The 56,341-nt window shown below is 70.9% G+C and carries 58 protein-coding genes (1 of these 58 only partly in view); 39 read left to right on the top strand and 19 right to left on the bottom strand.

The genetic code is table 11. The features are described from left to right. Positions 1–137: 137 nt before the first annotated feature. The 4 genes from AB0F72_RS03370 (at position 138) to AB0F72_RS03355 (ending at position 4,630) form a co-directional block, all read left to right on the top strand. Positions 138–524, top strand: coding sequence for a hypothetical protein (locus AB0F72_RS03370; RefSeq protein ID WP_360424375.1), 387 nt, complete (start codon positions 138–140; stop codon positions 522–524). Further along, on the top strand, positions 521–2,146 hold the full coding sequence (locus AB0F72_RS03365) for a cation acetate symporter (RefSeq protein ID WP_360424372.1): 1,626 nt from the start codon (positions 521–523) through the stop codon (positions 2,144–2,146). The genes AB0F72_RS03370 and AB0F72_RS03365 overlap by 4 nt, the downstream gene beginning before the upstream one ends. Positions 2,147–2,186: 40 nt before the next feature. Continuing rightward, positions 2,187–2,966, top strand: coding sequence for an ABC transporter ATP-binding protein (locus tag AB0F72_RS03360; RefSeq protein ID WP_360424369.1), 780 nt, complete (start codon positions 2,187–2,189; stop codon positions 2,964–2,966). A 62-nt stretch (positions 2,967–3,028) separates the two neighbouring features. After that, the gene (locus AB0F72_RS03355; RefSeq protein WP_360425053.1) at positions 3,029–4,630 is read left to right on the top strand and encodes an ABC transporter permease; all 1,602 of its coding nucleotides are present in this window, start codon (positions 3,029–3,031) and stop codon (positions 4,628–4,630) included. On the opposite strand, the gene AB0F72_RS03350 is transcribed toward AB0F72_RS03355, so the two are convergent. Together AB0F72_RS03350 and AB0F72_RS03345 are read right to left on the bottom strand one after the other, a co-directional pair. Further along, positions 4,627–4,854, bottom strand: coding sequence for a hypothetical protein (locus AB0F72_RS03350; protein WP_360424366.1), 228 nt, complete (start codon positions 4,852–4,854; stop codon positions 4,627–4,629). The two genes, AB0F72_RS03355 and AB0F72_RS03350, sit on opposite strands and share 4 nt — an antisense overlap. Positions 4,855–4,958: 104 nt before the next feature. After that, a complete protein-coding gene (locus tag AB0F72_RS03345) occupies positions 4,959–5,201 on the bottom strand; it encodes a hypothetical protein (RefSeq protein ID WP_360424363.1) in 243 nt (80 codons plus the stop codon). A gap of 108 nt (positions 5,202–5,309) precedes the next feature. On the opposite strand from AB0F72_RS03345, the gene AB0F72_RS03340 reads away from it, so the two are divergent. From AB0F72_RS03340 to AB0F72_RS03300, 9 genes are all read left to right on the top strand, one after another. Next, complete coding sequence (locus AB0F72_RS03340) at positions 5,310–5,837, top strand: flavin reductase family protein (RefSeq protein WP_360424360.1); 528 nt, start codon at positions 5,310–5,312, stop codon at positions 5,835–5,837. Between the two features lie 107 nt (positions 5,838–5,944). After that, positions 5,945–6,298 carry a DUF485 domain-containing protein gene (locus tag AB0F72_RS03335; protein WP_360424357.1) on the top strand — a complete coding sequence of 118 codons (354 nt, stop codon included), beginning with the start codon at positions 5,945–5,947 and terminating at the stop codon, positions 6,296–6,298. After that, positions 6,298–7,971: a cation acetate symporter gene (locus AB0F72_RS03330; protein WP_360424354.1), complete on the top strand. Its 1,674-nt coding sequence runs from the start codon at positions 6,298–6,300 to the stop codon at positions 7,969–7,971. The genes AB0F72_RS03335 and AB0F72_RS03330 overlap by 1 nt, the downstream gene beginning before the upstream one ends. A gap of 136 nt (positions 7,972–8,107) precedes the next feature. Continuing rightward, a complete protein-coding gene (locus AB0F72_RS03325) occupies positions 8,108–9,295 on the top strand; it encodes an LCP family protein (RefSeq protein WP_360424351.1) in 1,188 nt (395 codons plus the stop codon). A gap of 107 nt (positions 9,296–9,402) precedes the next feature. Further along, the gene (locus AB0F72_RS03320) at positions 9,403–10,590 is read left to right on the top strand and encodes an LCP family protein (protein ID WP_360424347.1); all 1,188 of its coding nucleotides are present in this window, start codon (positions 9,403–9,405) and stop codon (positions 10,588–10,590) included. A gap of 18 nt (positions 10,591–10,608) precedes the next feature. Then, complete coding sequence (locus AB0F72_RS03315) at positions 10,609–10,944, top strand: rhodanese-like domain-containing protein (protein ID WP_360424344.1); 336 nt, start codon at positions 10,609–10,611, stop codon at positions 10,942–10,944. A 14-nt stretch (positions 10,945–10,958) separates the two neighbouring features. Beyond that, positions 10,959–11,753, top strand: coding sequence for a glycerophosphodiester phosphodiesterase family protein (locus AB0F72_RS03310; RefSeq protein ID WP_360424341.1), 795 nt, complete (start codon positions 10,959–10,961; stop codon positions 11,751–11,753). Between the two features lie 84 nt (positions 11,754–11,837). Then, a complete protein-coding gene (locus AB0F72_RS03305) occupies positions 11,838–12,995 on the top strand; it encodes a HAMP domain-containing sensor histidine kinase (RefSeq protein WP_360424338.1) in 1,158 nt (385 codons plus the stop codon). Between the two features lie 70 nt (positions 12,996–13,065). Next, positions 13,066–13,941, top strand: coding sequence for a DUF5926 family protein (locus tag AB0F72_RS03300; protein ID WP_360424335.1), 876 nt, complete (start codon positions 13,066–13,068; stop codon positions 13,939–13,941). A 780-nt stretch (positions 13,942–14,721) separates the two neighbouring features. Here AB0F72_RS03300 and AB0F72_RS03295 read toward each other — a convergent pair. Next, entirely contained in the window at positions 14,722–15,927 is a 1,206-nt protein-coding gene (locus AB0F72_RS03295; protein ID WP_360424332.1) for an arginine deiminase, read from the bottom strand. A gap of 400 nt (positions 15,928–16,327) precedes the next feature. On the opposite strand from AB0F72_RS03295, the gene AB0F72_RS03290 reads away from it, so the two are divergent. The 5 genes from AB0F72_RS03290 to pheA all read left to right on the top strand — a co-directional run bounded on the left by AB0F72_RS03290 (position 16,328) and on the right by pheA (position 19,567). After that, complete coding sequence (locus AB0F72_RS03290) at positions 16,328–16,963, top strand: hypothetical protein (RefSeq protein ID WP_231859444.1); 636 nt, start codon at positions 16,328–16,330, stop codon at positions 16,961–16,963. An 84-nt stretch (positions 16,964–17,047) separates the two neighbouring features. Beyond that, the gene (locus tag AB0F72_RS03285; RefSeq protein WP_360424329.1) at positions 17,048–17,500 is read left to right on the top strand and encodes a PAS domain-containing protein; all 453 of its coding nucleotides are present in this window, start codon (positions 17,048–17,050) and stop codon (positions 17,498–17,500) included. Between the two features lie 83 nt (positions 17,501–17,583). Beyond that, entirely contained in the window at positions 17,584–17,976 is a 393-nt protein-coding gene (locus AB0F72_RS03280; RefSeq protein WP_360424326.1) for an ACT domain-containing protein, read from the top strand. Positions 17,977–18,015: 39 nt separating this feature from the next. Continuing rightward, positions 18,016–18,609 (top strand): hypothetical protein, encoded by a 594-nt coding sequence (locus tag AB0F72_RS03275; protein ID WP_360424323.1) that lies wholly within the window; start codon positions 18,016–18,018, stop codon positions 18,607–18,609. Positions 18,610–18,619: 10 nt separating this feature from the next. Further along, positions 18,620–19,567 (top strand): prephenate dehydratase, encoded by a 948-nt coding sequence (gene pheA, locus AB0F72_RS03270; protein ID WP_360424320.1) that lies wholly within the window; start codon positions 18,620–18,622, stop codon positions 19,565–19,567. On the opposite strand, the gene AB0F72_RS03265 is transcribed toward pheA, so the two are convergent. From AB0F72_RS03265 to AB0F72_RS03255, 3 genes are all read right to left on the bottom strand, one after another. Then, positions 19,564–20,304, bottom strand: a complete 741-nt coding sequence (locus AB0F72_RS03265) for an AIM24 family protein (RefSeq protein ID WP_360424317.1) — start codon at positions 20,302–20,304, stop codon at positions 19,564–19,566. The two genes, pheA and AB0F72_RS03265, sit on opposite strands and share 4 nt — an antisense overlap. A 26-nt stretch (positions 20,305–20,330) precedes the next feature. Next, positions 20,331–20,678, bottom strand: a complete 348-nt coding sequence (locus tag AB0F72_RS03260; protein ID WP_360424314.1) for a metallopeptidase family protein — start codon at positions 20,676–20,678, stop codon at positions 20,331–20,333. Positions 20,679–20,765: 87 nt separating this feature from the next. Then, a complete protein-coding gene (locus tag AB0F72_RS03255; protein WP_360424311.1) occupies positions 20,766–21,194 on the bottom strand; it encodes an OsmC family protein in 429 nt (142 codons plus the stop codon). A 67-nt stretch (positions 21,195–21,261) separates the two neighbouring features. Here AB0F72_RS03255 and AB0F72_RS03250 point away from each other — a divergent pair, with 67 nt between their 5' ends. The 4 genes from AB0F72_RS03250 to AB0F72_RS03235 all read left to right on the top strand — a co-directional run bounded on the left by AB0F72_RS03250 (position 21,262) and on the right by AB0F72_RS03235 (position 24,998). After that, complete coding sequence (locus AB0F72_RS03250; protein WP_360424308.1) at positions 21,262–21,951, top strand: hypothetical protein; 690 nt, start codon at positions 21,262–21,264, stop codon at positions 21,949–21,951. 73 nt (positions 21,952–22,024) lie between these two features. Beyond that, the gene (serS, locus tag AB0F72_RS03245; protein ID WP_360424305.1) at positions 22,025–23,281 is read left to right on the top strand and encodes a serine--tRNA ligase; all 1,257 of its coding nucleotides are present in this window, start codon (positions 22,025–22,027) and stop codon (positions 23,279–23,281) included. A gap of 107 nt (positions 23,282–23,388) precedes the next feature. Beyond that, the gene (locus AB0F72_RS03240) at positions 23,389–24,204 is read left to right on the top strand and encodes an HAD family hydrolase (RefSeq protein WP_360424302.1); all 816 of its coding nucleotides are present in this window, start codon (positions 23,389–23,391) and stop codon (positions 24,202–24,204) included. Continuing rightward, positions 24,204–24,998, top strand: coding sequence for an HAD family hydrolase (locus AB0F72_RS03235; protein ID WP_360424299.1), 795 nt, complete (start codon positions 24,204–24,206; stop codon positions 24,996–24,998). The genes AB0F72_RS03240 and AB0F72_RS03235 overlap by 1 nt, the downstream gene beginning before the upstream one ends. A 466-nt stretch (positions 24,999–25,464) precedes the next feature. Here the strand turns inward: AB0F72_RS03235 and AB0F72_RS03230 are convergent, their stop codons facing one another. After that, a complete protein-coding gene (locus AB0F72_RS03230; RefSeq protein ID WP_360424296.1) occupies positions 25,465–26,040 on the bottom strand; it encodes a bacterial proteasome activator family protein in 576 nt (191 codons plus the stop codon). 34 nt (positions 26,041–26,074) lie between these two features. Beyond that, the gene (gene ddaH, locus AB0F72_RS03225; RefSeq protein WP_360424293.1) at positions 26,075–26,905 is read right to left on the bottom strand and encodes a dimethylargininase; all 831 of its coding nucleotides are present in this window, start codon (positions 26,903–26,905) and stop codon (positions 26,075–26,077) included. 68 nt (positions 26,906–26,973) lie between these two features. Between ddaH and AB0F72_RS03220 the strand changes: the two genes are divergently transcribed. Then, the gene (locus AB0F72_RS03220; protein ID WP_360424290.1) at positions 26,974–27,429 is read left to right on the top strand and encodes an Lrp/AsnC family transcriptional regulator; all 456 of its coding nucleotides are present in this window, start codon (positions 26,974–26,976) and stop codon (positions 27,427–27,429) included. 4 nt (positions 27,430–27,433) lie between these two features. On the opposite strand, the gene AB0F72_RS03215 is transcribed toward AB0F72_RS03220, so the two are convergent. Genes AB0F72_RS03215 through AB0F72_RS03205 form a run of 3 tightly spaced genes read right to left on the bottom strand, consistent with a single transcriptional unit; the run spans position 27,434 to position 29,398 of the window. Further along, positions 27,434–28,501, bottom strand: a complete 1,068-nt coding sequence (locus AB0F72_RS03215) for a hypothetical protein (protein WP_360424287.1) — start codon at positions 28,499–28,501, stop codon at positions 27,434–27,436. Positions 28,502–28,550: 49 nt separating this feature from the next. Further along, entirely contained in the window at positions 28,551–28,796 is a 246-nt protein-coding gene (locus AB0F72_RS03210) for a DUF6457 domain-containing protein (RefSeq protein WP_360425050.1), read from the bottom strand. 2 nt (positions 28,797–28,798) lie between these two features. After that, complete coding sequence (locus tag AB0F72_RS03205; RefSeq protein ID WP_360424284.1) at positions 28,799–29,398, bottom strand: NTP transferase domain-containing protein; 600 nt, start codon at positions 29,396–29,398, stop codon at positions 28,799–28,801. 69 nt (positions 29,399–29,467) lie between these two features. Here AB0F72_RS03205 and fdhD point away from each other — a divergent pair, with 69 nt between their 5' ends. Together fdhD and AB0F72_RS03195 are read left to right on the top strand one after the other, a co-directional pair. After that, entirely contained in the window at positions 29,468–30,295 is an 828-nt protein-coding gene (gene fdhD, locus AB0F72_RS03200) for a formate dehydrogenase accessory sulfurtransferase FdhD (protein WP_360424281.1), read from the top strand. A gap of 71 nt (positions 30,296–30,366) precedes the next feature. Continuing rightward, the gene (locus AB0F72_RS03195) at positions 30,367–32,016 is read left to right on the top strand and encodes an alkaline phosphatase D family protein (protein ID WP_360424278.1); all 1,650 of its coding nucleotides are present in this window, start codon (positions 30,367–30,369) and stop codon (positions 32,014–32,016) included. 45 nt (positions 32,017–32,061) lie between these two features. On the opposite strand, the gene AB0F72_RS03190 is transcribed toward AB0F72_RS03195, so the two are convergent. Continuing rightward, positions 32,062–33,078: a DUF4192 domain-containing protein gene (locus tag AB0F72_RS03190; protein ID WP_360424275.1), complete on the bottom strand. Its 1,017-nt coding sequence runs from the start codon at positions 33,076–33,078 to the stop codon at positions 32,062–32,064. A gap of 83 nt (positions 33,079–33,161) precedes the next feature. Further along, the gene (locus tag AB0F72_RS03185; RefSeq protein WP_360424272.1) at positions 33,162–33,665 is read right to left on the bottom strand and encodes a GNAT family N-acetyltransferase; all 504 of its coding nucleotides are present in this window, start codon (positions 33,663–33,665) and stop codon (positions 33,162–33,164) included. Positions 33,666–33,721: 56 nt separating this feature from the next. Here AB0F72_RS03185 and AB0F72_RS03180 point away from each other — a divergent pair, with 56 nt between their 5' ends. From AB0F72_RS03180 to AB0F72_RS03155, 6 genes are all read left to right on the top strand, one after another. Next, complete coding sequence (locus tag AB0F72_RS03180) at positions 33,722–34,600, top strand: fructosamine kinase family protein (RefSeq protein ID WP_360424269.1); 879 nt, start codon at positions 33,722–33,724, stop codon at positions 34,598–34,600. A 132-nt stretch (positions 34,601–34,732) separates the two neighbouring features. Next, a complete protein-coding gene (moaA, locus tag AB0F72_RS03175; protein WP_360424266.1) occupies positions 34,733–35,749 on the top strand; it encodes a GTP 3',8-cyclase MoaA in 1,017 nt (338 codons plus the stop codon). Between the two features lie 3 nt (positions 35,750–35,752). After that, positions 35,753–35,995 carry a MoaD/ThiS family protein gene (locus AB0F72_RS03170; RefSeq protein WP_360424263.1) on the top strand — a complete coding sequence of 81 codons (243 nt, stop codon included), beginning with the start codon at positions 35,753–35,755 and terminating at the stop codon, positions 35,993–35,995. A 238-nt stretch (positions 35,996–36,233) separates the two neighbouring features. After that, positions 36,234–36,902, top strand: coding sequence for a VOC family protein (locus tag AB0F72_RS03165; RefSeq protein WP_360425047.1), 669 nt, complete (start codon positions 36,234–36,236; stop codon positions 36,900–36,902). A 118-nt stretch (positions 36,903–37,020) separates the two neighbouring features. After that, positions 37,021–38,205, top strand: coding sequence for a metallophosphoesterase (locus tag AB0F72_RS03160; protein WP_360424260.1), 1,185 nt, complete (start codon positions 37,021–37,023; stop codon positions 38,203–38,205). A gap of 61 nt (positions 38,206–38,266) precedes the next feature. After that, on the top strand, positions 38,267–41,410 hold the full coding sequence (locus AB0F72_RS03155; protein WP_360425045.1) for a UvrD-helicase domain-containing protein: 3,144 nt from the start codon (positions 38,267–38,269) through the stop codon (positions 41,408–41,410). 24 nt (positions 41,411–41,434) lie between these two features. Here the strand turns inward: AB0F72_RS03155 and AB0F72_RS03150 are convergent, their stop codons facing one another. Further along, complete coding sequence (locus tag AB0F72_RS03150) at positions 41,435–42,250, bottom strand: prepilin peptidase (RefSeq protein WP_360424257.1); 816 nt, start codon at positions 42,248–42,250, stop codon at positions 41,435–41,437. Positions 42,251–42,385: 135 nt separating this feature from the next. Here AB0F72_RS03150 and AB0F72_RS03145 point away from each other — a divergent pair, with 135 nt between their 5' ends. From AB0F72_RS03145 to AB0F72_RS03130, 4 genes are all read left to right on the top strand, one after another. Further along, positions 42,386–43,006, top strand: coding sequence for a hypothetical protein (locus AB0F72_RS03145; protein WP_360424254.1), 621 nt, complete (start codon positions 42,386–42,388; stop codon positions 43,004–43,006). Positions 43,007–43,097: 91 nt separating this feature from the next. After that, on the top strand, positions 43,098–44,303 hold the full coding sequence (locus AB0F72_RS03140) for an ATP-binding protein (RefSeq protein ID WP_360424251.1): 1,206 nt from the start codon (positions 43,098–43,100) through the stop codon (positions 44,301–44,303). A 28-nt stretch (positions 44,304–44,331) separates the two neighbouring features. Continuing rightward, on the top strand, positions 44,332–44,898 hold the full coding sequence (locus AB0F72_RS03135) for a DoxX family protein (RefSeq protein WP_360424248.1): 567 nt from the start codon (positions 44,332–44,334) through the stop codon (positions 44,896–44,898). A gap of 285 nt (positions 44,899–45,183) precedes the next feature. Next, positions 45,184–46,545, top strand: coding sequence for a glycosyltransferase family 87 protein (locus tag AB0F72_RS03130; RefSeq protein WP_360424245.1), 1,362 nt, complete (start codon positions 45,184–45,186; stop codon positions 46,543–46,545). Positions 46,546–47,056: 511 nt separating this feature from the next. On the opposite strand, the gene AB0F72_RS03125 is transcribed toward AB0F72_RS03130, so the two are convergent. Genes AB0F72_RS03125 through moaC form a run of 4 tightly spaced genes read right to left on the bottom strand, consistent with a single transcriptional unit; the run spans position 47,057 to position 49,666 of the window. Continuing rightward, positions 47,057–47,491 (bottom strand): molybdenum cofactor biosynthesis protein MoaE, encoded by a 435-nt coding sequence (locus AB0F72_RS03125; RefSeq protein WP_360424242.1) that lies wholly within the window; start codon positions 47,489–47,491, stop codon positions 47,057–47,059. After that, entirely contained in the window at positions 47,492–48,706 is a 1,215-nt protein-coding gene (locus tag AB0F72_RS03120) for a molybdopterin molybdotransferase MoeA (protein WP_360424239.1), read from the bottom strand. A gap of 16 nt (positions 48,707–48,722) precedes the next feature. Further along, positions 48,723–49,190, bottom strand: a complete 468-nt coding sequence (locus AB0F72_RS03115) for a MogA/MoaB family molybdenum cofactor biosynthesis protein (protein WP_360424236.1) — start codon at positions 49,188–49,190, stop codon at positions 48,723–48,725. Next, positions 49,187–49,666 (bottom strand): cyclic pyranopterin monophosphate synthase MoaC, encoded by a 480-nt coding sequence (gene moaC / locus AB0F72_RS03110; RefSeq protein WP_360424233.1) that lies wholly within the window; start codon positions 49,664–49,666, stop codon positions 49,187–49,189. Before moaC ends, AB0F72_RS03115 begins: the two co-directional genes overlap by 4 nt. A gap of 454 nt (positions 49,667–50,120) precedes the next feature. Here moaC and AB0F72_RS03105 point away from each other — a divergent pair, with 454 nt between their 5' ends. The 4 genes from AB0F72_RS03105 to AB0F72_RS03090 all read left to right on the top strand — a co-directional run bounded on the left by AB0F72_RS03105 (position 50,121) and on the right by AB0F72_RS03090 (position 55,225). Continuing rightward, positions 50,121–52,640, top strand: coding sequence for an EAL domain-containing protein (locus AB0F72_RS03105; protein WP_360424230.1), 2,520 nt, complete (start codon positions 50,121–50,123; stop codon positions 52,638–52,640). Next, positions 52,637–54,052: a glycosyltransferase 87 family protein gene (locus AB0F72_RS03100; RefSeq protein ID WP_360424226.1), complete on the top strand. Its 1,416-nt coding sequence runs from the start codon at positions 52,637–52,639 to the stop codon at positions 54,050–54,052. Before AB0F72_RS03105 ends, AB0F72_RS03100 begins: the two co-directional genes overlap by 4 nt. Positions 54,053–54,075: 23 nt before the next feature. Further along, positions 54,076–54,468 carry a zf-TFIIB domain-containing protein gene (locus AB0F72_RS03095; RefSeq protein WP_360424223.1) on the top strand — a complete coding sequence of 131 codons (393 nt, stop codon included), beginning with the start codon at positions 54,076–54,078 and terminating at the stop codon, positions 54,466–54,468. 439 nt (positions 54,469–54,907) lie between these two features. Further along, positions 54,908–55,225, top strand: coding sequence for a YbaB/EbfC family nucleoid-associated protein (locus tag AB0F72_RS03090; protein ID WP_360424220.1), 318 nt, complete (start codon positions 54,908–54,910; stop codon positions 55,223–55,225). A 132-nt stretch (positions 55,226–55,357) separates the two neighbouring features. Here the strand turns inward: AB0F72_RS03090 and dnaB are convergent, their stop codons facing one another. Then, on the bottom strand, positions 55,358–56,341 hold the 3' portion of the coding sequence (gene dnaB, locus AB0F72_RS03085; protein ID WP_360424217.1) for a replicative DNA helicase. It continues 450 nt past the right edge of the window; the window shows 984 of its 1,434 coding nt (coding positions 451–1,434); its start codon lies off the right edge, out of view — the gene reads right to left on this strand; it ends in the stop codon at positions 55,358–55,360.

The raw sequence follows: 56,341 nt of genomic DNA, 5'->3' as shown, positions 1-56,341 counted from the left end.
CAGCTTTTCCCACAGGGTTATCCACAGGCTGAAGCCGGATTCCTTAAGTCTCGGATCATCTCCACAGATCGTTCACAAGTCGACCGCATCCCCGCCGCGCCCTTGACATTTCGTCCGGGCCGGACAGACTGCCGGACATGGCCGCTGATCAGCCTTCGTCCGCGCGTACCCGGGTGGTGCTGGCCGAGGCAGCGGCTCGGCGGGCCGCCACCGACCGGGCCGGCATCGACCTCACCGAGCAGACCCCGGTCGGCGAGGCGCTGGTCAAGGGCCTGGTCCGGGCTCAGCTGGCGCTCGCGCTGCGGCTCTCGCTGGTGGTGGTGGCGGGCCTCGGCACGCTGCCCCTGCTCTTCGTGGTGGCGCCCGGGGTGGGCGAGTTCCGGGTCGCCGGGGTGCCGCTGCCGTGGCTGCTGCTCGGGCTGCTGTCGTTCCCGTTCCTGGTCGGGGTCGGCGCGCTCCACGTGCGCTGGGCCGAGCGGAACGAGCAGGACTTCGCGTCGGTGATCCGGCGGCCGGAGCGGTGAACCCGTACCTCGGTCCCGGTCTGATCGTGGTCGTCCTGCTGACCGTGGCGATCGGGGCGTACGGCCTGCGGTTCGCCCGCACCACCTCGGACTTCCTGGTGGCGTCCCGTTCGGTGAGCCCGGCCTGGAACGCGGCGGCGATCAGCGGCGAATACCTCTCGGCGGCGTCGTTCCTCGGGGTGGCCGGGCTGATCCTCTGCTACGGCGTCGACATGCTCTGGTACCCGGTGGGTTTCGCCGCCGGCTACCTCGCGCTGCTGCTCTTCGTGGCGGCGCCGCTGCGCCGGTCGGGCGCGTTCACCCTGCCGGACTTCTGCGAGGTGCGGCTGCGGTCCCGGCCGTTGCGCCGGCTGGCGACCGGATTCGTGCTCTTCATCGGGTGTCTCTACCTGCTGCCGCAGTTGCAGGGCGCCGGCCTGACGTTCGCCACGATCACCGGCGGGTCGTACGCCTGGGGCGCTCTGCTGGTCAGCGTCGTGGTGACAGCGAACGTGGCGTTCGGCGGGATGCGGGCGATCACCTTCGTGCAGGCCTTCCAGTACTGGCTGAAGCTGACCGCGCTGGCCGTACCCGTGATCTTTCTGGTTCTGCAGTGGCAGTCCGACGGACGCCCGGCCGCGACGCCGCCGGAAGGAGCGGTCTTCCCGGCCGCCACGACCGTGGTGATCGAGCAGGACGCGGTCCTCGACGGGAGCCGTGCGGTCCGCGCCGGCGAGACTCTGCACTTCGCGGCCGGTGACGCGGTTCCCCGGATCAGCACGGTGGATGCCGGATTCGGCGCGGACTGGCTGCTGCCCAGCGGCGATCGCGAGCTGTTCGCGACGTACTCGCTGATCCTCGCGACGTTCCTCGGCACGATGGGCCTGCCGCACGTGCTGGTCCGCTTCTACACGAACCCGGACGGCGCCTCGGCCCGCCGCACCACGCTCGTGGTGCTCGCCATGGTCGGCCTCTTCTATCTGCTGCCCACCCTGTACGGGGTGCTCGGCCGGATCTACACTCCGCAACTGCTGATGACCGGCCGCACCGACGCGGTGGTGCTGCTCCTGCCGGAAGCGGCGCTCGGCGGCGGCCACCTGGGCCGGCTGCTCGGCGCGCTCGTCGCGGCGGGCGCGCTCGCCGCGTTCCTCTCCACCTCGTCCGGCCTGCTCACCAGCGTGGCCGGGGTGATCTTCACGGATGTCCTGCGGGCCGGCCGCAGCGGCTCGATCCGAGAATTCCGGCTGGCCACGGTGCTGGCCGCGGCGGTGCCGACGCTGTTCGCGCTCTACGTGTCCGACATGGACGTCTCGGAGGTGGTGGGCCTGGCGTTCGCGGTGGCGGCGTCCAGTTTCTGCCCGTTGCTGGTGCTCGGCATCTGGTGGCGCGGTCTGACCGACGTCGGCGCGATCGCCGGGATCGTCGCCGGTGGCGGCGCGGCGGTGGCCGCGGTGCTGATCACCGTGCTCGGCCCGCCGCTGCACGGATGGGCCGCCGCGTTCGTCGAGCAGCCGGCCGCGTGGACCGTTCCGCTCGCCTTCCTGGTGATGGTCGGTGGCTCGTTGCTGACCGGTCGGCGGGCTCCGGCCGACGTCGGGGCCACCATGCTCCGGCTGCACGCCCCGGAGTCCCTGCGGGTGTGACCGGTTCCGCAGAGGCGCTTCGGACCGATACGTTCGCTTCATGACCATCCCGGCACAACGCACCCCGGACGAGATGCCCGCGATGTCGCTTCGTGGTCTCGTGAAGCGTTTCGACACTCGACTGGCCGTCTCCGGCGTGACACTGGACGTGCCGGCGGGTTCGTTCTTCGGCCTGCTCGGCCCCAACGGGGCCGGCAAGACCACGACCCTCTCGATGGCGGTGGGCCTGTTGCGGCCCGACGCGGGTCAGGCCATCCTGCGAGGGTACGACGTCTGGCACTCACCACATGACGCGAAAGCCCTGGTCGGCGTCCTCCCGGACGGTGTGCGGATGTTCGACCGGCTGACCGGCCCGGAGCTGCTCGCCTACCACGGCCTGCTCCGCGGGATGCCCGCCGACGTGGTCGACCAGCGCGCCCGCGATCTGCTCGACGTGCTGGAGCTGGGCACCGACAACCGGACCCTGGTGGTCGACTACTCGGCCGGGATGAAGAAGAAGATCGGCCTGGCCTGCGCCCTGCTGCACGCGCCCCGGCTGCTGGTGCTGGACGAGCCGTTCGAGGCGGTCGACCCGGTCTCCGCCGCGCTGATCCGCGACATCCTCCAGCGGTACGTGGCCGGCGGCGGAACCGTGGTCTTCTCCAGTCACGTCCTGGAAGTGGTGGAGCGCCTCTGCTCGCACATCGCGATCATGTCGGACGGCGTGCTGCGGCTGCACGGCACGCTCGCTCAGGTCCGCGGCGATCGCCCGCTGCAGGACGTGTTCGTGCAGGTCGTCGGCGGCCGGGTGGCGACCGGTTCGGAGCTGGCGTGGCTGTGACCCGCGATCCGGGCCGAGCGGCCGCCCAGCCGGCGACCGCCCAGCCGGCGACCGCCCAGCCGATGGCCGTCCGGCCGGTGACCGTCCGGTCGTTCGTCCGGCTCAAGCTCCGGATCACCGGCAACGGCCTGCGCGGCCGCCCGGCCCGGATCGCGGTCTTCGTCCTCGGCGCGGTGCTCGCCGGGTTCGCCGCGATCGCCGGCTACGCGATCTTCGCGGTGCCGGGCCTGCTCGACGACGTCCGGGCCGCCGAATTGCTGCTGCCGTTCGGCGGCGCGCTCGTCGTCCTCGGCTGGCTGTTCCTGCCGCTGCTCTTTTTCGGCGTCGACGACTCGCTGGACCCGGCGCAGTTCGCGCTCCTGCCGCTGACCCGCCGCGAGTTGATCACCGGGCTGGGCGTGGCCGCGCTGGCCGGCCTGCCGGCGCTCGCCACGCTGGCCGCGACGGCCGGGACGGTGGACTCCGCGGCGCGGCTCGGCGGTCCGGTGGCGGCCGCCGCCCAGGTGCTGGGCATCGTCGTCGGACTGGTCCTGTGCGTGGCCGCCAGCCGCGCGCTGACCAGTGCTTTCTCCACCGCGCTGCGCTCGCGCCGGGCCCGTGACCTGGCGACCATCGTGCTCGCCGTGGTGGCCGCGTCGATCGGCCCGGGTCAGCTGCTGCTGCTCGGGCTGGTGAACCGGGCGGACTGGGACGGCGCCGCGGCGGTCGCCTCGGTGATCGGCTGGACGCCGCTCGGCGCCCCCTACACCCTGGGGCTCGATGTGGTGGCGGGGCGGCTCTGGGCCGTACCCCTGAAGCTCTTGATCTCGATGGTCGCCGTCGGCCTGTTGCTCTGGTGGTGGAGCCGGACCATCGAGGCGGCGATGGCCGGCTCCGCCGGCGCGGGCCGCCGCACCGCGAAGAAGGACGATTCGCGCAGCCCGGTGGAACAGCTGCTCCCACGCTGGGCGCCCCGGTCGCGGTTCGGCGCGCTGATGGCTCGCGAGACGCGGTACTGGTGGCGCGAGACCCGGCGCCGCGCCGCACTCATCACGCTGGCCGTGGCCGGCGTCTTCCTCCCGGTCTCCACCGCGTTCGGCACCGATGGCGCAGGCGCCGGGGGACTCGCGATCCTGGTGGGCGCGATCGCGCCCATCGGTTTGGCCAACCATTTCGGGTACGAGGGGAGCGCCAACGCCACCAACGTGGCAACCGGGGTTCCGGGGCGCCTCGAAGTGCACTCCCGGGCCGCCGCGCACGCCGTGTTCACCGTGCCGCTGCTGGTGCTCGTCGCGGTGGTGACCGGGCTGGCCGCGGGACGTCCGGCGGGGATACCCGCGCAGTTCGGGACGTTGCTCGCCACCTACGGGACGGGTCTCGCGCTGGTGCTGCCCGCCTCGGTGCTCTTCGCGTACGCGCTGCCCGACCCGTCGACGCCGTTCGCGCTCTCCTCGGGCGGCGGCATCAGCAAGGCGCTGCCCAGCGTGGGCACGATGGTCGGCGCGCTGATCGGCGTCCTCCCGGTGGTGATCGCCGGCCACCTGCTCGGGCCGGTCTGGACCTGGCTCGGGCTTCCGCTGGGTTTCGCCTACGGCCTCGGCGCGTACCTGATCGGGGCGCACCTGGCCGGCGGCCTGCTGGATCGGCGGATGCCGGAGGTCCTGGCCGCGGTCTCCACCCGTTAGCGCAACTTCCGCAGGCCGTCGCGTTTCACGAAGATCACCCGGCGTTCGGTCGCGTCCCCGGACGGGTCCAGCACGTAACCGTCGATCCAGAGCCAGCCGTCATAGGTGATCCGCTGGTCGACCCGGATCACCCGGAACGTCAGGGCCCTGCTCCCAGCGAACTGCACACTTGCCGCACCGCCCACGTAAAGCACGTCCCCGGCCTGGGGCAATGCTTCACTCATGCGGCCGCCTCCCGTGTCGCCATGTCCGACGTTACACAGAATGCGTAATCAGATGACACCCGATGTTCGTCCACTTTCGAGGGTCAATGGGCGTTTCCGGATGATCAGGAACGGTCCGCGGCGCGCGATTTCGAGCTGACCCGCAGCCCCTCCTGCCGCACGAAGATCCGGCGGCGCTGCAGCGCGTTCCCGGCCGGGCCGAGAACGTAGCCGTCCAGCCAGGTCCAGCCGTCGTAGGTGACCCGGGCGTCGACCCGGATGATCCGGAAGGTCAGAGCCCGGTCGCCCGAGAACTGGACACTTGCCTCCGCGCCGACGTGCACGACGTCACCCGGTCGCAAGTCCACCGCCGGCCTCCTTCCGCGGCCCAGACCTGTACGGCCGACTACAAAATAGTTCGGGGTCAATCAAATGGGATAGCGGCATGCGCAATCTGTAATCGGGAGAATGATCGGGTGAACATCGACGAACCGGGCGCCCGCATCCACTCCACCGATCCGTTCGCCGTGCCGGACGCCGGGAAGTCCCCGGTACGCCGCCTGCGCGGGCGCTTCGCCGCCCCGGTCACGATCTGGACCACGCCGGGGCCGTCCGGCCTCACCGTCTCGTCCACCGTGGTGGCCGACGGAGACCCGGGCCGGATCCTCGGCCTGATCGACGAGGAGAGCGACTTCTGGGACGCCGCGGCGCGGGCCGGGCGTTTCGCGGTCGTCCCGCTGACGCCGGCCGACCGTCAGCTGGCTGACCGCTTCGCCGGCCTGATGCCGTCGCCGGGCGGTCTCTTCGCCATCGGCGAGTGGCAGCAGACGCCCTACGGCCCGGTGCCGGCCGGCGCCGCCGCGTGGGCCGGCTGCCGGCTGGAGAGCAACCGGGAATGCGGGTGGGCGCTGCTGGTCGAGGGCGTGATCGAATCGATGGCCCTCCCCGGCGATTCGGCTCCGCTCGTGCACTACCGCGGGAGGTATACGGAGCTCACCGCTTAGCGCAGTCAGACCACCACTCAGCGCAGACCGCGACCACTGGCCGGTGACATGGCACACACCTTCGTACGGTGCCGGAAAGCCCGACCTGACGAAGGTGGTGAATCCCCGTGCCGGCCTCCGCCGAGAGATACCTCGAGGTACAGCGCTCCGAGGAGTTCGCTCAACTGCGCCGCAAGCTACGCAATTTCATCTTCCCGACGACGATCGTGTTCATCGTCTGGTACTCCCTCTACGTGCTGCTCTCCGCGTACGCGCGGGACTTCATGAGCATCAAGCTGATCGGCAACATCAACGTCGCCCTGGTCTTCGGCATCCTGCAGTTCGTCTCGACGTTCGGCATCGCCTGGTACTACGCGCGGTACGCGTCGAAGGAGCTCGACCCGCTCGCCGACGGCGTCTACAACGAGCTGGGCGCGGACTCCGCCGGCGCGGCCACCACGACCGAGGGGAGCACGAACTGATGGAGAGCCTCCTCGCCGCCGAGGCGACCACCAGCACCTCCCGGTCGCTCACCATCACGCTGTTCCTGGTCTTCGTGGCGATCACGCTCGGGATCACCGTGTGGGCCAGCCGGCAGACCAAGACCGCCACCGACTTCTACGCCGGCGGCCGGCAGTTCTCCGGCTTCCAGAACGGCATGGCGATCGGCGGCGACTACATGTCCGCCGCGTCGTTCCTCGGCATCGCCGGCCTGATCGCCCTCTACGGCTACGACGGCTTCCTCTACTCGATCGGCTTCCTGGTCGCCTGGCTGGTGGCGCTCCTGCTGGTCGCCGAGTTCCTGCGCAACTCCGGCCGGTACACGATGGCCGACGTCCTGGCGTTCCGGATGCGCCAGCGCCCGGTGCGGACCGCGGCCAGCGTCTCCACCATCGTCGTCTCGATCTTCTACCTGATCGCGCAGATGGTCGGCGCCGGCGCCCTGGTCTCGCTGCTGCTCGGCATCAAGCCGGGCGCGACGTTCCTGGGCATGGACGCGGAGACCGCCAAGGTCGCCACGATCATCCTGGTCGGCGCGCTGATGATCGTCTACGTGGTGGTCGGCGGCATGAAGGGCACCACGTACGTCCAGATCGTCAAGGCCTTCATGCTCATGGGCGGCGCGCTGATCATGGTGATCATGGTGCTGGCGCACTACAAGTTCAACCTGTCCGCGCTGCTCGGTGACGCGGCCGCGCAATCCGGCAAGGGCGACGCCTTCCTCGAACCGGGACTGCGGTACGGCGTCGAGAAGGAGGGCGACGCGGCGGCCACCTTCTACAGCAAGATGGATCTGCTCTCGCTCGGCCTCGCGCTGGTGCTCGGCACGGCCGGCCTGCCGCACATCCTGACCCGCTTCTACACCGTGCCGACCAGCCGGATCGCCCGCAAGAGCGTGCTCTGGGCGATCGGCATCATCGGCACGTTCTACCTGTTCACCCTGGCCCTCGGCTTCGGCGCGGCGGCTCTGGTGGGTGGCGCGAACATCACCGCGCAGGACAAGGCCGGCAACACCGCGGCGCCACAGCTGGCCCAGGCGCTCGGCATCGACTACCTGGGCGGCGACACCGGCGGCGCGATCATGCTGGCGGTCATCGCGGCGGTGGCGTTCGCCACGATCCTGGCAGTGGTGGCCGGCCTCACGCTTGCCTCGTCGTCGAGCCTCGCGCACGACTTCTACGCCAGCGTGATCAAGCGCGGCACCGCCTCGGAGCGGGACGAGGTCCGGGTCGCCCGGATCTCCGCCCTGGTCATCGGCGCTGTCGCGATCGCCCTGTCGATCTTCGCGCAGAGCCTGAACGTGGCGTTCCTGGTGGCGCTCGCCTTCGCGGTCGCCGCGTCGGCGAACCTGCCGGCGATCCTCTACAGCCTCTTCTGGCGCCGGTTCAACACCTCGGGCGCGCTCTGGTCCATCTACGGTGGCCTGGGCTCCGCGGTGATCCTGGTGTTCTTCTCACCGGTCGTCTCCGGCTCGGCGACGGCCATGTTCCCGGACCAGGACTGGCAGTGGTTCCCGCTCTCCAACCCGGGCATCATCTCGATCCCGCTCGGATTCCTGTTCGGCTGGATCGGCACTGTCGTCTCCAAGGAGACCGACGTGGAGAAGTACGCGGAGCTCGAGGTCCGGTCCCTGACCGGCCACGGGGCACACTGATCCGCTTCTGAGCACGGGCCGGCGCGTCGCCACGCCGGCCCGTATGCTCCATCTCACGCCCCGGTAAAACTCCCACCTTCGTGCCGAAGCGAGCCGTGAGTCCGGATGGTTCGCCTTCACTACGTAATCTGGATCCATGTCAGCCACCTCCTCCCCTAGCGGCTACCCCTCCGGACGGGCGTCCGTGCCCGCTTACGGGGGCCGGGCTCCGGCAGCCCGCCCCACGGGAGGCCCGCGCGACGACTACGACGACTACAACTGGGCGCCGTCGGACCCTCCGCCGCCCCGCGGCCCGGGTGGTCCCGGCGGGGGCAGCCCCTACAAGGGGCGGCGCCCGCGTCCGCGCTGGAAGCGGATCGCCCTGATCGTCGGTGTCGTGGTGCTGATCCTCGCGGTGATCGCCGGCGTCTCGGCGTACGGCTACTTCAACGGCCTGGACAACAACCTCAAGCGCACCGACGCGTTCTCCGACATCACCGAGCGTCCGGCCAAGACCGTCGACGGCGCGTTCAACATCCTGCTGGTCGGCAGCGACTCGCGGGACCCGGACGCGAAGCAGGACGAGAAGAACGCCTGGCGCGCCGACACGCTGATGATCATGCACGTGCCGGCCGACCACAAGTCCGCCCAGCTCGTCTCGATCCCGCGTGACCTGTGGGTGCAGATCCCGAGCGGCAACAACGAGCCGTGCACCTCGGGCAGCCGGGCCAAGATCAACGCGGCCTTCGCGTTCGGTGGCATCCCGCGCGCCGTGCGGACCGTCGAGTGCATGACCGACGTGCGCATCGACCACGTCATGGCGATCGACTTCGGCGGCTTCAAGGAGGTCACCGACGCGATCGGCGGCGTCGACCTGAAGGTGGACCAGACCATCACGTCAATCCACAAGCCGTACCGGAAGTTCACCAAGGGCATGATGCACATGGACGGCGCCCAGGCGCTGGACTGGGTGCGTCAGCGCAAGCAGTTCGCCCGCGGCGACTTCGCCCGCATGCAGCACCAGCAGGAGTTCCTGAAGGCCGTGATGGACAAGGCGTCGAGCAGCGGCACGCTGACCAGCCCCACCAAGCTGGACGGCTTCCTGGACTCGGTGTCGGCCGCGGTCACCGTCGACGAGACGTTCTCCCTCAAGGACATGGCGCTGCAGTTCCGGCACCTGCGCGGCGACAACCTGACGTTCCTCACCAGCCCGAACAAGGGCAGTGACACGATCAGCGGCCAGTCCGTGGTGGTCTCCGACCGGGAGAAGGCGCTCACCCTCTACAAGGCGATGGCCGAGGACAAGATGGCGGAGTGGATGGCCGCAAACCCGACAAAGAAGTAGCTTTCCGCAGGTCGACTTCATATTGAAACTTGCTAGATCTTTAGTTGGCCGTGAAGTGTCCGTAAGGTTATGCAGCCCTTCTTTCATCCAGCCACGGGGAGAGCTGCATGACCGTCACGGCCGACCAGCCATCACCGTCACCGGAACTGGACGCTCTCCCCCACCCCGAAAACCCGGCTCCGGACGAGGGCAAACCGCGTGAGAAGAAGCGGCGCTCGCCGCTCTGGGCCCGGCTCAGCGTCGCGTTCGGCACGGTGCTGCTGGTGGCGAGCGGGGGCGGCCTGGTCGGCGGAAAGGTTCTGATCAGCCAGACGACCGACAACATCGCTCTGGAGAACCTGACCGGCGACGCGAAGAAGACCGAGGCCGAGGGCGGCGGCGCCACCATCGACGGGCCCATCGACATGCTGCTGATGGGCGTGGACGCCCGGGAGCGCTGGGCCGCCGACGAGCTGCGGTCCGACACGATCATCATCCTGCACATCCCGGCCAGCCACGACCAGGCGTACCTGATCTCCATCCCCCGGGACACCGAGGTCCAGGCGCCGGAGTTCGGCCCGAGCAAGTACTCCGGCGGCACGGTCAAGGCCACCGAGGCCTTCTACTGGGGGGCGCAGAACGGCGCCGGCTGGACCGGCGGCGCCCAGCTGCTCGCGAAGACCCTGAAGAACATGACAGGCATCAGCTTCGACGGCGCCGGGATCATCAACTTCGGCGGCTTCAAGAAGGTGATCGACCAGCTCGGCGGCGTCCGGATGTGCGTCGACCAGGAGGTCACCTCCAAGCACATGAAGCTGGTCGGCAGCGAGCCGATGTGGCTGGCCGACGCCCGCAAGACCGGCAAGCCGATGAAGGACGTCGTGCACAAGGTCGGCTGCAAGGAGATGGAGGGCTGGGAGGCGCTCGACTACGCCCGCCAGCGCTACGGCCTCAAGAACGGCGACTACGACCGGCAGCGCCACCAGCAGCAGCTGATCAAGGCGATGGCGAAGAAGGCGGCCGGCAGCGGCATCCTCACCAACCCGCTCAAGGTCGGCTCGATGATCCAGTCGGCGGGCGAGGCGCTCGTGCTGGACGTCGGCGACATCGAGCTCACCGACTTCGTCCTCGGCCTCTCCGGCGTCGCAGCGAACGACATGGTGCTGCTGCGCACCAACAACGGCACCTTCTCCGGCAACGGGAACGGCCGTGAGGTGCTGAACGAGAAGAGCAAGGAGATGTTCCAGGCGGTCAAGGACGACAACCTGGCGCAGTTCGTTCTCGACAACCCGGACGTCGTGGCATCCGAGAAGTGAACACGTACGCTGAGTCCCGTGTTCGGACCTAACGTACCCAGCATCACTCCTGACCAGGTCGAGCCTGACGCCTACCTGCTCGACGTGCGCGAGCCCGACGAGTGGACGGCCGGGCACGCCCCCGGCGCCCACCACCTGCCCATGATGGAGGTGCCGACCCGGATGGCCGAGGTGCCGACCGAGGGCGAGGTGGTCGTGGTCTGCCGGGCCGGCGGGCGCTCCGGCCAGGTCGTCGCCTACCTGATGAACAACGGGTGGGACAACCTGCGCAACCTCGACGGCGGCATGCAGGCATGGGCGGCCGCCGGGCGTGACGTGGTCAGCGAGAACGGACAGCCCGCCCGAGTCATCTGAAACCTCCCCGCACCATGTCCGCCGACACCTACCGTCCACTCGTCTTCGCCCACCGCGGCGGAGCGGACGCTCTGCCCGAGCACACGCTCGGGGCGTACCTGCGTGCGCTCGACGAGGGGGCGGACGGGTTGGAGTGCGATGTCCGGCTCACTCGCGACGGCCACCTCGTCTGCGTACACGACGGGCGGCTGGACCGGACCAGCAACGGGCACGGCCGGGTCAGCGCCAAGACCCTCGCCGAGCTGGACGCGCTGAACTTCGGCTCCTGGCACCCCGGTTACCCCGCCGACGAGGAGCTGCCGGACCTGTCCCGGCTGCTCACCCTGGATCGGCTGCTGGACGCGCTGCTCTCCGGCGGACGCCGGGTCCGGCTGCTGATCGAGACGAAACACCCGTCCCGGTACGGCGCGGAGGTGGAGCGGCGTCTGGTGCGGATGCTCCGGCACTACGGGCTGGCCGAGCCGAAGCCGGATGACCCGGTACAGGTGGCGGTCATGTCTTTCGCCGCTCTGGCGCTGCGCCGGATCCGCGTGCAGGCGCCCGCCCTGCCGCGGGTCTATCTGATGGAGTTCGTGCCGCCCGGCGTCGGCCGGGGCCGGCTGCCGTTCGGCGCGGGCGCCGCCGGACCGGGCGTCGATCTGATCCGGGCCCGCCCCGGCCTGCTGCCGGCGATCCGGGCGGCCGGCCATCAGACGTACGTCTGGACCGTGAACGATCCTGCGGACCTCGACCTCGTGCTCGCACACCGGGTGGACGGGGTGATCACCGACCGTCCCCGGTTCGTGCTGGACCGCCTCGACAGGGTGTGACCTACGACACGGAAAGCCTGTCAAAGCCAGGATCCGCTCAGGTTCGTCTGCCCAAATCTCAGCGGGCGAGGCACACTCGCAGACATGCCGGACCGTCCCGACTACGTAACACTGACCCGGGGTCAGATCGCGGTCCTCGACCGTGTCGACGCGGGCGAGGCGGGTCTGTCCGTGCTCCAGCAAGTCGTCCAGCTCGCTCAGGACGCGCTCGGCGGCCGCGGCGCCGGCTTCGCCGAGTACGCGCCGGGCCACGGCCGGATCATCGCGGCCACCGGTGTCTGCGAGCCTGCCATCGGCCGCCGCGTGGAGCAGCCGTTCGCCCTCGATTCGGTGAACAACGCGCTGGCTCACCAGATCGAGGGCGGGAATCTGCGCCACATGCTCGGCGCGTGCTGCGAAGCGGACGGAGTCGTGGTCGGCTCCCTGCACGTCTACTTCGGGGATTCCCCGCCCGGCCCGGAGCACCACGCCGTTCTCGAGTTGCTCGCCGGTCAGCTGGGCCGGCTCTACGGCATGCGGTCCGGCCTGCCGGTGCACCCCGAGCCCGCGCCCGACGCCGACCGGCGCCAGGAGGACCGCGACCTCTGGGTCGCTGTCACCAGCCATGAGCTGCGGACGCCGGTCACCGTCATCAAGGGCTACGCGGACACCCTCACCAACCACTGGGACACGCTCGGCGAGCCGGGCCGCCGGGAAGCCGCCCGGGTCATCGGCACCCGGGCCGGCGAGCTGGCCCGCCTGCTCGACCGCCTGCTCTCCGCCACCACCGACGACGGCTCGGTCGGCGCGACGCCGGCCGGCCCGTTCGACCTGGCCGAGGCGCTGCGCGAGGCGGCCGGCGAGCTGCCCGGCGCGCTGCGCCAGCGGGTCCACTTCGGGGAGCTGCCGCCCGACCTGCCGAAAGCCTTCGGCAACCGGGACTCGATCACCACGATCCTGACCGAGCTCGCCACCAACGCCGAACGCAACTCGGATCCCGGCACCCTGATCGAGGTCTGCGCCGGCATCGACGACGACACTCTCCGGTTCCGGGTCTCCGACCGGGGGATCGGCATCGCCCCGGAGCATGTCGAGCGGGCCTTCGAGCGCTACTGGCAGGCCGCCGACGGCCGGCGACCACCCGGTGCCGGGCTCGGCCTCTACCTGGTCCGCCGGCTCGTCGAGCGGCAGAACGGCTGGGTCTCGCTGCGGCCGAGGGAGAACGGCGGCACCGTCGCCGAAGTGCGGCTGCCGCGCGCCTGAGCACGCCCTCTCCGGCACCGGGTGGCCCACGTCACCGGTCCCCGTCGTCCACCGCCTACGCTGTTTCCTCGTGAGCAAGCGTCGGAAGTCCCGCGAAACCACACCGAAGACCAAGCTTCGCGACATCTTCGTCGCCCGCCCCTTCGAGGGTCTGGTGGACGAGCCGGAGTGGGTCGCGCTGCGTGAACTGGTGCCGGCCGCCTCCGCCCCGCTGACCCTCAAGCCCGAGGTGATCGAGGAGTACGGCGACCGCCCGGTCACCCTCTCCACCGTGCTGCCGATGGCCTGGCCGGCGATGACGCGCCGCGACGGCCGCGTCTTCATCGGCCTGCAGCGCCACGTCCAGTCCGGTGACGTCTCCCGTGACCTGGCCGTGGCGATCCTCAGCGCGCTGCGGACCAAGCCCGGTGACACGGTCGCCGTCCCGGCTCTGCCGGGCGAGGGCCCGCGCCTGCAGGACGTGCTCGTCGACGGCCCGCTCGAGATCACCCTGCACGACGGCTTCGAGTACTGGCTGGACGCCGAGCAGGCCCAGGACGCGAACGTGAAGGCGTCTCTCGAACGGGCGAACGCCTCGATCTACCCGACCGTGCGCCTGGCCGCCGCGAAAGCCGCCTACTGGTGCCGGGTCGCGCCGGAGAAGAGCCACGTCCGCTGGGTGCTACCGGAGCCGGAGGACAAGGCCCTGGACGCGCTGGCCCGTCTCTCCGCGGCCGGTGAGCTCCTGCTCGGCGAGGACACCAAGTTCGCCGGGATGTTCCGCGCGCACGGGGTGCTCGTCCCGGTCTGGGACCTGCCCGGCGAGCCGGAGGGCGCGGACTGGGAGGCGGCGCTGGCCGACTTCGCCAAGCGGTACGCCGACACCCTCGCGGTCGACGAGCCCCTCGACGCCGCCGCACGTCGCGCGAAGCAGGGTCTGATCGGCCGCCAGCTCACCCTGCGCTGAACTCGCGTGTTGTGGGGCGCCACGGCGTCCCACAGCACGTCAGCAGCACACGATGCGGTTCCGGCACGTGGATGAGAGCACACCGAAGCCGTGCGTGTGCCCGCGTCCCGGTCCTGGCACAGGTGGGAGCTCACGATGGCGTTGTGTGTGCCCTCACCACTTCCTCGGCCGCGATCTCGGCAACAGGCACCCGCCGGAGCAGGCGACCCTGAGTTGCCAAGATCTGGTAGGGATGCCCTGACCCCGGTCGGAGCGCGGACAGGCAACGGGCCGGCCGGATGACCTGCCTCAGCTACGGCTCGGGTCCGCGAGCCGTAGCCCAGCCAGGGAATCGAGCCCGGATAGCACGCGCCAGCTACGGCTCAGCCCGCGAGCCGTCGCCCAGCCACGGAATCGAGCCCGGATAGCACGCGCCAGCTACGGCTCAGGCCCGCGAGCCGTCGCCCAGCCACGGAATCGAGCCTGGATGGCATGCGCCAGCTACGGCTCGGGCTCGCGAGCCGTAGCCGAGACATGTGATCAAGCGCTGCTGGCCCGGCCGCAGCCACTTTCTCGCCGAGCGCCTCGCCGGCCCTCTCCCCCGCCATCACCACCTGACAAACACCTCACAGATCTTGGCAACTGCTGGTAGCCACGGGGTGCCAGTCGCCAACATCGCGGCGTCTCGGTCGTCGCGGGGCGGAGCGGGGCGGCGGAGCGGCGCGGCCGAGCGGCGCGGCGGAGCGGGGCGGCGGCGGGACGAGCGGGACCTGAAGCGCGCACTCACCGTCGAGCAGGTCGCTATGGGCGGTTTGAGCCTTGTAACGGATCGCGCGTGATCGGGCAGCTCATGCAGCGCGGGCCACCCCGGCCACTGCCCAGCTCGGAGCCGCTGATCCGGATCACCTCGATGCCGGCCCGTTCCAGCTGCGCGTTCGTCTCGACATTCCGCTCATATGCCACACAGAGCCGGGGAGCCAGGGCGAGCGTGTTGTTGCCGTCGTCCCACTGCTCACGCTCGGCGGTGACCGGGTCCAGGCCGGTGTCGATGATCCGCAGATGGTCCAGGCCCATCGCCTCGGCGGCGGCCTCCAGGAACGGCCGGGGCGCCCGCACAGCCAGCTCCTCGCCGAGACCCGCGGTGATCGTCCAGGCGACCAGGGAGCCGGCGACGTTCGGGTACATCACCACGGCGTCCACGTCGACCATCGTGCAGACCGTGTCGAGGTGCATGGTGGCGCGTTCCTGAGCGATCGGCACGGCGAGCACGGTGTGCGCGAGCCCGGTGGCGAGCACGCGGCGGGCGAGTCGCTCGGCCCCGGCCGGTGTGGTGCGCTCGCCGACGCCGATGGCCAGCACGCCAGGGGCCAGGATCAGCACGTCACCGCCCTCGACATGTTCGAGCGCGGGCTCGTACAGAAGATCCGTCCCGGCGAACCGCGGGTGATAGCGGTAGATCGCGTGGGTGATCGTGGTCTCCCGCCGGCGGGCCGGCATGGCGAGGCTGGTCACCGCGACCCGGTCACCCACCCAGAGGGAGGAATCCCTGGTGAAGAGCAGGTTCGGCAGCGGATCGATGACGAATTCGTGCCGGTCCATCATTTCGTAGACCAGGCCGCCCGCGCCCGGCTTGATCTCCTCGTGGGCGAGACCCGCCATCAGGACGCCGGCCAGCCGGGCCGGTTCCAGATCTTGCAGGTACGAGGTGACGACCGCCCGCAGCGAGTCGCCGAGCCGTGGATCGGACAGCACACCGGCGGTCAGCTCGTCGCGGGCCTCGGCCACGGCGAGCGTCTCGGTCAGCAACGTTTCCAGATACAACACCTCGACGCCACGGGACCGTAAGGCCTCCGCGAACGAGTCGTGCTCCTCTTGAGCGCGGCCCACCCACGGAATAGCGTCGAAGAGCAGGGAATCGTTGTTGCGTGGCGTCAGCCGGGCCAACTCGGGACCGGGGCGGTGGAGCAGGACGGTGCGCAGTGCGCTGACTTCACTGTCGACGTACACACGCCCGACGTTAGCCCGTACCGAGTGCCATCAGGCCGCACCGAGTGCTACCAGTCGGTGACGTTCTGACTAGATCTTGGGACGGTCATGCATCACGCGGAGGACGGCGATAACTTGGAGGGGTGCGACGAGACTGCGGCACTCAGGCGTACACATGCACCATCCGAAAGAAGATGTTGTCCGTGAATACGGCATTCATCCATAGTCCTTCACCTTTCTTTCCCCTCTCCAGACCTGTTCCGTAGGCACACGAGCACGTACGGTAGTTGGAAAAGAGAGCCCAACTGACCTTTTGCCGGAGGTCGCAGTGACTGTCTTCCCCGCCCGCCCCGCTCTGCCCGTCCCGTCCAGGCCCCTCACCGACCGCCAATCGGCGCCCACTGCCCTCGAGGCACCGCGTCTGACACCGGTCGAGTGGGCGCGCCGTCGTCGCGCTGACCGTGACGCACGTCGCTTGGAGGCCGCCGGGGCGCGCGCACTGACCCGACTCGACCGCCTCGGGCCGAACTGGCACATCGTGGACTGGCCGCGCACCGACGTCATGCAGGCATACGCCGAGCCTGACCCGACCGACGAGCGCGCCGGCTTCCTCGCCATCGGCCCCGGCGGTGTCTACGCGGTGACCGTCGCCGACCACGGCCGGTCCCGTGTCCTGATCGCCGGTGACGTCGTCCAGATCAACGGCAAGCGCCCGGCGTACATCGCCGAGGCCCGCCGGGACGCTCGCCGGGCCGCCAAGGCGCTCTCCGCGGCCGTCGGCCTCAACGTTCCGGTGACCGCGGTTCTCGCGTTCGTCGGCTCCGGGGTGATCAGCGTCCACGGTCTGCCGAAAGACTGCCTCGTGGCCACCGACAAGGAGCTCGACCGCCTGCTGATCGCCGGCGGCGCGAAGATCTCCCCGGCTACCGCGAGCAAACTCTCAGCTGTCGCTCACCACCCGGGTACCTGGGCAAACGCACCTTATCGGCCGGCCGGCGACTACCGTTGGTACAGCAACGGACAGACGGCCGCTGACAAGCGCCCCACCCGCCGGTAACGTTCCTTGCTGACGCCGTCGACAGCCGGCACGCCTCACCACGAGGCGGCCGGCGGTCGCCGCGATTGATGCGAGGAGGAGCGGGTGGCGCATGTTGAGCTCTCCCTCTCGGGAGCGTTCGTCCCCCAGGCGCGGACACCGGCCGAGGCCGAGTTCGTCACCAGCGTCGAGCGCTGGAGCGCGACGGTCTCCGTCGCCGACGAGCCGTGCCTGGTCATCGACAGCAGCGGCCTGATCCTTGCCGTCTCGCCGTCCGCCAGCGAGCTGCTCGGACTGGGCAAGCCCGTCGAGGCGCTGGGCCAGCGGCTCGGTCCCGCCCTGCGGCTGATCGACTTCACAGCGAGCGCGGGCCCGCTGGAGGAGCCGGAGGCGGAGAAGATCCCGCCGCTGCTCGCCGTGCGCAGCGAGAGCCTCGCGCGCGGGCTGCTGCGGGTGGCCGGCGAGCCTCCGCTGACGGTCGACGCGGTCTCGACGCCGCTGCGGACGGGCGACCGGGTGACCGGTTCGTTGACCTTCCTGTCCCCGGTGCGGTACTGACGTCCCCTTTGTCCCCGAAGATGTGGCGTTTGCCGCAGCTGAGGGGCATTGGTCGTTACACGCCCGCAACGTAGTCTGCCCTCATGCTCGATCTAGACCTGTTACCGGGTGAGTACGCGGTGTGCCGGCTGCCGGCCGGCTCGACCCTTCCCGCCACCCTGACCACGGGTCCGGACGACAAGAGCGTCATCTCGGTGACCTGGGGTGTCGACGAACTGTCGATCATCTGCCCGCAGGACCGGGTGCCGGACGGCGCGGTCGCCGACACGGCGTGGCGCTGCCTGCGGGTGACCGGGCTCGATCTGAACCTCACCATGACGGGCGTGCTCGCCTCGCTCGTCGGTCCGCTCGCCGACGCACGGGTCAACATCGTGACGTTCTCGACGTACGACACGGACTATCTGCTGGTTCCGTCGGTGCGGCTGACCGAGGCGGTCAACACGCTGACGTCGGTCGGCCACCGAATCGCCCGCTGACCCCTCGCCGGATGCCTCTCCGGCTCCTACGATGAGCCGGTGTCCCCCCGCGCACGTCTGCTGCCGGCCACCGGTCTCCTGCTGCTGGCCGGCTGTGTCGCGCAGCCGCAGGCCGCCCCGGTCGTGACCGGCGTCCCGGCGCCTCCGGTCAGCGTGCCGGCGGTGGCGCCGTCGCTGCCCGGGATCACGTTCGTGCCGCTGAGCCCCACGGCGACGACCGGCGCAGCGGTACCGACTTTCACGACCTATCCGCCGGTGGCGCCGACCCTCGCCCCGACCAGTACGACGACGGCGCCCACCACCTCACCGACCACGTCACCGACGCCGTCACCATCGCCGTCCCAGGCCAGGAAGTGCACCGGTGAGCCGACCGGCCGGCAGATCCTCACGCTGCTCAAGGACAACCCGGCCGTCCCGGACGCGGAGCTCGACGTCGCCGACGGTCCGTTCTGCGGCGGGACCTGGTCCTACACCACGGTCCAGCTGAAAGGCGGCGGCGCCGAGCCGCTCTCCGTGGTGACCACCGGCAAGGGCACGACGCTGGCCCTGGTCACCGCGGGCACGGACGTCTGCAACCCCCGGGTGAAGGCCGAGGCGCCGGTGGGGATCCGCGTTCTGGCCTGCGGATACTAGACTTTCGCAAATGCCCGGTACGCCGCCAGCACGATTCGCCTATCTCGGCCCGGAAGGCACATTCACCGAGGCCGCCCTGCGCACCATCCCGGCCGCCGAGAGTGGGGTCCACACCCCGGCCCGCAGCGTGCCCGAGGCCCTGGAAGCGGTCCGCTCCGGCGAGGCTGACGCCGCCCTGGTCCCCCTGGAGAACTCGGTGGGCGGCGCCATCCCGGTCACCCTGGACGAGCTGATCACCGGTAGCCCGCTGATGATCACGCGCGAGGTGCTGCTGCCGGTCGAGTTCGTGCTGGCCGCCCGCGCCCTGACCCCGCTGGCCGAGCTGCGGACCATCGCGGCGCACCCGCAGGCGTCCGCGCAGTGCCGGCACTGGTTGCAGGCCAACGTTCCGGACGCGGTCGTCGTGGACGTGCTCTCCAACGCGACGGCGGCGCTCAGCGCGGCCGCCGGGGAGCACGACGCGGCCCTCTGCGCCCCGATCGGCGTACCCCGCAATGGTTTGACAGTGCTCGCCGAGAAAGTCGCCGATCGGGCCGACGCGGTGACCCGTTTCGCGCTGCTCACCCGTCCCGGGGCGCCGGCCGCGCCGACCGGCGACGACGTGACGTCGCTGGCCGTCTCGATCCGGCACGACCAGGTCGGCGCGCTGCTCGCGGTCCTCACCGAGCTGGCGGTCCGCGGCATCAACCTGTCCCGGATCGAGTCCCGGCCGACCGGCGAGCAGCTCGGGACGTACGTGTTCTTCCTGGACTGCACCGGGCACGTGGCCGAGGCCCGCCTCGGCGAGGCGCTGCAGGGTCTGCGGCGGATCTGCGCCGAGGTGCGGTTCCTGGGCAGCTACCCCAAGCACCGTCTGACGCCGGAGCCGCCGGTGGCGGCGCCACCCGGTCTCTCCGACGCGGACTTCGCCGACTCGGCGGCCTGGCTGGAGAAGCTGCGCGACCCGGACCGGTCCTAGTCGTCGAAGAGCCCGTCCAGCAGCCCGCCCGACTTGGACGACGAGGACCCGGAGCCGGCACCGGCCAGGCCGCCCGGCGGCTCCTCGGAGGGCTGCACGATCACGAAGCCGTGCCCGCTGAAGCTCATCGTGAACCGCTCACCCGTGCTGCGGCCCAGCAGGTTGCCGAAGCTGAACTGCTCGGCCCGGTGGAAACCGGTCTGCAGGTTCGCCGACCAGGCGATCGCGGCCTGCGGGTCGACGTAGGTGGGCGCGTCGACGTTGAGCACCACCGGCGTGCCGTGGGTCGTCACAGCGATCCGGCCGGCGCCGGTGAAGACGCAGTTGAAGAGACCGGCGCTGGACATCATCCCGGCGCCGCTGACGACCTTGATGTCGTAGCTGAGCGACGAGTCGAAGGCCAGAACGTTCGACCCGTTGATGGAGAGCGCGTCGCCCGGCTCGAGGTCGATCAGGTGGATGTCGGCGGCCCGGTCGGCGAGGAAGACGTCACCCTGGCCGCGCACCCGCATCAGCGGCACGCCCTCACCGGTCAGCTTCTGCTTGAGGAACTTGCCGATGCCGCCCGAGCCCAAGGCCTCGAACTGCACCTGTCCCTGGTACGCCACCATCGACCCGGTCCGTGCCAGGAAATCGCCGTTCAGCTCGGCCTTGAGCAGCTTGGAGTTCTGCAGCCGGAGGCCCGGCTGAGAGGATTCCTTCTCGAGGTTCTCCGCTGAGAAAAGTTCGCTGCGCATGATCCCAGGGTAGGAAGCCGGCGCAATCAGCCCCAGCCGAGTTCGTGAAGACGCTGGTCGTCGATCCCGAAGTGGTGGGCGATCTCGTGCACCACGGTGATCGCGACCTCCTCCACGACGTCCTCGTCGCTGTCGCAGACGCGCAGCGTGGGGATCCGGTAGATGGTGATCCGGTCGGGGAGCGTGCCGGCGTAATCCCAGCCGCGGTCGGTGAGCGCCGTGCCCTCGTAGAGTCCGAGCAGGTCGTCGCTCCCGTCCGGCGGCGCGTCCTCGACCAGGAACACCACGTTGTTCATGAGGGAGAGCAACTCGTTGGGCACCTCGTCGAGGGCGTCACCGACGAGCTCTTCGAACCGTTCACGACTCATGTTCACCGGCACGGTCGCAATTCTGCCCGTAATCGGCCGGATGACGGGAACCGGCGCGGCCGGAAAGGCCGCGCCGGTGCGAAAGACCGAGGATCAGGCCAGCTTCGCGGTGAGCGTGATCGGCGCACCCGGCGAGAGCAGCCGCGAGATCGGGCAGTTGTTCTTGGCGTCCTCGGCGATCTTCTGGAACGTCGCCTCGTCGATGCCCGGAACGTTACCGACGGACTCGAGCTCGATCCCGGTGACGCCGAAGCCGGCGTCGGTCTTGTCCAGCCGGACCTTGGCGACGGTCTCCACCGAGGTCGGGGTGAAACCCGCGTCGGCGAGACCCTTCGAGAACGCCATCGAGAAACAGCCGGAGTGCGCGGCGGCGATGAGCTCCTCGGGGTTGGTCCCCTCGCCCTCCTCGAAGCGCGACTTGAAGGAGTAGTTCCCCGCAAGCCCTCCCTTACCGGTCTTGACAGTGCCGGAACCCTCGGTGAGGTTCCCTTCCCAGCGAGCCGAAGCAGAACGAATAGGCATGACCAGAACGCTAGCCCATTTGCGAGCCGCTGGTCCGCAGTCGACGCAAGGGGCCATTATGGAGCGCATGTCCTCAGATTCCGAGTCCGTGATCGAATTCGGGGCGCCAGAGGCCGAGGACAGGCCGCGCCGCTTCGCCTACCTGCAGGACCTCGGCTCGGATCGGCGGCTCCCGCAGCTGCTGGCCGGCCTCGGCGGTGTCGCGGCCTTCGCGTCGCTGATCTCCGAGTGGCAGGTCACGACCGTGAACACCATCACGCTCCCCGACGGGGAGCTGGCCCAGGCCGAGATGTTCCCGGCCGCCCTGATCGACCTCGGTGGCGTCGGCGCGGCGTACCTGGGTGGGCTCTTCCTGCTGGTGACCGCGTCGGTGCTGACGTTCTTCGGCCCGGTGGCCGGCCAGCGGTACGCGCGGCTCGCCGGGCTCAGCCTGGGCGGTGTGCAACTGGCCGTGCTGCTCGGCCTGGTGCAGATGCTCGGCGACCAGTCCCTGCTGGTCTCCCGGTTCCTGAGTCTGGAGCTGGGCGAGAACCCGCCGGAGGTGACCTATGGGCGAGGGCTCTGGTGCGCGCTGGCCGGGGTCGCCGCGGCTGTCGTCGCCCTCTGGCTGACCGGCCGCGAGCCGAGCAGCCGGCCGGCGAGCAGCCGTAAGAAGGAGATCGAGACCGTTCCGGACACCCCGCTGGAGCTGACCATCACGCCGGCCACCCCGTTCGCCGTGTCGAGCGCCGACCGCGACCAGCCCCACGACCGGTGACCGCAAGCCGAAGCGGGACGCCGGGGGATATCCGGGTGATGATCGGACCAGCGTCCCGGTAGGCTCGACAACCGTGATTGACCTGCGTCTGCTCCGGGAAGACCCCGAACTGATCCGCGCCAGCCAGCGACTGCGCGGCGAGTCCACCGACCTGGTGGACGCGCTGCTGAGCGCCGACGAGGAGCGCCGGGCCGCCACCCAGCGGTTCGAGTCGGTCCGGGCGGAGCAGAAGTCCATCGGCAAGCAGGTCGCGAAAGCCTCCGGGGACGAACGGGCCGCTCTGCTCACCCGTACCAAGGACCTGGCTCTTGAAGTGAAAGCGGCGGAAGCCGCGGCAGGCGAGGCCGAGCAGGCACTGCGTCGCGCGCACCTGGCCGTGCCGAACGTGGTCGAGGAGGGCGCGCCGGCCGGCGGCGAGGACGACTTCGTGGTGCTCCGCGAGGTCGGCACGATCCCCGAGATCGCGAACCCGAAAGATCACTTGGAGATCGGCGAGGCGCTGCGCGCGATCGACACCGAGCGCGGCGCGAAGGTGTCCGGCTCGCGGTTCTACTTCCTGACCGGTGTCGGCGCGCTGCTGCAGCTCGGCATGCTGCAGCTCGCCATCCAGCAGGCGGTCGAGCACGGGTTCACCCCGTCGATCACGCCGACCCTGGTCCGGCCGGAGTCGATGGAGGGCACCGGGTTCCTCGGCTCGCACGCCAGCGAGATCTACCGGCTCGAAGCCGACGACCTCTACCTGGTCGGCACGTCGGAGGTGGCTCTCGCCGCCTACCACACCAACGAGATCATCGACCTCAGCAACGGTCCGGAGCGGTTCGCCGGCTGGTCGACGTGTTACCGGCGGGAGGCCGGCTCGCACGGCAAGGACGTGCGCGGCATCCTCCGGGTGCACCAGTTCGACAAGGTCGAGATGTTCTCGTTCTGCCGGCCGGAGGACGCCCTCGCCGAGCACCAGCGCCTGCTGGCGATGGAGGAGGAGATGCTCGCCAAGGTCGAGATCCCCTACCGGGTGATCGATGTGGCGGCCGGTGACCTGGGCACCAGCGCGGCCCGGAAATACGACTGCGAGGCGTGGGTGCCGTCGCAGGGCCGGTACCGCGAAGTCACCTCGACGTCGAACTGCACCACGTTCCAGGCGCGCCGGCTCAACGTCCGGTACCGCGACGAGAACGGCAAGCCGCAGATCGCGGCGACGCTGAACGGGACGCTCGCGACCACCCGGTGGCTGATTCCGATCCTGGAGAACCACCAGCAGCCGGACGGCTCGGTGCGGGTGCCGAAGGCGCTGCAGCCGTTCCTCGGCAAGGAAGTCCTCGAACCTTTTTAGATCACCGCAACCGTCCGGCTACCAATTGTCATGGCAGCTGGTAGCCGGACCGGTGTAGCGTTCTCCTTCCGCCCTCCGCGGGGGTTCACCAACCCACGGAGGCTTCGATGCTCAAGCCTGGGCTCCCCAAACTCATCGCCACGGACCTCGACGGCACCCTCGTCCGCAGCGACGACACGGTTTCCGCGTTCACCCATGACGTTCTCGACCGGGTGCGCGCGGCCGGCATCCGGATCGTCGCGGCGACCGGCCGGGGCCCCCGGCTCACCTCACTCGTCCGCAACGACATCCGGGTCGCCGACTACCTCGTGCTGGCGCAGGGCGGCTGGGTGCTCGACCAGGCCGAATCCCGTTACCTGCGGCAGGCGCGGCTGCCCGGCGAGGCGCTCGGACGGGCACTCGCCGCGCTGGAGTCGGCGATCGGCAGCCCGCTCTCGGTGATGTTCGAGGCGCTGGAGCACGACGAGTCGCCGCTCTGGGGCGACTACGACCCGACCTGGCGTTATCCGGTGACGGTCGAGACGCGTACCCGGGCGGAATGTCTCTCCGGCGACGTGATCAAGGCGTTCGCCCGCTCCTTCCAGCACGACGTCGACGACCTGCTCGCGGTCGCCCGGCGGGTCGTGCCACCGGACCTCGCGACAGTGACCCAGGCCGGCCTCAACTACGTGGAGATCTGCCCGGCCGGCGTGGACAAGGGCACCGGCCTCGCGGTCGTCGCCGAGACCGTCGGCGTGGACCCGGCGGACGTGCTGGTCTTCGGTGACATGCCGAACGACCTGCCGATGTTCGCCTGGGCCGGCTGGGGCCGGGTGGCCGTCGCGAACGCCCACCCGGAGCTGCTCGCCCGGGCCGACGCGGTGACGCTCACCAATGATCAGGACGGCGTGGCGGTGTTCTTGGACGAGCTATTGTCGAGGTGATGTCACGTTTCCGGCTCGTCGCGACCGATATCGACGGCACTCTGATCAACAGCGAGCGCAAGCTCTCCCCCCGCACCCGGGACGTCCTGGCCCGGATCCCGGTCCCCGTGGTCCTGGTGACCGGGCGTCCGCTGCGGTGGCTCGACCAGCTCTACGATCAGTTGCCCCACCCGATGCCGGCGGTCTGCGCGAACGGCGCGGTCATCTACGACCCGGACACCGACGAGGTGCTGCGCGCCGACTCGATGCCGGTCGAGGTCCTGCTCGACGTGACGAAACGCCTGCGTGACGCGGTGCCGGACGTCTCCCTCGCGGTCGAGGTGGAGGACGGACGCGGATTCCTCCACGAGGAGACCTGGACGGTCCGCTGGGAGACCGACCACCGCGTCCGGGTGATCAGCTCGCCCGAGGAGCTGACCTCCCTCCCCGCCGTCAAACTGCTGGCCCGCTCCGCGACCGCCGACCCGGACGACTTCCTGGAACTGGTCAGCCGCACCCTGGGCGGCGTCGCCGAGGCCACCCGCTCCTCCTCGTCGGCCCTGGTCGAGATCTCCGCGGCCGGCGTCACGAAAGCCGCCGGCCTGGCCTGGCTCTGCGAACGCGACGGCATCACCGCCGACCAGGTCCTGGCCTTCGGCGACATGCCCAACGACATCCCGATGCTGACCTGGGCCGGCCACGCGGTCGCCATGGGCAACGCCCACCCCGCCCTCCAGGCGACAGCCGACGCGATCTGCGCGTCCAACGACGACGACGGCGTGGCGCGCTATCTGGGCGAGACCTTCAACCTCTGACCGGGTACGCACACCGACTCCCCCGCCGGGCCCCATCCGTCCCGCCTCCGGCGGCGACTGACGCCCCTTCCGCCGGCGCGCTCCGCCGCCGGCCCCGGCGCCCCCGCACCCACCAGGCCGCCCGCAGCGCTGCCCCCCGTGGCCGGCGCGTCGCACACGCAGCCCGCCATGTCGCGCCCCGCTCGCCGCCGGGCTCCGCTTGCCGCCGCGCCCCGGTGGCCGCCGCGCCCCGCTTGCCGCCGCGCCCCGCTCGCCGCCGCGCCCCGGTGGCCGCAGATCTTGGCAAGCAACGCCCAGGGGCAGTCGCAACTCGCCAAGATTGCGGCGGGCCGGGGGGCGGCGGGCCTGCGGCGGGCCGGGGGGCGGCAGGCCGGGGGCGGCAGGCCGGGGGCGCGGCGGCCGGGCGCGTCATTAGCCGCTCGTGGTGGGCGGTTCGGGTGCGGTTGTGGGGGCGTCGGGCGTACCCCTAAAGGTATTGCCCGGTTCGGCCATGGACGTCGCCGGAGCCTGCGCCGGGTGTGGGGCGGCCGGGGATCATGGCGCCGGCGGGGAGGGCCGGGCGTCCGGGGGCGCCGCCGCGCATCTGTTCGAGCTGGAGGCGGGCGGCCATCTGCTGGGCGACGAGGGCCGCCTGGATGCCGTGGAAAAGGCCCTCGAGCCAGCCGACCAGCTGGGCCTGCGCGATGCGAAGCTCGGCCTCGCTCGGAGGGGTCTCGCCCTCGAACGGCAGGGAGAGGCGTTCCAGTTCCTCGCGCAGTTCGGGAGCGAGGCCGTCCTCCAGCTCCTTGATCGACCGCTGGTGGATCTCCCGCAGGCGGCCGCGGCTCGCCTCGTCGAGCGGGGCCGCGCGCACCTCTTCGAGCAGCTGCTTGATCATGCTGCCGATGCGCATGACCTTCGCGGGCTGCTCGATCAGGTTGCCCGGCTCCTCCGGCGTGAGCGAGCCGTCCTCAGCGAACGTGCCGATCGGGCGGCCGTCCGGGCCCACGACGATGACGGAGCCGTCTTCGGAGTGCTCAGTGGTGCGGGTGTCGTCGGTCATGGGTTCTATCTTTGCGCACCCCATCACGTGCCGCTCAGGCCCGTAGTTCGGCCACCGCACACTTGACACTTCCGCCGCCGCGCTTGAGTTCGGAGAGGTCGACGTGCACGGGGTCGTATCCGGCGGCGCGCACCTTGCGGGCCATGCCGGTCGCCTCCGTGTTGAGGATCACGTGCCGGCCGTCGCTGACCAGGTTCAGCCCGAACGCCTCGGCGTCCTCCCGGTCGGCGAGCAGCGCGTCCGGGAAGAGCTGGGCGAGCACCCGCTGCGAGGCCGGCGAGAACGCGCCGGGGTAGTACGTGACGTGCCGGTCGTCGAGGGCCGCGAGGGCGGTGTCCAGGTGGTAGAAGGCCGGGTCGACCAGGTTCAGCGAGATCACCGGGCGGCCGAGCACCTCCTGGGCCTCGGCGTGCGCGGCCGGGTCGGTGCGGAAGCCGTAGCCGGCGAGGACCAGGCCACCGTAGGCGCCGGGCAGGTACGCGAAGTCGCCCTCACCCTCGTTGACCTGCTGCGGAGCGACGAATCGCCAGGAGAACGACGACGCGTAGAACGCCTGATGCGCGGCGGCCTCGGCGGCGCGCTGCGGATATTTGAACCGTGCGCCGTAGACCGTCCCGTCGACGGAGAACGCGCCGTTCGCGGAGTAGACCATGTCCGGCAGCCCGGGCCGCGCGTCGAGGACGTGCACCTGGTGGCCGAGCCCGGTCAGCGTGGTGCGCAGCGCCTCCCACTGATGGAGCGCCCGGCCGGCGTCGACCGCGACCTCGATGTCCATCCACGGGTTGATGGCGTACTCAACCGTGAAATGCTCAGGGGGACACATCAAATATGTCCTGTTTCGCGGCAATCGTTCGACGTGGCTCATGAATCTAAAGGGTAGGTAGGCTGGGTTGCAGCAAACAGCTAGAAATCTTGCTCCTCGGAGGCGATTCGTTGCAGATGGACGCCATTGACCAGCGAATCATTGCGTTGCTGGTGGCCGACGCTCGCGCCTCCTACGCCGAGATCGGCGCCAAGGTCTCCCTCTCCGCGCCGGCGGTGAAACGGCGGGTCGATCGGCTGCGGACCAGCGGGGTCATCAAGGGATTCACCGCCGTCATCGAGCCGGCCGCGGTCGGCTGGACCACCGAGGCGTTCGTCGAGCTGTTCTGCACCGGCCGGACCACACCGGCCCAGATCACCGTGGCGACCCGGCGGCACCCCGAGGTCGTCGGGGCGTACACGGTTTCCGGGCAGGCGGACGCGCTCGTGCACCTGCGGGCCGCCGACATCGGGCATCTGGAGCAGGCGCTGGAGAGGCTGCGCGCGGAGCCGTTCGTGACGTCCACGCGCAGCATGGTGGTGCTGTCGCGGCTCGTGGAGACGCCGACGACGGTGGCACCGGCATAACGGCTTACAGATACATCCCGGGCCGGTGCTCGTCGGCCGGGCGGTCCTTCGCCGGGACCGGCTTGTCGCCCTCGACGAAGAAGCGCTTGCCGCCGAACTCGCCGTGCAGCCGGTCGTCCAGCTCGTCGGCGAGACCCGTCATCACCTGCACGGCCAGCATGAGGTGGATGGCCTGGAAGTTGCGGCCGAAGACCGGGATCGACGCCCACACGGTGTCCTGCGCGCAGTAGAGACGCCCGATCGGCATCCGGTTCGTCAGCTCGGAGAGCTTCACGTAGAGCTGCTCGGTCGGTTCCACCTCGGTCAGGATCGGGGAGAAGACGTCGACCAGGGGCGGGTTGTCGCGGACCCGGACGAAGACCATCGCCGAGCCGGCCCGGATGCCGATGTCCCCGTCCGCGTCGACCTGCAGCTGGTCGACAGTGGTCTTCGACATCGTCGCGACGACCGTGCGGACCCGCTCCTCCAGCGGCACCACGTCGGCGTCGACGGTAGCGAGCGCGGCCTCCAGGGCGTCGTCGTCCTCCAGGTCGTCGAGGTCGACCGTGCCGCCGGCGGCCGGCTCGTGGCGGGCCGTGCCGAGCGGCGTGGACTCGATCGGCTCGTCCTCCTCGTCGTGGACCAGATAGACGAGGAACGCGGGGTGCGGGGCGCCGTAGACGTCACGCAGCGTCCGGGAGACCGCGGTGGCGACCTCGCGCGCCTGGTCCGGCGCGCCACGCAGGCCGAACGAGTCGCCCGAGCCGGGCAGCACACCGGGCGGGGACCAGCCGAGCGCGACCATGTCGGCGACCGCGGCACGGTCCATCCGGTACTCCGGGGGCAGCTCGGCGTTGCCGACCGCCAGCGCCTCGACGAAGCCGTCCGGCGTCACGCGCATGCTCACCGAGTAGATCGCGGTGCCGGTGCCGGACGCGGTCGGGTCGAGCGTGATGTCGACATGCGCACCCGGCTGGAGGGTGGGCAGCAGAGTAGCCAGCGCTGCGGCGAACTCCCGCCACGCCTCGGTGACCTTCGCCCGCAGATCGGCGGTGGTCGGCTCGTCGAGCAGGATGCTGTCGTCCGGCGTCATCCCGTCACCCTATCGAGCGCGAAGTCCCGGTGAACGCCCTCTACCGCCCTCAGCTTTGATCTTTGCGATCGCCCCAGCTCAGCGCCAGGGCGCTGATCTTGGCGGCGGCTCCCGCCGGGTCCGCGCCACGGCCGACGGCAAGACCCATCAGGTACGCCGTGACGGGCGCGCCGGGCCGCAGCACGTTGTGCGCCACGTCCCGGGCCACGTCGAGCAGCTCGCCGGTCGGGATCTCCTCCGGCCGCACCCCGAGCTCGGCGCCGACCGCGGCGAGCCAGTCGTCCATCTCCCTCATCGTCACCGTGCCCATTCCTCGGCGGTGCGCAGGTCGTCGTCGGTGTCGCAGTCGAACCACGGCGGCGGGCCGGGACGACGCCACGACACCTCCGCCACACGCACCTTCTCCAGCAGCGCCCGCACCGGCGCGCCGTCCAGACCGCCGCGCTCCTCGGCAAGCCGGTCCAGCGCGGCACGCAGCGCCTTCGTCCGCCAGACCCCGCACAGCACCTGCAGGTGGCCCTCGGCGTCGCGGTAGACAGCGCCCTCCATCGGGGCCGACTCCATGGTGAGCCGCAGGACGTCGATCGCCTCGCCGGTCAGGAACGGCAGGTCTGCCGCGAGCAGGGCGGTGAACGCGACCGAGTCGGGCACCAGCGCCAGACCGGCCGCCGCGGCCGCGACCGGACCGCCACCGGGCGGCTCCTCGCGCGTCACATGCACCGAGACGGGCAGGTCAGCGGGCACCCGGCCGACCACCACCCGGGGGTCGGCGTCGTGCACGGCGGCCAGGACACGGGTCAGCATCGACTGGCCGGCAACGGGCAACGTCGGCTTGTCCGCACCACCCATCCGCCGCGCCGCACCACCGGCCAGGACCACCGCCGCAAATCCCCCCACGTGAGTACCGTATCCCGACCGCGTGCCGGGCGTGACCGCGCGCTCAGTTCAAGCCCGTACGCTTCCTACATGGGGAGGAACGTGACGCGGCGTACGGTGGTGAGCGTTGACCTGGGCGCCGTTCCCTCCACCCGGCAGAAACGCGACGAGCTCGCCGCCGAGGAGCCGCTGGAGATCAGGCTGCGGAAGCAACCGCTCGCTGTGACGATGCGCACTCCCGGCCACGACATCGATCTCGCGATGGGCTTCCTCCTCAGCGAAGGCGTGATCGGCGAGGCGGACGACGTGCTGACCGCGCAGCTCTGCGCCGGCACCGACACCCCGAACACGTACAACGTGGTGGACGTGGTGCTCGGCCCGCACGTGCCGCCGCCGGTCACCGACCCGAGCCGGAACTTCTACACCACCAGCTCCTGCGGGGTCTGCGGCAAGGCCAGCATCGACGCGGTACGAACCCGGTCGCGCTTCGACGTGGCGGGCGACGCGGTGCGGATCCCGGCGCGGGTTCTCGCCGGGCTGCCGGAGAAGCTGCGGGCGGCGCAGCGGGCCTTCGACCGTACCGGTGGGCTGCACGCCGCGGGGCTGTTCACGGCCACCGGCGACCTGCTGGTGCTCCGGGAGGACGTGGGCCGGCACAACGCTGTCGACAAGGTGATCGGCTGGGCGTTGCGGGAGGGCCGGCTGCCCCTGGCCGGGCATGTGCTGATGGTGTCCGGGCGGGCCAGCTTCGAGCTGACCCAGAAGGCGTGGATGGCCGGTCTGCCGCTGCTCGCGGCGGTGTCGGCGCCGAGCACGCTCGCGGTGGAGCTGGCCGGCGAGGCCGGGATGACGCTCGTCGGGTTCCTCCGCGAACCGCGGATGAACATCTATGCGGGCGAGCAGCGCGTCACGTTCTGACCATGTGACATTCCCGCATCCGTAAGATCCGCACCGCATTCATATTCATCCATGCTGGCGAGTCTGCGGGCATGCCTTTATCGCGCCGTACCCTGCTGCTGACCTCCGCCGCCGGTGCCACCGCCGCGACCACTGTCTGGCCGCTCGCCGCGACCGCGGCGCCCTATCGAGGCCCGCTGCGCACCAACCCGTTCACCCTCGGGGTGGCCTCCGGCGATCCGGACCCCGACGGATTCGTGCTCTGGACCCGGCTCGCGCCCGACCCGCTCGCCGAGGACGGGCTCGGCGGCATGCCGTACCGCAACGTCATCGTCACCTGGGAACTCGCCGCCGACGAGCGGTTCCGCAAGATCGTCCGCCGGGGCGTCGCGGTGGCTCGCCCGGACCACGCGCACAGCGTCCACGTCGAACTGGACGGCCTGTCCCCGGGCCGGGAGTTCTTCTACCGTTTCCACGCCGAGCGGCACACCTCGCCGGTCGGGCGCACCCGGACCGCGCCGCATCGCTCGGCACAGGTCGCGGCGCTCGCGATGTCGTTCGTCTCCTGCTCCCAGTACGAGCACGGGTACTTCACCGCGTACCGCAGGCTGGCCGAGGACGAGCCGGAGCTGATCCTGCACCTCGGCGACTACCAATATGAATATAAAGCCGGAGATTATGTGATTCCGGGCGGCAATCCGCGCGACCACGAGGGTCCGGAGACCGTCACGCTGGCCAACTATCGCCAGCGGCACGCGCAGTACAAGACCGACCCGGACCTGCAGGCCGCGCACGCCGTCGCGCCCTGGGCCGTCGTCTGGGACGACCACGAGGCCGAGAACAACTGGGCCGACGAGGTGCCCGAAAAGCCCGACCCCAACTTCCTGGTACGCCGGGCGGCCGCGTTCCAGGCGTACTACGAGAACATGCCGCTGCGCCGCACCTCGATCCCCCGTGGCATCGACATGCAGCTGTACCGGCGGCTGCACTGGGGCCGTCTCGCCACGTTCCACATGCTCGACACCCGCCAGTACCGCGACGACCAGGGCTGTGGCGACGGGTACAAGGACTGCCCGGCCGCGGTCGACCCGGCTCGCAGCATCACCGGCGCCGAGCAGGAGAAGTGGCTGCTCGACGGCTTCCGCCGGTCCACCGCCCGCTGGGACCTGCTCGGCCAGCAGGTCTTCTTCGGGCAGCGGGACAACAACTCGGGTCCGGCGAAGGTGCTCAGCATGGACTCCTGGGACGGATACCAGGCGTCCCGGGACCGGATCACCCGTGGCTGGGTCGACGCGGGCGTCCGCAACCCCGTCGTGCTCACCGGCGACGTGCACGCGCACTGGGCCGACGAGCTGAAGCTGAACTACGACGACCCGACATCCAGGACGGTCGGCGCCGAGCTGGTCTGCTCCTCGATCACCTCGGGCGGCGACGGCGCCGACGTGGCCGGCGGCAACCATCCCTGGGCGGCCTGGAACCCGCACCTGCGGTTCTACAACAACCAGCGTGGTTACGTGCGGACCACGATCACCCGGGACTCGCTGACCGCGGACTTCGTGACGCTGCCGTACGTGACGCGGGCGGGCGCGCCGGCGCACACCCGGGCCACGTTCGTCGTCGAGGACCGGGTTCCCGGCCTGCACCTGGTCGCGGACAACCCGACGCCTGCCGCGTCGGCGCTGCGGTCCACCGGCGACGACCTCGGCGCCGAGACCGTCCGGCAGGAGACCGAACGTCCCTGACGGCTCGCTGCCGGGCCGCCGGCGTCGGCGGGCCGGGCCGGTTCCTCACCGGGCCGGCCGGCGCCGGCGGGCCCGGCCGGGCGGGAAGTTCGCGCCGACCATGTGCGGTGACAGGCCGAACCCGAGGATCTGGTGCAGCAGCCCGGCCAGCTGGTGCTGCGGCTCGACCGCCAGGGCCCGGTCCACCGCCACCCGGGCGAGGGCGCCCCGGCCGGCCCGCCAGGCGGTGAAACCGAGCAGGCAGGCCGGCGCCGGGACGTACACCGGCTCGACCCGTCGCAGCACGTCGGTCCAGAGCCGGATCCGCCAGTCCTGCGGCCCGACCCGGTCCAGCGCGTAGTCCTCCACGGAACGGTCCGCCAGCAGCACGCCCAGCCAGGCCGTCTCATCGAGGCCGATGGCGTGCCCGGACCGGTACCGGGTCTCCGCCCGGCGCACCGCGATCTGGCCGGCGTGCCGGATCCGGCGCGAATACCGCCGGGCACCCGGATCATCGGTGAGCAGGCCGGCGAAACGTTTCCTGGCGTGCTCGGTGGCGTCTCCCATCGCTGCCCGCTCCGGACCCTCCACCGAGGCGACCTGTGCGGTCAGGTCGCGCCGGCTGGGCAGCGCCACCTCACCGCGGAACGTCGCCTCCGCCGCTATCACGCTGTCCGGCGGAAGGCAGGGGGTGCCCTCGTCGGGACAGCAGTCCAGATCGCTGCAGAAGTAGGACCACCAGCGCCGGTCGGTCACTCGGAGCACGTCGTTGACCCGTACCCCCAGAAGGCGCAACGCCTCCGCCAAGCGCAACACCGCGGGGGTGACCCGGGCCGGCGGCCCGAAGCCGACCAGGACCACCGACGGCGACGCCTGGCGCGCCACCGTCGCGGCGACCGCTCGCGCGGCGACATGGGGATCGTCGTCCGGCGGTGGCAGCTCGTAGCAGGCGCCGAAGTCGACGTTCGGGCCGGAGAGACCGACCACGGCCACGCTGTTCGCCGGGTGATAGCCCAGCAGGAACGGCAGGACCGCGACGAGTTCGGACGGGGACCGGACGATGACGGGACAGTCGGTAGTCATGCCGGCAGCGTCGCCGCGCGCGAACAGCGGCCGCGTGCCGATCATCGCCTTGTGGACGAGTTGTCCACAGGGCGGCGGTGGGGCTAGCTGCGGAACGGCAACTCGTGCAACTCGAGGCCTTCCTGCTGCCACGCGTGCTCGTGCCGGTTGAGGTCCATGGTCAGCTCGATCGAGGAGACCACGTCGTAGCCGGCGGCGTGCAGGCTGCGGATCGCGTCGACGTTGCGCGATTCGGGGGAGATGGTCAGCGACGTCATGTTCCGGCTTTTCGCCTCGGCGGCCACGTGCTGCAGCAGCAGGCGGCCCACGCCCTTGTGCCGGTGCGTGATCGTGACGACCACCGGGTCCACCTCACCGGCCCGGCCGCGCATGATCAGCCCGACCATCCCGATCACCCCGTCGTCGGCGTGGTCGGCCACCCAGAGCCCGGAGAGGTCCAGCCGTGTCAGGTACTCCTCGAAGCCCGCTCCGTTGTCGTCGGCGTGTTCCCCATACATCTCGTTGTGCTGCCGGGTGAGCTCCGCCCACAGGTTCCGGCCCGCGGAGTGATCGCTCGGGCGATAAGAACGCACAGCGACAGGGGTCATGACGTCATCATGCCTTCGAATTGGGATGTTCGTCACCAGAAGCGCAAGATAAGCGGGTGGACCTGGCGTACCTGCGCGCGCACCCGCAGCACCTCCCGACATTTCTGACGCACCAGCGGATCCGGGAGACACCTGTCGCCGCCGGGGTGTGCACGGCCCGCCGGCTGACACTCGAGGACGGGACGTCGCTGTTCGCGAAGAGCTGGCCCACCGATCCGGCGCCGGCCGGCCTGTTCGCCGCGGAGGCCGCCGCACTGCGCTGGTTACGATCGGCCGGCGCGGTGCCCGTACCGGAAGTGATCGTCGCCCTGCCGGACCTGCTCGCGCTCGAATGGATCACGCCCGGCTCGCCGACCCGCGCGTCCGCCGGCGCGTTCGGCCGGTCGCTGGCCCGGTTGCATCGCGCCGGTGCCGACTCCTTCGGCGCCGCCTGGCCGGGATGGATCGGTCCGCTGCCGCTCGACAACACCGTCGCCGCCGGGCCGTGGAGCTCCTGGTTCGCGTCCCGCCGCCTGCTTCCCTACCTGCGGCTTTCCGCTGATCGCGGCGCACTCTCCGGAGATGACGTCACGGCCGTCGAGCGCGTTCTCTCCACCATTGACGGGTACGGGGGACAGGAGCGTCCCGCCCGCATCCACGGCGATCTGTGGCCCGGCAACCTGCTGTGGGGCGCCGACGGACGGGGCTGGCTGGTCGATCCCGCCGCGCACGGAGGCCACCGGGAGACCGACCTCGCCACGCTCGCGCTCTTCGGCGGAGTCCCGTACCTCGACGTGATCCTCGGCGCCTATCAGGAGGAGTGGCCGCTCGCCGACGGGTGGCAGGCTCGGGTGCCGCTGCATCAGCTTCATCTGCTGCTGGTGCACACCGCCGCGTTCGGAGGCGGATATCGGTCGGCGGTGCGGGCGGCCGCCGACGCGGTGCTGCGGTCTTGATCTCTCTCGGGCCGCTCCCTGCTCGGGTCGCTCCCACCTCGGGTTGCTCATTACAGCGATTTGCGTAACGGCAATGCGGCCGCGGAACGGCTAGATTCGATTCGTGAGCCTCTTCGAGAGATCAGCCGAGCGGTGGCGTCCGTGACAGTGCTCGCCGACCGGTTCGGCCGCATCGCGACTGACCTGCGCGTCTCCCTCACCGACCGGTGCAACCTGCGGTGCACGTACTGCATGCCCGAAGAGGGCCTGGCCTGGATGCCGCAGCCCGACCAGCTCACCGACGACGAGGTGAGCCGGCTGGTCCGGATCGCCGTCGAGCAGCTCGGCGTCACCGAGGTCCGCTTCACCGGCGGCGAGCCGCTGATCCGGCGCGGGCTGGTCGGCATCGTCGCCGCGGCGGCGAAACTCACGCCCCGGCCCCAGCTCTCCGTGACGACGAACGGCATCGGCCTCGACCGCACCGCCGTCGCGCTGAAAGGGGCAGGCCTCGATCGGGTGAACGTCTCTCTCGACACCCTGGACCCGGCTCGCTTCCACACCCTGACCCGCCGCGACCGGCATGCCGACGTGCTGGCCGGGCTCCGCGCCGCGGTCGACGCCGGCCTGACGCCCGTGAAGATCAATACGGTGCTGATGCGCGGTGTCAACGACGACGAGGCTCCGGCGCTGCTGCGGTTCGCGCTGGACCATGGGTACCAATTGCGCTTCATCGAGCAGATGCCGCTGGACGCTCAGCACCAGTGGGACCGGCACGAGATGGTCACCGCCGAGGAGATCCTCGCCGCGCTCCAGCCGTTCGGCCTGCGTCCCGACGATGTTTCACGTGGAACGGCGCCGGCCGAGACGTGGCTCGTCCCCGGCTATGTCGACGCGGCCGGCCAGCCCGCCCGGGTCGGCGTGATCGCCAGCGTGACCCGGCCGTTCTGCGGCGACTGCGACCGGACCCGGCTGACCGCCGACGGCCAGGTCCGCAACTGCCTCTTCGCCACCGACGAGAGCGATCTGCGCAGGCTGCTCCGCGGCGGGGCGAGCGACGCGGAGATCGTCACGGCGTGGCAGGTGGCGATGCGGGGCAAGCGCGCCGGCCACGGCATCGACGACCCGGCCTTCCTCCAGCCCGCACGTCCCATGTCCGCGATCGGAGGCTGACCAGTGCTGACCGTGCGTTACTTCGCCGGCGCCCGAGCCGCGGCGGGTGGCATCTCGTCGGAGGCTGTCGAAGCCGGAACGCTGGAGGAACTGACCCAGTCCCTGGCGAATCGACACGGTGAGCGGCTCGCGATCGTGATGAAGGCGGCGAGCTTCCTGGTCGACGGCTTGACGTGTCATGACCGGGCCGCGGCCCTCCCGGCGGACGCCACGATCGACGTCCTGCCCCCGTTCGCCGGCGGCTGAGCAAGGCGACGGCCAGGGCAGAGGCCGGCGGCGGGGCGGCCGCAGCGAGGCAGTGACCGGCAACGAGGCGCCAGCCGGCGGCCCGGCCGCGAGGCGCCACCGGCGGGGCGTGGGGTTTCACGTTTCTGCGGGATGGGGAACTGCGCACGCGGGACCGGATCGGGTGTGCTCGCTGCCCGTGACGGCGCGCTACGCGTGAGTGGTTGCGGTGGGCTGGGAGGCTGGCCGGGTGGAACGGATGTTGAGCCGGGGCGAAGCCTCGGACGCGGTCGGCAAGCATGGGTGGCGGTTCCTGCTGGGGACGCTGCGCACTTCGGTACGGGTCGATTCGCTCAGCGACGCCACGGCCCTCGCCACCCGGGCCGTCGAGGCGTGCGGCGCCGATGCCGACGAGCACCTGCGGATCGACATCCGGCCGGACCGCGTCGAGTTCGTGCTGCAGACCCGGAAGTCCGCCGCCGTGACGACCCTGGACGTCGAGCTCGCCCACCGGATCACGGCCGGCGCCGAGGACCGCACGATCCCGGCCGTCGACGCCGAGGACCGATCGGTGCAGGAGCTTGAGCTCGCGATCGACGCGATGGACATCGCCGCGATCCGGCCGTTCTGGAAGGCGGTGCTCGGCTACACCGACGAGGCCGGCCGCACCGGACCGGCCGACCCGCTCGTGGACCCGATCGGGCAGGGCCCGGCGATCTGGTTCCAGCAGATGACCGAGCCGCGCCAGCAGCGGAACCGGATCCACCTCGACCTCTGCGTCCCGCACGACGAGGCGTCCGCCCGGATCGCCGAAGCCCTGGTCGCCGGTGGCCGGCTGCTGTCCGACCGGCGGGCGCCGTCGTTCTGGATCCTCGCCGACGCCGAGGGCAACGAGATCTGCATGACCACCTGGCAGGGCCGCGACTGAGCGGGGCGGCCGGCCCCCACTGAGAGGGACGTCACTCGGGCCGCACCACGAGTCAGGGACACTGGTTCCGGCAAGCTATGCGGGCACGGCCGGCCCGGCCGCGGGGGAGGGTTCTCAGTTGCTGTTCGTCGCGGTGATCCTGCTGGTCATCGGTTTGATCCACCTGTACCTGTGGAAGCGCCTGGTGCACGACACGCTGCGACAGGGCTGGGGGCGCCGGGTCGGGACGGCGATCGTCGTCGTGCTGGGCGTTCTGGTGCCGGTCACGCTGATCGGGGTGCGTAACGGGTACGTCCAGTGGCTGTCCTGGCCCGGCTACCTGTGGGTCGCGCTGATGTTCTACCTGCTGGTCACGCTGGCGGTGCTGGAGGTTCCGCGGCTGATAGCGATGCGCCTGTTCGCGGGGAAGAAGGAGACCCCCGCAGAGACGCAGGAAGAGCAGGCACCGGAAGAGCAGGAAAAGGAAGCCGAACCCCCCGCGATCGATCGGCGGCTGGTGCTGGCACGCGGCGCCGCCATCTTCGCGGGCCTCACGGCCGCGAGCATCACCGGGTACGGGGTCCGAACCGCAACCGGAGCTCCCCGGATCGACCGCTTCACGATGCCGATGCCGAAGCTGCCCCGCGCGATGGACGGCACCCGGATCGCTGTCGTCTCGGACATTCACATCGGCCCGCTGACCGGTGTGGATCACGCGCGGCGCATCACCCGAGTGATCAACTCGGTGAACGCGGATCTGGTCTGCGTCGTCGGCGACCTGGTCGACGGCACGGTGGCGAAGCTGGGCCGGTTCGCCGCCCCGCTCGCGGAGATCGAGTCGCGCCGGGGCACGTTCTTCGTGACCGGCAACCACGAGTACTACTCGGGATACGCGGAGTGGATCGACGAGGTGGCCGAGCTCGGCATGCGCCCGCTTCGCAACGATCGGGTGGAGATCGCCGGCCTCGACCTCGCCGGGGTGAACGATCTGGCCGGCGCGGAGCACGGTGACGCTCCGGATTTTGCCCGCGCCCTCGGCGACCGGGACACCACCCGTCCCGTCGTGCTGATGGCGCACCAGCCGGTGGCCGCGAAGGACGCCGCGCCGTTCGGCGTGGACCTGCAGATCTCCGGGCACACCCACGGCGGGCAGATGGCGCCGTTCAACCTGCTCGTCCGGCTGGAGCAGCCGGTAGTCTCCGGCTTCGGGAACGTGGACGGCGTGCCGGTCTACGTGACGAACGGCGCCGGTTACTGGGGTCCGCCGGTCCGGGTCGGCGCTCCTCCGCAAGTCACCGTCATCGAACTACGGGTACAGAACTAATCAAGATCGGTAAGTGTGTTTGAGCGTGGCGATTCGTGGCGGCACCGACGGCCGTGACAGGATGCGGGACGTGGAGAGCACCGCGGGAACGTATGTCGCGGACCTTCACATTCACTCGCGATACTCGCGGGCCTGCAGCCGTGACCTGACCCTGCCGAACCTGGCGTGGTGGGCCCGGCGCAAGGGGATCGCCCTGCTCGGCACCGGCGACTTCACCCATCCGGCCTGGTTCGAGCATCTGAAGGAGAGCCTGAAACCGGCCGAGCCGGGCCTGTTCCGCCTGGCTGAGGCCGACGAGCAGGCGGTGACCAAGCGGCTGCCCGGATCGCTGAGCGGCACCGCTCCGGCCCGCTTCATGCTGAGCGTCGAGATCTCCACGATCTACAAGCGCGACGACCGGACCCGCAAGGTCCACCACCTTCTGTACGCGCCCGACTTCGCCTCCGTCGAAAAGATCAACACAGCGCTGGCCCGGATCGGCAACCTGACCGCTGACGGCCGCCCGATCCTCGGCCTGGACTCCCGCGACCTGCTGGAGATCACCCTGGAGTCCGGCGGCTACCTGATCCCGGCGCACATCTGGACACCCTGGTTCTCGGCGCTCGGCTCCAAGTCCGGCTTCGACGCGATCGCCGACTGCTACGCCGACCTGGCCGACCACGTCACCGCGGTGGAGACCGGCCTCTCCTCGGACCCGGAGATGAACTGGCGGGTCTCCAGCCTCGACCGCTACCGCCTCGTGTCGAACTCCGACGCGCACTCGCCGGCCGCGCTGGCCCGGGAGGCGACGCTCTTCTCCGGTACGCCCGACTACTTCGCGGTGAAGGACGGGATCGGCCTGGCCGGCACGATCGAGTTCTTCCCGGAGGAGGGCAAGTACCACGCCGACGGGCACCGCGCCTGCGGCGTGAACTGGGAGCCGTCGCGGACCCGCGAGGCCGCCGGCCGCTGCCCGGAGTGCGGCCGCCCGCTGACCATCGGCGTGCAGAGCCGGGTCGAGGACCTGGCGGACCGCCCGGTGGGCTTCCGCAAGGAGCAACATGTCGAGCACCTGATCCAGCTGCACGAGATCCTCGGTGAGATCCACGGCGTCGGCCCGAAGTCGAAGACCGTCGAGGCCCAGCTGAACCACCTGGTCGCGACGCTCGGCCCGGAGCTGGACATCCTGCGCCACGTGCCGGTCGACGAGATCGGCAAGGCCGGCGGCGAGGAGCTGCGCGAGGCGATCACCCGGCTGCGGCGCGGCGACGTGCGGCGGATCCCCGGCTACGACGGCGAGTACGGCGTGATCACCCTGTTCGAGCCCGGCGAGCTGCGCAATCGCACCAGCGCTCCGCAGGTGGAGACGCTCTTCGACATGCTGCCGACGTCGGCGCCGAACCCGCCGAAGACGAAGGCCGCGGCGGAGAAGCCGAAATCCAAGGCCGCGAAGAAGGCCACGGAGAAGCCCGCGCCGCCCCCGCTCGCGCCGCCGCCCAGCCCGCACGAGCCGTTCGAGCCGATGCTGGCCGGCATGGAGGAGGTCGGCACCGGCCTGCTGGACCGCCTCGACGCGATGCAGCGCGTGGCCGCGTCCGCGCCCGGCGGCCCGCTGCTGATCGTGGCCGGACCGGGCACCGGCAAGACCCGCACGCTGACGCACCGGATCGCGTACCTCTGTGCCGAGCTGGGCGTCTTCCCGGAGCGGTGCCTGGCCATCACGTTCACCCGGCGCGCCGCCGCCGAGCTGAAGGAACGCCTGGACGCGCTGCTCGGTGACGTGGCCGAGGACATCACTGTCGGCACGTTCCACTCGCTCGGCCTCACCGTGCTGAAGGAGAACGCCAAGGCGGCCGGGCTCGGCCCCAACTGGCGGATCGCCGACGAGCACGAGCAGGCGCAGGCCCGTGAGCAGGCCGGCACGGACGACGCCGGGTACCGCAAGCTGCTCCGCCAGCAGGACCTCGTCGATCTGGACGACCTGATCAGCCTGCCGGTGACGCTGCTGCGCGAGGACGCCGCGCTCGTCGAGAAATATCGCCGGCGCTGGCAGTGGATCTTCGTGGACGAGTACCAGGACGTCGACGAGCTGCAGTACGAGCTGCTGCGCCTGCTCAGCCCGCCGGACGGGAACCTGTGCGCGATCGGCGACCCGGACCAGGCGATCTACTCGTTCCGCGGCGCCGACGTGCGGTACTTCCTGCGCTTCAACACCGACTTCGTGGACGCCCGGCTGGTCCGGCTGACCCGCAACTACCGGTCGTCGGCGCCGATCCTGGCCGCCGCGGTGCAGGCCATCGCGCCGTCCACGCTGGTCAGCGGCCGCCGGCTGGACCCGGCCCGGCTCGACCCGGAAGCCCCGCTGGTCGGCCGGTACCCGGCGCGCAGCGTCTCGGACGAGGCCGACTTCGTGGTGCGGACCATCGACGAGCTGGTCGGTGGCCTCTCCCACCGATCGCTGGACTCGGGCCGGGTGGACTCCCGCGCCGCGGTGGCCGGGACGCTGTCGTTCTCGGACATCGCCGTGCTCTACCGCACTGACGCGCAGTCCGGCCCGATCCTCGACGCGCTGTCCCGCGCCGGCGTGCCGGTCCAGAAGCGCTCGCACAACCGGCTGCGCGACCGGCCGGGCGTCCAGGTGATCGCCCGCGAGCTGCGGCACGCGGACGGCTCGGGCGGACCGCTGGCGGCGCGGGTCAAGCTCGCCGCGCAGGCGCTCGCCCAGCGGTACGCGACACCGACGCTCGACGGCGACCAGCTGGCTCCCGAGGACGTGTGGTCGGCGGCCGACCTGCTCGTGCCGCTGGCCCAGCGCGTCGGCGACGACCTGCCCCAGTTCTTGCAACAGCTGGAGACCGGCGCCGAGGTGGACGCGCTGGACCCGCGCGCCGAGGCGGTCAACCTGCTCACCCTGCACGCCGCGAAGGGCCTGGAGTTCCCGGTGGTCTTCCTTGTCGGCTGCGAGGACGGGCTGCTGCCGCTGCGCTGGCCCGGCTCGACGCCGACCGACGACGACATCGCCGAGGAGCGGCGGCTCTTCTTCGTCGGCCTCACCCGGGCGCAGGACCGGCTCTACGTGAGCTACTCGGCGAAACGGTCCCGGCACGGCAGCGAGCGGGAACAGTCGCCCACGCCGTTCCTCGACGTGATCGACTCGGGCCTGTTCGAGCGGCTGGGCGAGGCGGCCCCGGCGAAGCCGAAGGACCGGCAGCTGAGACTGCTGTAACCCCGATCCGGCGCGGCCGGCGACTCAGACTGCTGTCACGCTGATCAGGGCGCCGGCCAGCAGCGCCGGGCCGAACGGGAGCGCATGCTCGCCGCCGGCCCGGCGGGTGATCAGCAGCCAGGCCGCGATCCCGCCGTTGATCAGGTGAGCGGCCGCGAAGCCGGCGGCCACGGCTGTCCAGCCGCCGAAGCCCAGGAGGAACCCGAGGGCCGCGCCCAGCTTCACGTCGCCGAGGCCGAGTCCCCGGCCGGGCAGCAGAGCCAGGAGCAGGTAGATCGCGCCGACCAGCGCTCCTGCGGCAAGCGCCGCCGGAAGCCGGGCCGGCACGACGAGACCCGCACCGGCGACGATCGCGAAGAGCGCCACCAGCGGATCGGGGAGGCGCAGGCAGCTCAGGTCGATCGCGGCCAGCAGCACGCCGAGGACCGTCGCGACGAGCAGGAGCGGGAGTCGCGGCGCCGGGCCGGACGTGACGGCCAGCAAACCGGCGGCCATCGCGCACGCGGGGACCGTACCCAATAATGCCGGACCCACGAATGCCGGACCCGCCGATCGGCTGCCGGCGGCGAACCGCCTGCCGCAGGCGGCGCAGGCGGCGCAGGCGGCGCAGGCGGCGCAGGCGGCGCAGGCGGCGCAGGCGGCGCAGGCGGCGCAGGCGGCGCAGGCCGAACCGGCCCGGAACCAGCCGCGGAAGCCGGCGGCGAACCGCCTGCCGCACGCGACGCAGGCCGCGCGCGGCGGAACGCCTGCGGGGACCGACAGCCGGTACGCGACGCGGGGCACGAAGGCCGCCGAGGCGCCGCCGAAGAGGATCGCCATGATCACTAATGGTGATGACACGACTGGGGACGGTAATGTCTGGTCCGCCCCGACGGGGATCGGCTTGCCGACAACGTCCGCGATTCCGGCAAGGTCCCGATACGTGCCGCACGCTACCGTGGCAGGCAGCGCAATCCGCTTTCTGGAGGAACCCCGATGTCGCAGAACGGGCCGTTCCCAGGTCAGCCGTGGCCGGGCCAGAACGACAGCCAGAAGAACGACGGCCAGAAGAACGACGAGCCCTATGCGGAACCGTCCGACCCCTGGAGTGACCACGAGCAGCCCTGGGGCCCGGCCCCCGCGCCACCGCTTCCCGCGCAGCCGGCCTACGCGCCACAGTGGAACCAGCGGCCGGCCCGGCGCGGCTTCCCGATGGGCGCCGTGGTCGCGCTGGTCTGTCTGCTGGTCGGTGCCGGTGTGGGTGTCGGCGCCTGGTTCCTGGTGGGACGAGAGGAAGCGCCGCCACCGGTCGCCGCCGAGCCGACCACACCGGGTGGCACCGGTCCGCGGCCACAGACCAGCGAGGACGCCCGGTTCGCGACGAAAGGCCAGTGCGTCCGCAACGACGGCAGCAACCTGGAGCCGAAACTGCGCGTGGTGGCGTGTGCCGCGAACACCTATGAGGTGCTGAAACGCATCGACGGGCGGACGACCGGCGACAAGGACGCGATGGGCAAGTGCGCCAAGGTCGAGGGGTACACCAAGTGGTACTACTACGACACCGAGTACGACGACGTCGACGTGGTTCTCTGTCTCCGCGAGTATGGCAAGGTCTAGCGTTTTTGCTAGATCACCTTAGATGCCTATCGAGAGTGGTTTCTCGCGGACTCTAGCTTTCTCGCTAGACAGCCCGATACTGTGCTACGCCATGGATCCCGTGCGGAACCCGTACGCTCCGGGCGCCGGCCAGCGCCCACCCGAGCTCGCCGGCCGCGACCGTGAGCTGGACGTCTTCGACGTCGTCCTGGAGCGGGTGGCCCGCGGCCGTCCGGAGCGCAGCCTGGTCCTGACCGGCCTGCGCGGCGTCGGCAAGACGGTCCTGCTCAACACGCTGCGCTCGGCGGCGATCGGCCGGCTCTGGGGCACCGGCAAGATCGAGGCCCGGCCGGACCAGTCGCTGCGCCGCCCGGTCTCCGGCGCGCTGCACATGGCGATCCGCGAGCTGGCGCCGCACCACCGTGATCCGGACCGGGTCGACGAGGTGCTCGGCGTGCTCAAGGCGTTCGCGCTGCGGGCCAACGACGGCAACGCCAAGCTGCGGGACCGCTGGGCGCCCGGCATCGACGTGCCGCCGGCCCGCGGCCGCGCCGACTCCGGCGACATCGAGATCGACCTGGTCGAGCTCTTCACCGACGCGGCCTCGCTCGCCACCGACGTCGGCACCGGCATCGCCCTGTTCATCGACGAGATGCAGGACCTGAGCGCCACCGACGTGTCGGCGCTCTGCGCGGCCTGCCACGAGCTGTCCCAGCTCGGCGCGCCGCTGATCGTGGTGGGCGCCGGCCTGCCCCACCTGCCGGCCGTGCTCTCGGCCGCCAAGTCCTACTCGGAGCGGCTGTTCCGGTACGCGCGCATCGACCGGCTGGACCGCGACGCCGCGGACCTGGCACTCGGCGTGCCGGCCGAGCGGGAGGGCGTGGAGTACGAGCAGGAGGCCCTCGACCTGCTCTACGAGAAGTCCGGGGGTTATCCGTACTTCGTGCAGGCGTACGGGAAGGCCACCTGGGACCACGCGCCGCAGACCCCGATCACCGCTGACGACGTGCAGGTGGCGGCGCCGGAGGCGGAGGGCGAGCTGGCGGTCGGCTTCTTCGGTTCCCGGTTCGAGCGGGCCACCCCGGCCGAGCGGGAGTACATGCGGGCCATGGCGGCGCTCTCCAGCGATCCCGGCAACGACATGGACGCGGCAGTCCCGACGTCGGACATCGCCACGTCGCTCGGCCGCAAGCCGGCCAGCCTCTCACCGGCCCGGGATGCGCTGATCAAAAAGGGACTCATCTACTCGGGTGAACGTGGCACGGTGGCGTTCACCGTCCCGCACTTCGGTCGCTACCTCAGAACGCAGCCGGTATGACTCGGTCGCTGCGGGTATAACGAAGTTCATGAAGCCCGTACGCACCGCTGCCCGAGCAATGCTCGCCTCGATCTTCGTGATCAGCGGGGTCCGCGTGCTTCTCCAGCCCGGTGAGGATCGGGTCGCGGCGGCCCGGCGTTTCACCCCGCTGCTGGAGAAGGCGGATCCGCGCCTGCCCACCGACCCCGCGACGCTGGTCCGGGCGAAGGCCGCGACCGATGTGGTGGCCGGCCTCGCCCTCGCGACCGGTCATCTCACCCGCCCGGCCGCCGCTGTGCTCGCCGCCGGTCTGCTGCCGACCACGTTCGCCGGTCACCCGTTCTGGACCGCGCCGAAGGAGGAGCGGGCCAACCAGCAGAACCACTTCCTCAAGAACCTGGGTCTGCTCGGCGGCCTGTTGCTCGCGGCCGCGGACACCGAGGGCAAGCCGGGCCTGCGCTATCGCACGTCGCACGCCGTCGATCGCGGCCAGCGCTCGATGAGCCACGCGGTCGGGCGGTCGCAGCGTGAGGTCCGGCGCGCCGTGCGCACCGCGAAGCGGGAGGCACGCATCGCCGCGCTCTCCGCGACCGCCGCGCGCAAGCTGCCCGGCTGATCCCCTGCCCTGATCCCGCTGCCCGTTGTACACGTCCACTCGTCCGGCTGAACGTCACACGTAGTGTGCGCGCAAGGCCGGACGAGTTTGTCCGGATAACAACCTATAAGCGGCCTTTGCGTTAAAGCCGTCGAGGGGCCGCACGGTCGGTCTGCGCACTCTGAGCTCACTTCCGCCCGGCTACACACTGCCGCCCGCACTTCTGCAGATTTTGCCTGCTCACAGGCGCGGAAGAGGCGGGCGACAGCTGTGCCGTGCCCGGAGGACGAGACGGGGGTCGCCACCATGCCGGCAATCGAGATGGCGGAACGCTGCGCTGCGCGCAGGAGGTCCGCGCGGCTTGCGCTGGGCGGTCTGGCGACGCTTCTGCTGCTCACCCTCTGCTTTCAGATGTACGGGCTGAGCACCCTCGAAGTCCAGCTGGCGGCGATCCGCTCCTGGATCATCGGGGACGGGCTCTACGCGTACCGGCAAAGTGGCACCCAAGCCGGCGCCGCGCTCTCCCCGGCCCTGGCCCTCCTGGTCGCGCCCCTCGCCGTCGTCCCGCTGCCGGTCGCCGGCTGGCTGCTCGCGCTCGCCGGCCTCGGGGCGCTGCTCGTCTCGCTGATGGTGCTGACCGGTCCGATCGCTCGCCGGTTCGGCCGGGCACGCACCCCGCTGGTCCTGACACTCGCCGCCCTCGCCCTGCTCACCGGCCCGGTACGCGCCACGATCGGGCTTGGCCGCGTCGACCTGCTGCTGTTCGCCCTGGTCATGGCGGACCTGGTGGCCCTGCGCCGAGCCGCCTGGGCGCGCAGCCGCTGGCGGGCCGGCCGCCCGGTCCGGGGGTTCTGGTGGCCGGGCCACGCCTGGGGCAACGGATCCCCGGACTCGCTCGCCGGACGAGCCCGGCGGATCTGGCGCACCGGCTCCTGGGCCGGCGCCGGCATCGGACTGGCCACCGCGCTGGCCGCCGGACCGGTCCTGCTCATCGTCTACCTGCTCGTGTCCCGGCAGCGGCGAGCCGCGCTCACCGCCCTCGCCACCGCCGCCGTGGTCACCCTCTGCGCTGCCGTCTCGGCCCCGGGCGAGACATTGACCTGGTACGGGACCACGCTCTGGGAACTCGACCGATCAGCCCCGATCAGCGATCCCGGCAACCAGTCACTGGCCGGCGCGCTGGCTCGGCTCTACGGTTTCGCCGCGCCGCCGGTGCTGGTCTGGGCCTCGTTCGGCGTGCTGCTGCTGGCCGTCGGCCTGATCCGGGCCCGCTCGGCACACGGCGACGGCGACGAGACGGCCGCGTTCACCCTGGTCGGTCTCGCCGGCGCGGCGGCCGGGCCGGTCACCGCACCGGGCGAGGCGATCTGGCTGCTCCCGGCCGTCCTGATCCTCGCCGATCAGGTGCTGCGCCGGCGGTGGGGCGGGCGGCTGCCCCGGTCCCGCTTCACCGGCGCCGGCTTCGCCGTGCTGGCCGTGATCGGGAGTGCGCTGCTCGTGGCGGACCCGTTCGGCGCGGTCACCTGGAACGGGTACGCCCTGATGCTGATCCTGCTGGTCAACGCCCTGCCGTGGCGTCACGACCACCGGCCCGCGCTGCCGAGCGGCCCGGTCAGCCGGCTGGCCGCCATCCCCGTCCCCCGAGGTGCCCGCCGAACAACGTGTTGAGCCCGGGGCCCGCGAACCCGAACTCCCCACGCAGGCCCGAACTCGACCCCGCGTGTGGAGTTGAGGCGCGCACCGCACCCGAACTCAACACGCGGCGCTGGAACCGGGCGTGCGTGTGGAATTGGGGCGCGCTCCGCACCCGAACTCAACACGCGGCGCTGGAACCGGGCGTGCGTGTGGAATTGGGGCACGCTCCGCACCCGAACTCAACACGCGACGCTGGAACCGGGCGTGCGTGTGGAATTGGGGCACGCTCCGCACCCGAACTCAACACACGACGCTGGAGCCGGGCGTGCGTGTGGAATTGGGGCACGCTCCGCACCCGAACTCAACACGCGGGGCGGGAGCCGGGCGTGCGTGTGGAATTTGGGCGCGCTCCGCACCTGAAGTCAACACGCGGGCGGGAGCCGGGCGTGCGCGCCATCGCCGGGGCCGGCGGCGGGGCGCGCCGGGGCATGGACGTCAGTGCCGGACGAGGCGGGAGTCCGCTATGCGCGTACTTTGAATGGTTTTAGGGGCAGTTGACCCATTCTTCGGCGCCGTCCTGGAAGACCTGGCGCTTCCAGATCGGCAGGCGGGCCTTGGCCTCGTCGACCAGGCGGGCGCAGGCCTCGAACGCCGCCGCGCGGTGCGCGGTGCTGACCGACGCGACGAGGGCGACGTCGCCGATCTGGAGGGTGCCGATCCGGTGCGAGACCGCGACGGCGAAGACGGCCGGGTCCGCGGCGATCTCCTCGGCCACCTCGCGCAGGATCTTCGCGGCGGTGGGGTGGCCCTCGTATTCCAGCAGGGTCACTCCGCGGCCGTGGTCGTGGTCGCGCACCACGCCCTGGAAGGAGACCACCGCGCCGGCGCGCGGGTCGGCCACCGCTGCCTCGTGTGCGGCCAGGTCCAGCGGCTCGTCGACGACCTCGGCGTGGGTCACCACGCCAACCGTGTCAGTCACTCAGCGCTCCCCGGGAGTTAGCGGAAGGGGCAGGAAGGGCACGACGTCACCGGGAGCGGCCTTGGTGCCGGGCCGGACCACGGCGAAACCGTGCGAGTTGGCCAGGCCGCGCAGCATCGCCGAGCCGACGTGGCCGACCGGTGTCGCGATGCGGCCGGTCTGATCGAGCGCCGCGAGCGCCAGGTGCGTGAAGTCGCCCCGGCCGGGCACCGCAGCGCCCGCCTCGACCGACGGCAGCGGTGGCAGCGCGCGGCCCCGCAGGCCGGCCAGCAGCGGCGCGACGAGCGTGACCAGGGCGATCACCGCGGACTGCGGGTTGCCGGGGAGGCCGGCGATGAATTTCGGCCGGCCGTCGGCGCCTGTCACCCGGGCCAGCAGCATCGGGAAGCCGGGGCGGACCGCGACCGTGTTCACCACGTACTCCGCGCCGAGCTCGGCCAGCGCGGGATGCAGGTGGTCGACCGGGCCGTGCATGGTGCCGCCGGTCGTGCAGACCAGGTCGGCCTCCGCGAGGCCGGCGCGAATCGCGTCGAGGTGGGCGGCGAGGGTGTCCTTGACCGGGCCGGTGACGCCGGTCGTCGTCGCGCCGTAACGCCGCAGCCAGCCGGGCACCTGCGGACCGAGCGAGTCGCGGACCCGGCCGGCGCCGGGCGTGCCCGCGGTCAGCAGCTCGTCACCGAAGATCAGCAGCGCGGCACGCGGCTCGGCCCAGACCGTCAGCTCCGAGTAACCGCAAGTCGCGGCAACCCCGATCACCGCGGGGTCGACAGGCGTACCGGCCGGCAGCAGCTCCTCGCCGAGGTGTGCCTCCTCGCCCGGCAGACGCCAGTCGGGAATCGCCCGCGGCTCGCCGCTGACCAGACCCTCGTCGCTCGTCGCGGAGTCCTCGACGCGGATCAGCGCTGTCGCTCCGGCAGGGACCATCGCCCCGGTGGCGATCTCCACGCACGCGCCGTCGGCGCTCAGCGGCTGCGGGGTGCCACCCGCCAGCACCCGGCCCTCCGGACGCCACGGCCCGGCGCCCCGGACCGCCCAGCCGTCGATGCTCGACGTGGGGAACGCCGGCAGGTCGGTGAGGGCGCGCAGCGGCTCCGCAAGGGTCCGGCCGTCGGCGTCGGCGAGCGCAACCGTCTCCGCGCGGCCGGCCACGGCGGCACCCGCCGCATAGGCCAGGGCACGTGCCTGTTCCCAATCCACGGGGGTCGTCTCGGTCACCCGCAGAGCCTATCCGTCAATGGTCTCCGCCGCGGATCTGGTCGACGGTGTGCTTCAGGATCGGGCCGAGCACGGCCAGCCCGTCCTTCGCCCCGCCGGTCGATCCGGGCAGGTTGACGATCAGAGTCCGGCCCGCCACGCCGGCCAGGCCACGGGAGAGAGCCGCCGCCGGCACCCGGTCCCGGCTGTACGCGCGGATCGCCTCGGCGATCCCCGGGATCTCGAAGTCGAGCAGCCCGCGGGTCGCTTCCGGGGTGCGGTCGGTGGGGGTCACACCGGTGCCACCGCTGGTCAGCACCACGTCGATGCCGTCACGGACCGCGTCGCGCAGAGCGTCCGCCACCGGGTCGCCGTCCGGCACCACGACCGGATCGCGGACCTCGCAGCCCAGCTCGCGGAGACCGGCGACCAGGCGCGGGCCGCTGGTGTCCGCGTAGACGCCGGCCGACGCCCGGTTCGAGGCGACGATCACGCGGGCTCTCACGGGCGCTCCCACAGACCGGTCTTCCCGCCCTCTTTGCGCAGCACCCGCACGTCGTCGAGGCTGGCGGCCGGGTCCACCGCCTTGATCATGTCGATCATCGCGAGGCCCGCGGTGGCGACAGCGGTGAGCGCCTCCATCTCGACGCCGGTCCGGTCCGCGGTCTTGGTGGTCACCAGAATCTCCACTGTGGTGTCAGTGGGTGTCAGCTCCACGGTGACACCATGCAGCCCGATCGGGTGACACAGCGGGATCAGATCCGGGGTCCGCTTGGCGCCCATGATGCCGGCGAGGCGGGCCACGGCGAGCGCGTCACCCTTCGGCAGACCGTCCCGCCGCAGCAGGTCGATCACCTCGGCGGTGGTGCGGACCCGGCCGGCGGCGACGGCTCGGCGGGCGCTGACGTCCTTGGCCGAGACGTCGACCATCCGCGCCGCACCGGCCTCGTCGACGTGGGTGAGCTGGAATTCCTGGGGCATACCGGGAGCTTATAGAGCGTCGGCGGCTGTGACGTTCGCATCACCGCTGTATTGGCTTCACACTTTGTCCACACCGGGAGGTCATGCTTCCGGCACTGGTCAGGCAGTCCCGGCACCGGACGAAAATGAAATTCGGAATGTGATTCCCATTGCATGGAGTTGCCATTCCGGAACTGTCGGTGACGACGCCTCGTTCTATTCTCGCATTCTGCGCATACTGACACGATCCACTTGAAACCGACATGCCCGAGTCCCTAAGTTCTCTCGTGTCGCGACAGACAAGTGCCAAATCCCCGTCACCGGGACACGTTTCCGGCGACGCCCGCCCAAAATGAGGAGAAAGCCATGCGCGGCAGCAACGACTGGAGCTGAGGGACAGGGTGCGCGAAAAGGCGTGCAGAAATAGCCTGGGAGCCTGGAGCGACGAGAAACTCACGCTCGGCTACGAGGCGACATGACTGAGACCAGCACCAACGACGACGTGACCGATCGGCAGCTCCGGCTGCTCATCGGTCTCGTCGTCGTTGTGGCGTCGATCGCGACGGCCGGCTGGGCGCTCTACCTTCTGCACCACCCCCAGCCGGTCCCGCCGCTCTGGGCGCCGGCCCTGCTCAGCATCGCGGTGGTGGCGGCCAACCGGCTCAAGGTCTCGGTCCGCATCCGGTCCAGCCTGGACGGCACGACGTGGGGTGAGGTGCCGGTCCTGGTCGGCCTGATCCTGTTCCCGGCGCCGTGGGTGGTCTTCTGCTCGATCGCCGGGGTCGCCGTCCTGAAGATGGCCGCCCGCCAGGGCCGCCGGAAAACGATCTTCGCGGCCGCCAAGGAGGCGCTCACCGCCACCGCGGCCGGCCTGGTCTTCCTCGCCTGTGGAGTGACGCCGAGCCTGCTCCACCCGTCCTTCGCGCCGCTCGCCATCGTGCTCGCGCTCGCCGCGTTCACCCTGGTCGACAACGTGGTCTTCGTGCCGGTGATGGCGGTTAACACCCGGACCAGCCTCAAACGGGCAGCGCTCACCAACAGCAAACGCAAGATCCTCGGTTTCCTCGGTCAGCTCGCCGCCACCCTTCTCGTGGCCGGGCTGCTCGCCGCCGAGGCGAACATGCTGCTCCTGCTGGTCGTCCCGCTCGTTGTGGCTTGCATGCACCTCTGGCAGTCCCGCAGCGTCCGCACCCGCGAGGAACGGGAGTCGTGGCAGCGCCTGGCGAAAGCCACCGACGAGCTGAACGCGGTCGACCTCACCCAGGTCCTGCATGCGGCGACGATCCGCGCGGCACAGATCTTCTCGGCGGCCGAGGCCACCATCGACGTGACCGCCGGAGGCGCCGGCCGGACCGTCCGCGCCACCGATTCCGGCGTGCTCACCGACGGCCCACTGGTTCCCGCCCCGCCGCACCGGGACGAGGAACGGGTCGACCTGGTCGCCCACGACGGCGGCGTCCGGGTCGGCATCCTGCGCCTCGGCTTCGGCGGCGCGGTGCGGCTCACCGAGGTCGAGCAGTACAAACTGCGCACCTTCGCCTCGGCCGTCTGCACCGCGATCCGCAACGCCCAGGCGTACGCGGAACTCGCCCGCATCGCCGCCGAGAACGAGCACGCCGCCACCCACGACCCGCTCACCGGGCTGGCCAACCGCCGCCGGCTGTACGAGCACGCCGGCGGCCTCTATCAGAGCACCGCCCAGGCCGGGCTCTTCGCGCTGCTGCTGATCGACCTGAACCACTTCAAGGAGGTCAACGACACGCTCGGGCACGCCGCCGGCGACGACGTCCTGCGCGAGGTGGCCGGCCGGCTCAGCTCGGCGGCCGTGCCGGGTGACCTGGTGGCCCGGCTCGGCGGCGACGAGTTCGCGGTGCTGATGAGCGGGCTGCCGACGCCGGCGCTTGCCACCCACCGCGCCACCACGATGCTCAGCGCACTCGACGCGAGCATCGAGGTGGAAGGCATGCAGATCACCGTGGATGCGGCCGGCGGCATCGCCCTCGCGGCCGGCACCGGCGGCGTGGAAGAGTTGATGCGCCGCGCCGACATCGCGATGTACCAGGCGAAACGCACCGGCGAGCCGACCGCGATCTACGTGCACGCCCGGGACACCGCCGACCTGGAACGGCTCATGCTCACCGGCGACCTGCGCCGGGCGGTGGCCGAGCACGAGTTCACCGTCGAGTTCCAGCCGATCGTCGACCTGGGCACCGGCGAGGTCATCTCCGCGGAGGCCCTGGCCCGCTGGCGGCACCCGGCACAGGGCAGTCTCACCCCGGTCCAGTTCTTGGAGACGGTGGAACGCTCCGGCCAGCTGCCCGCGTTCGCCGACGCCGTGCTGGAACAGTCGCTGATCGCCCTGCAGAGCTGGCGGGAAGCCGGGTTCGACCTGCCGGTGGCGGTCAACGTGTCGCCGCGCAGCCTTCTCGACCCGAAATTCCCGAGCACCGTGCTGGCCCGGCTGACCCGGCACGAGACACCGCCGGACCAGCTCACCCTGGAACTCACCGAGACCCTCACGATCAGCCAGCTCGACGTGGTCGAACGCGCCCTGGCCGAACTGCGCGACGCCGGCGTCCGGCTCGCGATCGACGACTTCGGCACCGGGATCTCCTCGCTCTCCGTGCTGTCCCGCATCCCGGTGCACCAGTTGAAGATCGACAGCGCGTTCGTGGCGTCGGTGGAGACCTCCGCCGAGGCCGCCGCGGTCATCCGGACCACCGTCGACCTGGCACGGAACCTGCGCCTCACGGTCGTGGCCGAAGGGGTGGAGAGCGAGCCGCAGCGCCGGGCGCTATGGGAGCTGGGCTGCCTCGCCGGACAGGGTCATCTCTTCGCCCGGCCGTACTCGGCGGCGCGGTTCCTCGCCGCGCTGCAACGAGGGTCCGGTGGGCGGCCCGGTGTGCTGGCGGCGGCGCTGCATGACGCCGGCGCCGTGGTGCGGATGCCGGTGCGCCGCGGTGCGAGATCGTCTCTGCCACACTTGCCCGCGTGACTGAGCTGCTCAGACGTGTCGATCGGGCTGCCGGGGGGCTTGCTGCCGACCTTGGGCTTTATGTGTTGGCGGCGGTATTCGCGGGGGTTACCGCTTTTACGTCGACGTTGGTGCCGCATCGTGCTTGGGGTGCGGTTGCGGCTTGGGGGTATGGGGCTGCGGCGCTGGCGGTGCTGGTCCTGTGGGTGGTGCGTCGTCGCTGGGGCGATCTTGGCGCATCGCGCGGGGATCTTGGAGCATCGCGCGGGGATCTTGGAGCATCGCGCGGGGATCTTGGAGCATCGGGTAGCGATCTTGGAAAGCCGCGTGGCGATCTTGGAGCGGTTGTCGGGGATCTTGGAACCTCGGCTCGGGCTCTGATCGCCTGGATCACCTGGGTGGCCGTCGCCCTCCTGCCGCTGATCATCCAGGCCGCGCAGCGGGCCGCCGGGCGCACCGACCGCGCCCAGGAAGAGGTCGTCGTCGTCGAGCACATGGGTGATTCCCTGCTGCACACCGGCACGCCCTACCTGAGCCGCTCCGAGATCGCCGCCGTCCCGCTGGACGAGCGGCTGCTCGGCTACCGCCCATACCAGCCGGGCATGTCCATTTTCGGTCTCCCGCGAGCGATGGCCGACGACCACTGGTGGACCGACGCCCGGATCTGGTTCGCGATCACGACGGTGCTCGCTCTCGCTGCGGCCGTCACCCTTCTGCGTTCTTCCCCCGCCCGGGTACGGGCCGTCCAGGCCGCCACGCTCCTCCCGGTGACGGCGCTGACCCTGGCGACCGGAGGCGACGACATTCCGGTCCTCGCCCTCTGCCTGCTCGCCCTGACGCTCGCCGCCACCGGCCGATACGGCTGGTCCGGCGCCGCCGTGGGAGCAGCCGCCGCCTGCAAGCTGTTCGCCCTGCCGGTCGTCGCCGTGCTCGCCGTCCTCGCCATCCGGAACGGCCAGTGGCGCCGCTTCCTGCCACCGGCGATCGGCCTGCCGCTGCTCGCCCTGCTCCCGCCGCTGCTGGTGAACCCGGACGCTCTGATCGAGAACGTGCTGCGCTTCCCGCTCGGCCACGGCCTGGTCACCAGCCCGGCGCAGTCGCCGTTCCCCGGCTACCTGATCTCGCAGTCGCTGCCGGGTGGACGGTACGTCGCGGCCGGCCTCCTGGTCGCCGCCGCCGCGGTGATCGGTCTGCTTCTTCTCCGCCGGTCGCCGCGCTCGGCCGGCACGGCAGCCCTCTTCTGCGGGTGGGGTCTGCTCGCCGCGATCCTGCTGATGCCGACGACCCGTTTCGGGTACCTGCTCTATCCCGCTGCTCTGCTGCTCTGGGCCCCGGCGCTCGGGTTCGCCACGGCAGGCATCGCGTCCGCTGTCTCGCCGGCCGATGCGTCCCGGACTCAGGAAGGACACAGCTACAACGGCCCCACGGCATGACACGGCCTTGTACCGTCAATGAAATGATGACCTGTCCCAAGTGTCATGGCGAGATGCGGGTCTACGAGCGCAGCGGCGTGACGATCGACCAGTGCACCGAGTGCCGCGGGATCTTCCTGGACCGCGGCGAGTTGGAGAAGCTCTTCGCCGCCGAGCAGTCGTACAACGCCCGGCCGGGCGTTCCGGGGCAAGTTCCGCCCCCTCCGGCTCACGCGCCCGCTCCGCACCAGACCCACCAGCCCGGTTACCCGCCGCCTCCGCCGCCCCCGCCGGGCTACGGCGCCCCGGCCGGCTACCCGCCGCCTGCTCCCGCCTACGGCCGGCCGGCTGCCTACGGTCATCACGGCCACTACCGGCAGCAGCAGCACCACGGGCACTACCGGCGCCGGAGTTTCCTCCACAACCTGTTCGACTGAGGTTCGCCGTTCCGGGGCCGATCCAGCCGCGACTCGATCCGAGTGTCGCGGCGGGGTCGGCCCTGTGCCGTTCCACGCGTCCAACCCACTGCGGCCACCATCCCATCGCGGCCGCCGTTCGCCGTTCGCCTCGTCCGCCGCTTGGGATGAATGCGTTTTGTTCTGCGCCCGATGAGCCGACCGCCCACCCCCCCGGAGCGATCACGCCCTGTCATCCCGGCGAACCCCTATCGCCACCGATCGCCGATATCGGAATTTGATGACGTGCCTTTGATCACTCACGGTGACCACCAAACGGAGTTGATTCGTCACTTAAGAGCGAACTATTTCGATAAGCCTCTCTTTTCGTGTGCGTTACGAAGTCGCTAGGAATACGCACCGTCGCTGATCTTGGGTATTGTCACGTCGCCCCCCTGTCGCGGCGAGCGGAGGAACAACCGTGACTGAAACCCTGCGATCCGACCTCGAAGACGTCTACGGCCGATACGAAGAACTACGCTCCGGAGTGGACGAGTTACAGCGCAGCATCGCCACGATGCAGGTGAGCGCCGAGTCCGCGGACGGCGCCGTGCGAGCCACTGTGGATGCCGACGGCCGCCTCGTCGACCTGATGCTCCACCCGACGGCCTGCCGGGAGTGGGACGTCAACACCCTCGCCCGGGTGATCGTGGAAACCGTGCAGAACGCGTCCGCCGGCAAGTACGAGCAGATCCAGCACCTGGTGACTCATCACCAGTCGGCGGAAAGCGGCGCCTGACACCCGTGCCGTGCACGCCGGACGGGGGCCGCGGCCGGATGCCGCGACCCGGTGTGCACGCCGCGAACACCCAGCCGCCCGAGGTCGCCCACCCGTGCGATCAGTGCCGTGAGACCTACAGCCGTGCCGACCTCAGATGGCCATGTCGACGAAGCGCGACAGGTGCAGCTGCGCCGCCACGGTGACCGTGTCGGTCGGGCCGTTACGGTGCTTGGCCACGATGAAGTCCGCCTCACCGGCGCGCGGCGACTCCTTGTCGTAGTAGTCGTCGCGGTGCAGCAGGATCACCACGTCGGCGTCCTGCTCGATCGAGCCCGATTCGCGCAGGTCAGAGAGCTGCGGCCGCTTGTCGGTGCGCTGCTCGGGACCACGGTTCAGCTGGCTGACCGCGATCACCGGGCACTCGATCTCCTTGGCCAGCAGTTTCAGGCCACGGGACAGCTCCGAGACCTCCTGCTGCCGGCTCTCGGTCTTTTTCGGCGAGCTCATCAGCTGGAGATAGTCGATCACCAGCAGGCGCAGGTTGTGGCGCTGCTTGAGTCGCCGCGCCTTCGCCCGGATCTCCATGAGGTTCATGTTGGGCGTGTCGTCCACGAAGATCGGGGCCTGGCTGATCTCGCCCATCCGGCGGGCCAGTTTCGTCCAGTCGTCGTCGGAGAGCTGCCCCGACCGCAGGGTGTGCAGCGGCACCCGCGCCTCCGCGGAGAGCAGCCGCATCACCATCTCGATCTTGCTCATTTCCAGCGAGAAGATGGCACTGGCGTGGCCGGACTGAATCGCCGCGTTCCGGGCGAAGTCCATGCTGACCGTCGACTTACCGAGACCGGGGCGGCCGGCCACGATGATCAGCTGGCCGGCGTGCAGACCGTTCAGCAGGCGGTCGAGGTCCTGGAAACCGGTGGGGACACCGGTCATCACACCGCCGGACGCGCCGACCGCCTCGATCTCGTCGAGCGTGGGCTGCAGCATGTCGCCGAGGGCCGCGAAGTCCTCGCTGACCCGTTTCTCGGTCACGTCGTAGATCGCCTGCTGAGCCAGGTCCACGATGTCGTCGACGTCCCGGCCGCCGTTGCCGCCGGTGCCGTAGCCCAGCTGCACGATCTTCGTCCCGGCCTC

It is taken from the genome of Actinoplanes sp. NPDC023936, assembly GCF_040639325.1.
Taxonomy (GTDB): domain Bacteria; phylum Actinomycetota; class Actinomycetes; order Mycobacteriales; family Micromonosporaceae; genus Actinoplanes.
This window is presented reverse-complemented; position numbering and strand designations above follow the sequence as displayed.

Coding starts and splice junctions, on each gene's coding strand:
- moaC (WP_360424233.1), bottom strand. CDS start 49,666: ATGCCCCAGGAATTCCAGCTCACCCACGTCGACGAGGCCGGTGCGGCG.
- AB0F72_RS03330 (WP_360424354.1), top strand. CDS start 6,298: ATGGAGAGCCTCCTCGCCGCCGAGGCGACCACCAGCACCTCCCGGTCG.
- AB0F72_RS03265 (WP_360424317.1), bottom strand. CDS start 20,304: ATGCGCAGCGAACTTTTCTCAGCGGAGAACCTCGAGAAGGAATCCTCT.
- AB0F72_RS03130 (WP_360424245.1), top strand. CDS start 45,184: ATGCCGGCAATCGAGATGGCGGAACGCTGCGCTGCGCGCAGGAGGTCC.
- AB0F72_RS03350 (WP_360424366.1), bottom strand. CDS start 4,854: ATGAGTGAAGCATTGCCCCAGGCCGGGGACGTGCTTTACGTGGGCGGT.
- AB0F72_RS03215 (WP_360424287.1), bottom strand. CDS start 28,501: ATGACGCCGGACGACAGCATCCTGCTCGACGAGCCGACCACCGCCGAT.
- AB0F72_RS03360 (WP_360424369.1), top strand. CDS start 2,187: ATGACCATCCCGGCACAACGCACCCCGGACGAGATGCCCGCGATGTCG.
- AB0F72_RS03155 (WP_360425045.1), top strand. CDS start 38,267: ATGCGGGACGTGGAGAGCACCGCGGGAACGTATGTCGCGGACCTTCAC.
- AB0F72_RS03320 (WP_360424347.1), top strand. CDS start 9,403: ATGACCGTCACGGCCGACCAGCCATCACCGTCACCGGAACTGGACGCT.
- ddaH (WP_360424293.1), bottom strand. CDS start 26,905: ATGAGCCACGTCGAACGATTGCCGCGAAACAGGACATATTTGATGTGT.
- AB0F72_RS03255 (WP_360424311.1), bottom strand. CDS start 21,194: ATGCCTATTCGTTCTGCTTCGGCTCGCTGGGAAGGGAACCTCACCGAG.
- AB0F72_RS03240 (WP_360424302.1), top strand. CDS start 23,389: ATGCTCAAGCCTGGGCTCCCCAAACTCATCGCCACGGACCTCGACGGC.
- AB0F72_RS03185 (WP_360424272.1), bottom strand. CDS start 33,665: ATGACCCCTGTCGCTGTGCGTTCTTATCGCCCGAGCGATCACTCCGCG.
- fdhD (WP_360424281.1), top strand. CDS start 29,468: ATGGGGAGGAACGTGACGCGGCGTACGGTGGTGAGCGTTGACCTGGGC.
- AB0F72_RS03280 (WP_360424326.1), top strand. CDS start 17,584: ATGCTCGATCTAGACCTGTTACCGGGTGAGTACGCGGTGTGCCGGCTG.
- AB0F72_RS03105 (WP_360424230.1), top strand. CDS start 50,121: ATGACTGAGACCAGCACCAACGACGACGTGACCGATCGGCAGCTCCGG.
- AB0F72_RS03210 (WP_360425050.1), bottom strand. CDS start 28,796: ATGAGGGAGATGGACGACTGGCTCGCCGCGGTCGGCGCCGAGCTCGGG.
- AB0F72_RS03305 (WP_360424338.1), top strand. CDS start 11,838: ATGCCGGACCGTCCCGACTACGTAACACTGACCCGGGGTCAGATCGCG.
- pheA (WP_360424320.1), top strand. CDS start 18,620: ATGCCCGGTACGCCGCCAGCACGATTCGCCTATCTCGGCCCGGAAGGC.
- AB0F72_RS03135 (WP_360424248.1), top strand. CDS start 44,332: ATGAAGCCCGTACGCACCGCTGCCCGAGCAATGCTCGCCTCGATCTTC.
- AB0F72_RS03165 (WP_360425047.1), top strand. CDS start 36,234: ATGTTGAGCCGGGGCGAAGCCTCGGACGCGGTCGGCAAGCATGGGTGG.
- AB0F72_RS03325 (WP_360424351.1), top strand. CDS start 8,108: ATGTCAGCCACCTCCTCCCCTAGCGGCTACCCCTCCGGACGGGCGTCC.
- AB0F72_RS03250 (WP_360424308.1), top strand. CDS start 21,262: ATGTCCTCAGATTCCGAGTCCGTGATCGAATTCGGGGCGCCAGAGGCC.
- AB0F72_RS03230 (WP_360424296.1), bottom strand. CDS start 26,040: ATGACCGACGACACCCGCACCACTGAGCACTCCGAAGACGGCTCCGTC.
- AB0F72_RS03370 (WP_360424375.1), top strand. CDS start 138: ATGGCCGCTGATCAGCCTTCGTCCGCGCGTACCCGGGTGGTGCTGGCC.
- AB0F72_RS03145 (WP_360424254.1), top strand. CDS start 42,386: ATGTCGCAGAACGGGCCGTTCCCAGGTCAGCCGTGGCCGGGCCAGAAC.
- AB0F72_RS03310 (WP_360424341.1), top strand. CDS start 10,959: ATGTCCGCCGACACCTACCGTCCACTCGTCTTCGCCCACCGCGGCGGA.
- AB0F72_RS03235 (WP_360424299.1), top strand. CDS start 24,204: ATGTCACGTTTCCGGCTCGTCGCGACCGATATCGACGGCACTCTGATC.
- AB0F72_RS03195 (WP_360424278.1), top strand. CDS start 30,367: ATGCCTTTATCGCGCCGTACCCTGCTGCTGACCTCCGCCGCCGGTGCC.
- AB0F72_RS03190 (WP_360424275.1), bottom strand. CDS start 33,078: ATGACTACCGACTGTCCCGTCATCGTCCGGTCCCCGTCCGAACTCGTC.
- AB0F72_RS03355 (WP_360425053.1), top strand. CDS start 3,029: ATGGCCGTCCGGCCGGTGACCGTCCGGTCGTTCGTCCGGCTCAAGCTC.
- AB0F72_RS03095 (WP_360424223.1), top strand. CDS start 54,076: ATGATGACCTGTCCCAAGTGTCATGGCGAGATGCGGGTCTACGAGCGC.
- AB0F72_RS03140 (WP_360424251.1), top strand. CDS start 43,098: ATGGATCCCGTGCGGAACCCGTACGCTCCGGGCGCCGGCCAGCGCCCA.